Annotated in this window: 28 protein-coding genes and 3 pseudogenes (1 of these 31 running past the window's edge); 16 read left to right on the top strand and 15 right to left on the bottom strand. The window is 73.3% G+C overall.

Going from position 1 to position 57,671, the window contains the following annotated elements; genetic code table 11:
* Positions 1 to 237, bottom strand: partial view of a hypothetical protein gene (locus ABZ990_RS18550; protein WP_361232161.1) — the 5' end (the start) only. The gene continues 273 nt to the left of window position 1, outside the view; only the first 237 of its 510 coding nucleotides appear in the window; the start codon lies at positions 235 to 237; the stop codon falls past the left edge of the window.
* Positions 238 to 307: 70 nt separating this feature from the next.
* Positions 308 to 1,408, bottom strand: coding sequence for a hypothetical protein (locus ABZ990_RS18545; RefSeq protein WP_361232158.1), 1,101 nt, complete (start codon positions 1,406 to 1,408; stop codon positions 308 to 310).
* Positions 1,409 to 1,862: 454 nt separating this feature from the next.
* Between ABZ990_RS18545 and ABZ990_RS18540 the strand changes: the two genes are divergently transcribed.
* The 3 genes from ABZ990_RS18540 (at position 1,863) to ABZ990_RS18530 (ending at position 6,258) form a co-directional block, all read left to right on the top strand.
* Entirely contained in the window at positions 1,863 to 2,582 is a 720-nt protein-coding gene (locus ABZ990_RS18540) for a hypothetical protein (RefSeq protein ID WP_361232155.1), read from the top strand.
* Between the two features lie 88 nt (positions 2,583 to 2,670).
* Positions 2,671 to 4,563, top strand: a complete 1,893-nt coding sequence (locus ABZ990_RS18535) for an FG-GAP-like repeat-containing protein (protein ID WP_361232153.1) — start codon at positions 2,671 to 2,673, stop codon at positions 4,561 to 4,563.
* Positions 4,564 to 5,613: 1,050 nt separating this feature from the next.
* Complete coding sequence (locus ABZ990_RS18530; RefSeq protein ID WP_361232151.1) at positions 5,614 to 6,258, top strand: PAS domain-containing protein; 645 nt, start codon at positions 5,614 to 5,616, stop codon at positions 6,256 to 6,258.
* Between the two features lie 254 nt (positions 6,259 to 6,512).
* Here ABZ990_RS18530 and ABZ990_RS18525 read toward each other — a convergent pair whose 3' ends face one another.
* Entirely contained in the window at positions 6,513 to 7,031 is a 519-nt protein-coding gene (locus tag ABZ990_RS18525; RefSeq protein WP_361232148.1) for an RNA polymerase sigma factor, read from the bottom strand.
* A gap of 329 nt (positions 7,032 to 7,360) precedes the next feature.
* Positions 7,361 to 8,665 carry a condensation domain-containing protein gene (locus tag ABZ990_RS18520; protein ID WP_361232145.1) on the bottom strand — a complete coding sequence of 435 codons (1,305 nt, stop codon included), beginning with the start codon at positions 8,663 to 8,665 and terminating at the stop codon, positions 7,361 to 7,363.
* A gap of 571 nt (positions 8,666 to 9,236) precedes the next feature.
* Here ABZ990_RS18520 and ABZ990_RS18515 point away from each other — a divergent pair.
* Together ABZ990_RS18515 and ABZ990_RS18510 are read left to right on the top strand one after the other, a co-directional pair.
* Positions 9,237 to 17,813, top strand: coding sequence for an amino acid adenylation domain-containing protein (locus tag ABZ990_RS18515; protein WP_361232142.1), 8,577 nt, complete (start codon positions 9,237 to 9,239; stop codon positions 17,811 to 17,813).
* Positions 17,806 to 21,699, top strand: coding sequence for a beta-ketoacyl synthase N-terminal-like domain-containing protein (locus ABZ990_RS18510; protein WP_361232139.1), 3,894 nt, complete (start codon positions 17,806 to 17,808; stop codon positions 21,697 to 21,699). The genes ABZ990_RS18515 and ABZ990_RS18510 overlap by 8 nt, the downstream gene beginning before the upstream one ends.
* Before the next feature lie 198 nt (positions 21,700 to 21,897).
* Here ABZ990_RS18510 and ABZ990_RS18505 read toward each other — a convergent pair whose 3' ends face one another.
* The 3 genes from ABZ990_RS18505 to ABZ990_RS18495 are packed head-to-tail and all read right to left on the bottom strand — an operon-like array spanning position 21,898 to position 24,331.
* Positions 21,898 to 22,593 carry an enterobactin synthetase gene (locus ABZ990_RS18505; RefSeq protein WP_361232136.1) on the bottom strand — a complete coding sequence of 232 codons (696 nt, stop codon included), beginning with the start codon at positions 22,591 to 22,593 and terminating at the stop codon, positions 21,898 to 21,900.
* 5 nt (positions 22,594 to 22,598) lie between these two features.
* Positions 22,599 to 24,077, bottom strand: coding sequence for an AMP-binding protein (locus ABZ990_RS18500; RefSeq protein ID WP_361232133.1), 1,479 nt, complete (start codon positions 24,075 to 24,077; stop codon positions 22,599 to 22,601).
* Entirely contained in the window at positions 24,077 to 24,331 is a 255-nt protein-coding gene (locus tag ABZ990_RS18495; protein ID WP_361232130.1) for an acyl carrier protein, read from the bottom strand. The genes ABZ990_RS18500 and ABZ990_RS18495 overlap by 1 nt, the downstream gene beginning before the upstream one ends.
* Before the next feature lie 471 nt (positions 24,332 to 24,802).
* Between ABZ990_RS18495 and paaA the strand changes: the two genes are divergently transcribed.
* The 9 genes from paaA (at position 24,803) to ABZ990_RS18450 (ending at position 33,787) form a co-directional block, all read left to right on the top strand.
* Positions 24,803 to 25,879, top strand: coding sequence for a 1,2-phenylacetyl-CoA epoxidase subunit PaaA (gene paaA, locus ABZ990_RS18490; RefSeq protein WP_361232174.1), 1,077 nt, complete (start codon positions 24,803 to 24,805; stop codon positions 25,877 to 25,879).
* Positions 25,876 to 26,193: a 1,2-phenylacetyl-CoA epoxidase subunit B gene (locus tag ABZ990_RS18485; RefSeq protein WP_361232128.1), complete on the top strand. Its 318-nt coding sequence runs from the start codon at positions 25,876 to 25,878 to the stop codon at positions 26,191 to 26,193. Before paaA ends, ABZ990_RS18485 begins: the two co-directional genes overlap by 4 nt.
* Positions 26,183 to 27,010 carry a 1,2-phenylacetyl-CoA epoxidase subunit PaaC gene (gene paaC / locus ABZ990_RS18480; protein WP_361232125.1) on the top strand — a complete coding sequence of 276 codons (828 nt, stop codon included), beginning with the start codon at positions 26,183 to 26,185 and terminating at the stop codon, positions 27,008 to 27,010. The genes ABZ990_RS18485 and paaC overlap by 11 nt, the downstream gene beginning before the upstream one ends.
* Positions 27,007 to 27,507, top strand: coding sequence for a 1,2-phenylacetyl-CoA epoxidase subunit PaaD (gene paaD, locus ABZ990_RS18475; protein WP_361232122.1), 501 nt, complete (start codon positions 27,007 to 27,009; stop codon positions 27,505 to 27,507). Before paaC ends, paaD begins: the two co-directional genes overlap by 4 nt.
* An 8-nt stretch (positions 27,508 to 27,515) precedes the next feature.
* Positions 27,516 to 28,622: a 2Fe-2S iron-sulfur cluster-binding protein gene (locus ABZ990_RS18470; protein WP_361232119.1), complete on the top strand. Its 1,107-nt coding sequence runs from the start codon at positions 27,516 to 27,518 to the stop codon at positions 28,620 to 28,622.
* A 114-nt stretch (positions 28,623 to 28,736) separates the two neighbouring features.
* Positions 28,737 to 29,513 carry an SDR family oxidoreductase gene (locus tag ABZ990_RS18465; protein WP_361232116.1) on the top strand — a complete coding sequence of 259 codons (777 nt, stop codon included), beginning with the start codon at positions 28,737 to 28,739 and terminating at the stop codon, positions 29,511 to 29,513.
* A gap of 50 nt (positions 29,514 to 29,563) precedes the next feature.
* The gene (locus ABZ990_RS18460; protein WP_361232114.1) at positions 29,564 to 30,412 is read left to right on the top strand and encodes a tryptophan 2,3-dioxygenase family protein; all 849 of its coding nucleotides are present in this window, start codon (positions 29,564 to 29,566) and stop codon (positions 30,410 to 30,412) included.
* On the top strand, positions 30,402 to 31,295 hold the full coding sequence (locus tag ABZ990_RS18455; RefSeq protein WP_361232111.1) for an alpha/beta fold hydrolase: 894 nt from the start codon (positions 30,402 to 30,404) through the stop codon (positions 31,293 to 31,295). Before ABZ990_RS18460 ends, ABZ990_RS18455 begins: the two co-directional genes overlap by 11 nt.
* Positions 31,296 to 32,278: 983 nt before the next feature.
* A complete protein-coding gene (locus ABZ990_RS18450; RefSeq protein WP_361232108.1) occupies positions 32,279 to 33,787 on the top strand; it encodes a SulP family inorganic anion transporter in 1,509 nt (502 codons plus the stop codon).
* 113 nt (positions 33,788 to 33,900) lie between these two features.
* Here ABZ990_RS18450 and ABZ990_RS18445 read toward each other — a convergent pair whose 3' ends face one another.
* Complete coding sequence (locus ABZ990_RS18445) at positions 33,901 to 42,267, bottom strand: type I polyketide synthase (RefSeq protein ID WP_361232106.1); 8,367 nt, start codon at positions 42,265 to 42,267, stop codon at positions 33,901 to 33,903.
* Between the two features lie 241 nt (positions 42,268 to 42,508).
* On the opposite strand from ABZ990_RS18445, the gene ABZ990_RS18440 reads away from it, so the two are divergent.
* Positions 42,509 to 43,093 (top strand): SUKH-4 family immunity protein, encoded by a 585-nt coding sequence (locus ABZ990_RS18440; RefSeq protein ID WP_361232103.1) that lies wholly within the window; start codon positions 42,509 to 42,511, stop codon positions 43,091 to 43,093.
* 142 nt (positions 43,094 to 43,235) lie between these two features.
* Here the strand turns inward: ABZ990_RS18440 and rbsD are convergent, their stop codons facing one another.
* The 7 genes and pseudogenes from rbsD to ABZ990_RS18405 all read right to left on the bottom strand — a co-directional run bounded on the left by rbsD (position 43,236) and on the right by ABZ990_RS18405 (position 51,299).
* On the bottom strand, positions 43,236 to 43,625 hold the full coding sequence (gene rbsD, locus ABZ990_RS18435; protein ID WP_361232101.1) for a D-ribose pyranase: 390 nt from the start codon (positions 43,623 to 43,625) through the stop codon (positions 43,236 to 43,238).
* A complete protein-coding gene (locus tag ABZ990_RS18430) occupies positions 43,622 to 44,560 on the bottom strand; it encodes a ribokinase (protein ID WP_361232098.1) in 939 nt (312 codons plus the stop codon). Before ABZ990_RS18430 ends, rbsD begins: the two co-directional genes overlap by 4 nt.
* Positions 44,561 to 44,722: 162 nt before the next feature.
* Positions 44,723 to 45,556, bottom strand: a pseudogene (locus ABZ990_RS18425) (D-ribose ABC transporter substrate-binding protein); the annotation flags it as partial.
* Between the two features lie 282 nt (positions 45,557 to 45,838).
* Positions 45,839 to 46,810, bottom strand: a pseudogene (locus tag ABZ990_RS18420) (ABC transporter permease); the annotation flags it as partial.
* Complete coding sequence (locus tag ABZ990_RS18415; protein ID WP_361232096.1) at positions 46,800 to 48,338, bottom strand: sugar ABC transporter ATP-binding protein; 1,539 nt, start codon at positions 48,336 to 48,338, stop codon at positions 46,800 to 46,802. The gene ABZ990_RS18415 and the pseudogene ABZ990_RS18420, both read right to left, overlap by 11 nt.
* A complete protein-coding gene (locus ABZ990_RS18410; protein WP_361232094.1) occupies positions 48,335 to 49,393 on the bottom strand; it encodes a LacI family DNA-binding transcriptional regulator in 1,059 nt (352 codons plus the stop codon). Before ABZ990_RS18410 ends, ABZ990_RS18415 begins: the two co-directional genes overlap by 4 nt.
* A 286-nt stretch (positions 49,394 to 49,679) precedes the next feature.
* Positions 49,680 to 51,299 carry an amidase family protein gene (locus tag ABZ990_RS18405; protein WP_361232092.1) on the bottom strand — a complete coding sequence of 540 codons (1,620 nt, stop codon included), beginning with the start codon at positions 51,297 to 51,299 and terminating at the stop codon, positions 49,680 to 49,682.
* 489 nt (positions 51,300 to 51,788) lie between these two features.
* Between ABZ990_RS18405 and ABZ990_RS18400 the strand changes: the two are divergent.
* A pseudogene (locus ABZ990_RS18400) lies at positions 51,789 to 57,671 on the top strand (hypothetical protein); the annotation flags it as partial.

Below are 57,671 nucleotides of genomic sequence, written 5' to 3'. Positions count from 1 at the left end.
GCCGAGGAAGCCCAGGACGGCCCGCGCTTCGGGTGACTGCTCCTGGACGACCTTCGCCCGTGAATTGGCCCCGTGGATCGAGCTGTTGAACAGACTCGCGCTCGTGTCGTCGTACGTGTCGTCGTCGGCGTCCTCGAAGTCGACACCGGCGCCCGGCTGCGGCTTGGTGCCGTCGGTGGTCACCGAGAAGAGGCCCGCGCCCTTGCCCGCGAAGCCGAAGATGTTGTCGAACACCATGGTCGTTTCCCTGCTCGTGGTCGTCGTGGTGGTCGTGGTCGTGATCGTCGTGACGGTGCCGGCCGCCCGGTCACGGCTTCTTGTGCAGCTCCCGTTCGCTGCCGGTGAGGCCCTCGCCGTCGAACATCGTGTGGTGGACCTCCAAGGCGGAGACGACCTCGGCCAGCCCCTTCATCCGGAAGCCGTTGCCGCCCGCCAGGTCGATGTCGCCGAGGGAGCGGGCGACCACGTGGTCGAGGCCGGGGTAGTCGCCCGGCTGCGGGGGAGAGAGCACCGCCACCGGGACGTCGTACTGCACCGCGAGCAGCCCGGAGAAGGTCACCGGGATCTCGTACGAGTACTGCTTGCGGGTGCGTCGCTGCGTGACGATGGTCTCCACCCGGGAACCCGGCGGAACCGTGCCGGAGATCTCGGACTTCGAGGCCCAGCTGGTGGTCAGGGACCCGCCGACGGAGGCCGTGATGCCCAGCATCAACTGGGCGTTGAGCTCCGCGCTGCCGGTGGCGCTGCCCGTGGTCGTGAACGCCCCCGACGTCGTCACCGAGTTCGACGCGGAGTTGGCCACCGAGTTGGTCACGCCGTTCTCCGCGCCGTTCACGGTGTCCGAGCCGATGTCGTCCTTGCTGTTCTCGTTGCTGACGGAGTTCTGGACCTTGTTCTCCATGCCGTTTTGGAGTTCCGTCCCGAACTGCGTCTGGAGGTCCAGCTGGAGCTGGTTCTGGAGCTGGAGCTGGAGCTCCGCGCTGATGCTGCCGCCGAAGGTGAGCTGGGCCTCCCCCTGGAGCGTCCAGCTGACCTCGTTCGACACGGTGAACTCGACCGCGTCGGTGAAGTTCATCGTGGACGTCTCGCTGCGGTTGGCGTAGGTGCGCGAGGAGAAGGTGTCCGGCGGGGGCTGGTCGACGTTGCGCCGCTCCTCGATCAACGGCTCCCCGAGGTTCATGTAGGCGAGCCAGCCCAGTTTGAACGCGGAGCCCGGGAAGGCACCGAAACTCGACTTGTTCAAGGAGAAGCCGACGGGCTTGTGCCGCACGCCGTAGTCGTCGACGTAGACCAGGTTGGGGTGGTCCAGGATGGACTGCCAATTCTGGTCGATATTGAGTTCTCGTAGATTCCTTTTCGTCAGCGGCTGACGCTTGGCCCGTTCCAGGTTGTACGCGTTGGAAGGCATTCCCCGTCCTCGACTGATTTCGGCCGAAATCGCGCTCGGTGAAGTGGAAGATGAAGCGGAAAGAAGAAATGGAAAGGTGAAGCGGAAGCGGAAACGGAAGTCTGCGCACGTTCCGACGACCGAAGCTAGCAGTGGCCTCATTGCCCGGGGAGACGTCTTCGGGAATCTTGCTCAATCGAGTGAACCGAGCGCCCTGACCATCCTCAACTCGCCGTGATGCACGCTAGGTTCAGTTGCTGCCAGTCGGCGGTCGGCCGCTGTCCGGCCCCCTTGCCCGCAGGCGCCGTGAGGTCGAGCGCGACCGCGGGCGAGGACACTCGTCCGTTCGCTCGTCCGTTCCCCGGATCGATTCGGTCAACGGGGAATCGGCCTGCGATGGCGCTGTGCGAGGGGTCGGCGATTCAAGCGGTCGGCGTGTTGTTCTCCCTATCCAGAAGCAGGTGAGGTTTCCGCGATGTACACCCAGGAACGCACGGCGATGGCGAATTTGGTGGTCGGCGGCCCGGTGGCGGTGAACAGCTACGACAACGCCATCGTGGCGGCGTTGGTCGAGAACCGGCCGGTCATGCTCGTCCACGCCTTCAACGGCGGCTATCTGCGGCCCGCCGATCTGAAGGAGGAGAGCCACGACAAGGGGGTCGAGCTGGCCACCGCGCTCGACCCGGCCACCAAGGAGGCGCAGGGTCACCTCTGGTACATCACCCCCGGCGGCTTCTTCGGACAGCGGCCGCTGTACTTCCTGGAGAGCGCCGCCGGCCAGGTGACGCCCAAGCCCGCCGAGCCGGGCGAAGCCGAGGCCGGCCGGGGCGACGACGGCCTGCCGAAGCCGCGGCGCAGGCGCGTCACGGCCCATCAGGAGGCCCCGAAGAGCACCGCCGACACCGTCCAGGTGGGCCTGCCCGACCAGGTCGGCGACCTGTGGCGCGGGAAGAACGGCTCCCCCGAGGACACCCAGCTCTGGGTCGTCACGGTGACGCCGTGGGGCGGGATCACCTTCGTGCCGATCACCCACCCCGACGCCATCCTCGGGTTCAAGGACCACGCTGTGACGGGCGACAGCGAGGTGCGTCTCACCCACAACTGGGGCGGGGACTTCACCGGGACGGTCATCAACACCTTCTACCCGCGGCTGCCCAACGAGTGGAACGTGCCGTACCACCACGTCTTCACGTGAGCCGCGCCCGGCGCCGCGCCCCGCGTCGCGCCGACCCGGCCCCGAGCACCCCGAGCCCACGCCCGCACCGCCTGGAAGAGGCACCACCATGCCCGTGCCCACGGAAGAACTGAAACTGGAGATCGTCAACGCCGCCACGGGAAAGACCCTCGGCGCCCAGGCGCCACCGGGCGAGGACGGGGCGCTCGTGGTCCGGCACTTCCCCGACGACGGTCCGTCCCCGCAGCAGTGGCGGCTCGTGCCCGTGCCGGGCGGTGAGGAGCCGGACCATCCGGCGTACGTGATCCGTGACGCGGTCGGCGGAACGGTGCTCCACGACCCCGGCGCCGCGGACCGCGGTGTCCACCAGGGGGAGGCCGCCGACGGCGATCCGAGTCGGCAGTGGTTCGTCGTGCCCGTCGAGGGCGAAGCCGGCCTCTACTTCATCGAGAGCGCCACCGACAGCACCGTTCTCGACCTCGGGACCGACCTCGGGACTGACCTCGACCTCGGCCCCGGCGGTCCCGGCGGCCCCGGCGCGGACGGCGCGGACGGCACCCGAGTCGTCCTGCGCGAGCACGACGACAGCGCGGAGAGCCAGCGGTGGCGGCTCGTCCCGGCCGAGCCCGAGCGCATCAGCGACCCCGTACTGCGCTGGGCGCCCCTGAGTCACTGGAACGGCCGCCGGTCCTGGCGGCTGGTCCACTCCCCGGCGGTGCGGCCGGCGCCCGGGGCGACGCCCTCGTTCAGCGACATGCTGCTGGTCCTCGAACAGTTCGGAAGCGACGAGCGGGCCGGCGCCTGGCAGGCCGGAGAAGCGACCCCCGGCCCCGGCGGGCAGCCGGCCTGGTGGGCCGGCCCCGGAGCCCGGTTCCTCGCCGACACCACGGGAGACGGACAGGCGGACATCGTCGGGATCGAGCCGGTGAAGGGAGCCGTGACGTCGCCCAGCAGGGGGGACGGCACCTTCGACGACGAAGAGAGCGTCCTGCACCCGCCCGTACCGTCCTCCGGCCCCGAAGACCTGTGGGCCCTCGTGGACACCACCGGCGACGGCAAGCCCGATGTCGTCGTGCTCGCCGCCGACGGCGTCCGGGTGTCTCCCCGGGGCGAGGACGGGACCTTCGCACCCTCGGGTGGCGAGCCGGTCCTCAAGGCGTTCGGGCACGGTGAGCAGGGCGGCGGGTGGCAGGCCGAAAAGCATCCCCGCTTTCTCGCCGACCTCACGGGTGACGGCCGGCTCGACGTCGTCGGCTGTCACGACGACGGTGTGTGGGTGTCGCTCCAGGACGAGGACGGAACGTTCGCGCCGCTCACCGACGAACCGGCGCTCCGGGCGTTCGGCCACGCCGAGAAGGCGGGCGGCTGGCGCGTCGGCACGCACCCGCGCTTCCTCGCCGACACCACGGGGGACGGCCGGCTGGACCTCGTCGGCTGTCACGACGACGGTGTGTGGGTGTCGCTCCAGGACGAGGGAGGGGCGTTCGCCGACCCGCTGTACGTCCTCGACGAGTTCGGGGTCGACCAGGGCTGGACCTCGGCCGGGGAACACCCCCGGTTCCTGCTCAAGACCACCGCCGGCGGAACGTCGGACCTCGTCGGATTCGGCCCCCAGGGCGTCGTCGTCGCACGCGGACGCGGTGACGGCAGGTTCGAACCCGCGAAGCTCGTCCTGAACGACTTCGGGACCGCCCAGGGGTGGACCAGCGAGAAGCACCTCCGTTTCCTCGCCGACGTCACCGGCGACGGCAACGTGGACATCATCGGCTTCGGCGACGAGGGCGTTTGGGTGTCCCACAGCCTCGGCGACGGCCGGTTCGAGCAAGCCCGGCTGGTGTGCCGGGGGTTCGGGTACGGCCGGGACGCGGGCAGCTGGCGTGTCGGGCGCCATCCCCGCTTCCTCGCCGACATCACCGGTGACGGCCGGCTCGACCTCGTCGGCTTCGGCGGCCCGGGCGTGTACGTGGCCCGTAACCTCTTCCGCCGCTTCAGGACCCGATGAGCCCGCGGAGGATCTCCACCGCCGCGTTCGCGTAGCGCCTTCTCAACGTCGTCGCGAAATGCGGTAGTTACACACGAATGTACGGCCTGGCGTGTGCCTTCCGTCAGGCCGTACAGGGGTGTCCCGGCGGCGTTCGCCGAGCAACGGCCGCCGGGCGAAAGGGCTTTCCGCTCCCGGCGCCACCTTGAGGGCAGGTCACCGCATCGGTGCGATGCGCCGCCCGCCGGGCCGTCCCCTCGCCCGGCGGTGCGCGGTGCCTCCGGGGCGGAATCTCCGGCCCGTCTTCGACGTGAGGCCGGCGTGCCCCAGTGGTGCGTTATCAGTTCCGAGGGCCGACAACCGGCGATTCGAGTCAACTCGCCCAAACCGGCGGGTCGGTATGGCCGGATCCATGAGCATCCCGATCCCGGGCGGCGCCGCGACCACGACGCGGCGGTGTCTCCACGCCGTGTCGCGATCGCGATGACGCCCCGCCGATCGAGTGTCCGGCGGGTCGGCGCACGCCGGACTCCGGGCGACAGAAGGCCAGTTGGGAAGTCGACTCCCGTGATCCCCGAGGTCCGGTGCGGGTTCCGATCCCGTCCAGGTCATCGGGGTCGTCCGGTCGCAGGGGAGCGGCCGCTTGGACGGTTCGCCCGGTCTGTCGTGGACGTGTGAATCCGCCGCGCACCCCTGGGGCCGAGGCGGCGCGCGCAATGCGTTCACATCCGAGGTGGCTTGGCAAGGGGCTCCATGGGCATGTCGGCGAGATTTCGCCCTCCATTCGCCGCGCCCTCTCCCCGAGGTGACTTTCGGTATGGTCCGGTGCCGGGAACGTGATTGGCCGAAATCGTGCGTTGGTAAAAAGGGTTTGAATACGCCCGGAAAGTGTGACCTTGCCAGGCGGGTTGTCCGGCCTTAGCCTCCGAGGTGCCGACCTGCCGCGATATCGCCCTGGTCGACGGATGGCCACGGGAACGCGGTGACACGACACCAATGTCCCGAGGTCGTCCGCCGGACTCGGTGCGGTGTGTCGCGACCCTCCACGTACAAAGGGAAAACGGTATTTCCGTGGTGACCACAAGCCTCACCGCCTCATCCACCGCCGGTGTCACGGCGGACGTCGGCGCGACCCGCCGGCGCACCTACACGGCTCACGCGTGTACCAAGGACATGACCATCACCGCGGCGGAAGCCGATTTCGCGGCACGATTCGGCCTGAGCCCGGGGCAGATCTACGGGCGCGCGCTGAGCGACCTGCTCCAGGCGGGCACGCCCGCGCGTCTGCGGCACCGGTTCACCGAACTCTCCGAAGGCCGGGCGGGCTGGTTCACGGAGCGGGTGACCGGCCGGCACGCCACCGGACGCGTCTTCGCCGCGGACCTGACGGCCATAGCGGTCACCGGCCCCGCCGGGACGGCCGGGCTGGTCCTCCTGCTGCGTCCGCTGGGCGAGACGGACGTACCCGGCCCGCGCGGCCTGACCCTCAGCACGCTCGACGCGCGCGTGCTGGAGGGGGTGGCGGCCGGAGCGTCGACCGTACAGCTGGCCGGCCGGCTGTATCTGAGCCGCCAGGGTGTCGAGTACCGCGTCGGCCTGCTGCTGCGCCGATTCGACGCGCCCAACCGGCCCGCCCTGGTGGCCCGCGCCCACACCTACGGCCTGTTCGTGCCCGGTCAGTGGCCCCCGCAGGTGCTGCCGGACCTCGTCGAGTAGCTCAGGCGACGGCCGTGGGCGTCGCCGCCGTTGCCGTGGCCGGACCAGGGTCGGCTCGGCCGTGGTGCGGCCCGCCGGCTCGTACGGCCTCCGGTGCGTCGCACCCGCTCAGGCCCGGCCCGGCGTATCGCTTCTTCCTCCGGTACGCCGAGCGGCGCTCGCAAGGCGGAGGTCGTCCACGTACTCCCGTACGAGAACGACCTCCGGCGCCGCGCCCTCAGGCGAACCCAGGGGTACCCGGCACGGCCCCGGCCTCAGGCCGCCGAAGGCTGCCACGCCTCCCGGAACCGCAGCCGGGCGCGGTGCAGCCGGGACCGTATGGTGCCCACCGGCAGTGACAGGACCCGGGCCATCTCCTCCTCGTTGAGGCCGTAGGCGCGCAGGGTGAGGACCTGTCGGTGGGACGTGGACAGCCGGTCCAGGACGTCGCTGATGTGCACGGCGTCCAGCGGGTTCGTCTCCTGCCCCGGCTCGACCCGCTGGTACGGCCCCTCCTCGCCGGCCCGCTTCATGGTGCGTACCGCCTCCCGGACCGTCACCGAACGGACCCAGCCGTAGAACGCGGTCGGCTCGCGCAGGGTGCGCAGACCGCGGTAGACGGCGAGCAGCGCCTCCTGCGTGGCGTCGGCGCCGTCGTCACGGGTGATGGTCCGGCACAGCCGGGCGACGTACGGGATGATCCCGGTCAGCAGCTGGTTCATGGCCTGCTCGTCGCCCGCCTGGGCGCGCGGCAGCAGCGTCAGGGGCGTGGGGATGTCGCTGACGTCGTTCATGTCGGCGAAAGGCTCCTTCTGGTGGCCGGTGCGATGCGTGAGCCGCTGGGGCGTGTCTCGAAAGTCCCTCCTGGCCCGCGACGCCTGGCACGCACCGGACGCCGCGGGCCCCGCCCTCCGGGCGGACGGAGCCACTTTCGACACGCGCCGCCCTAGGCCGTGTCTGACAAATCCCGCCTGGTGCGCGACGCCCGGCACGCACACTCGCTGCGTTGTCGGGGTTGTCCAAGTACGTCCAGTACGAGGACAACCCTCCGCCTTGCGATTGCACGCACCGGACGCCGCGCACCCCGCCCTTCGGGCGGACGGCGCTCTTTGTCGGACACGGCCTAGTCCGCCGGTGCGGGAGCGGGCCCGGCGGCTTCGGTGAACGTGTCGAGCACCGTGCCGACCCCGTCGCAAAAGCCTTGGACGAGCTCCGGGCTGAAGCAGGCGGTGAAGAACGGGAACTCGATGGTGAGCCGTCCGTCGACGGAGACGACGCAGGCCATCACGGGGCTGCGCCCGGCCGCCGGGAAGTAGTTCTCCCGGCCGGGCAGCAGCCGCATGCCGGTGATCTCCAGGCCCTCGGGCAGCCGGGGGCCGGGGAGGACACCCATGTTCGTGGCGATCACGGTCGCCAGCTGCAGGAAGGGGTTGCGGGGGATCTCGGGCGTGATCCGGATCTCCTGGAACGGCTCGTCGCCCGCGAGGAACTCGCCGAGCCGCGCGTGGACGGTGCGGGCCAGCTCGAACGGGTCCGCGTCCGGGGCGACGTCCAGCGTCTGGAGATGGGTGGTGACGGCCGGGATCATCATCAGGGCGGGCGCCGGGGGCGAGAGCCGCGAGCGCAGGTCGACGGGGGAGAGACAGCCGAGGACGCGCGGCTCGTCGCCGGGCAGGTGCCGGCGTGCCGTGGCCAGCAGGGCCGCGGTGATCAGGGCGTGTACGGACACGCCGGTCGCGCGGGCGGTGCGGCGCAGCCGGTCGGTGCGCTCCGCGTCCAGGGCCAGCAGCGCCGACTCGATCCGGCCCTCGCCCCGCTCCGCGACGCCGGTCGGGTCGGCGATGTCGAAGGGGATCAGCTCCGCCGGGCTCCGGCGTACCTCGTCGGTGCGCCGCAGCAGATAGGCGGCGGTCTTCTCCGGGTCGGCCGGGGGCAGCAACTCGCTGATGGACGGCGGATACGCGGTGGCCCGGTCGGCGTCGCCGGGGCGCTCGCCGTCCTCGACCAGCTTCCGGTACCGCTCCCAGACCTCGTTGAGCAGGGCCATCGCGCTGCGCCCGTCGACGATGCTGTGATCCACGGACAGGACGAAGGCGTGTTCCTCACCGTCGGGGGAGTGCACAAGCGTCGCCCGGCTCAGCGGCCCGCCGAAGGGCAGGGACGTGTTCAGCTCCGTGGGGAAGGTGTCCTCGACGGCGCCGGTCCGCACGCTCAGCCGGGGACGCTCCGCCTCCTCCAGCAGGTGCATCGCGAAGCCCTCGCCGTCCGGCACGGTACGGCTCCGCAGCGACGGATGCGCCTCGGTGACGTCGTCGAACACGGTCGACAGCGCCTCGGCGTCGAGGCGCCCGCGCAGGGTGCAGGAGAGCACCGCCCGGCTTCGCTGCCGGACGTACAGCGTCTCCACCTGGCACAACACACGGCGCATCACTCAGGACCTCTTTCCGTCCACATTCCCGAAGACCGCCCCGGCTGACGACGGGTCAATGGGGCGGGTCCGATTCCACGTCCTTTCGAGAGTGCACGGTCGGACCCGTGCGAATCCACCCGGTGCCGCCGCACCCCGGAAACTCTCGTGTTTTCCCTAAAAGTTGTCGCGGATGCCGCTATCCCGGAACCGGCGTTCTTCAGGGAAATACCTGAATTCCGTTCCGGCGGCCCGGCCGGGCTTGACCCCGTGTGACCTGCTGTTCCACCGTGAGGAACGCTGAACCGGCGGCGGGTCCCGACGAGGACCGTGCCCCGGAGTGCGGCCCGTGACGCCGGCCCCGTGGGCCGAGGCCGCTTTCCTGTCAGACCGGCCGCGCTTTCGCCGGCCGGGTCGTAACGGCTTGCCACGTGAGGGTTGTGCTATGTCACTCCGCGAGGAGTCTTTCCCCCAGGACGAACGTCGATCGACCGCCGGAGCCACGCCCGGAGCCCCGTCCGGAGCCGCGTCCGGAGCCACGCCCGGATCCGCATCCGGAGCCGGGGCGGAGTCCGGGTCCGGCGCCGTCTCCGTGCCCCTGTCCGGTGCCCAGGAGGGCCTCTGGTACGCGCAGCGGCTCGCCCCCGGCAGCGCCGCGTACAACACCGCGGAAGCGGTGGAGATCCACGGAGCCCTCGATTCCGGCCTGTTCGAGACGGCGCTGCGCCGTACGGTGGGCGAGGCCGGCACCTTCGGCCTGCGCTTCTTTGACACGGAGGACGGCCCGCGCTGCCGTACGGCGGCGGACGCCGCCGACTGGCCGCTGCACCGGGCCGACGTCAGCGACGCCGCCGACCCGGAGGCCGCCGCCTGGGAACTGATCCGCGCCGACCTCGCGACCCCGGTGGACGCCGACAAGGGACCGCTGTTCGCGCACACCCTGCTCACCCTCGCCGCCGACCGGCACATCTGGCTGCTGCGGGCCCATCACATCCTGCTCGACGGCTACAGCTACAAGCTCCTCGGGCGACGGCTCGCCGAGGTCTACAACGCGCTGGCCGAGGGGCGCGAGCCCGCACCCGGCACCTTCGCGCCGGCCGACCGGCTGCGGACGGAGGAGGCGGCCTACCTCTCCTCCGAGCGGCACGGCCGCGACCGCGACCACTGGGCCCGGCGCATGGCCGGCCTGCCCGAGCCGGCCCGCCTCACCCGTCGTACGGCCCCGCCCGGCGTGCCGTTCCTGCGCCGCACCGCCGAGTTGGACGCGCCGGACGCCGAGGCGCTGTCCGCCGCGGCCACCCGGCTGGAGGTCACCCGCACCGACCTGGTCACGGCCGCGGTCGCCGCCTATCTGCACCGGATGACCGGCGCGGACGACCTGGTCCTCGGCATGGCCACCATGAGCCGGCTCGGCAGCGCGGCCCTGCGCACCCCTGGCACCGCCTCCGACGTACTGCCCCTGCGGGTCGCGGCCCAACCTGGCGTATCCGTAGCGGAGTTCGCGCGTACCGTGGCCGCCGAGCTGGCGGCCCTGCGCCGCCACCAGCAGTACCGGGGCGAGTCCATCCGCCGCGACCTCGGCCTGCTCGGCACCGGACGCCGGCTGTACGGCCCCGTGCTGAACATCGTGCCCTTCACCGAGGAGCTGGACTTCCAGGGCGCCACGGCCATCTGGCACCACCTGTCCGGCGGCGCCGTCGACGACCTCCAGATCAGTGTCCGGCCCGGCACCCGCCCCGGCGCGCTCTGGTTCGCCTTCGACGCCAACCCCGGCCTGTACGACGAGGACGAACTCGCCCTCCACCGCGACCGGTTCATCGAACTGCTGCGGCGGCTGACGCGGGCCGAACCCGCCACCGCGCTCGCCGACCTCGATCTGCTGCTGCCCGGCGAGCACCCGCGCGACCTCCCGGTCCGCGCGTTCCCCGTCACGGACACGCTCACCCGGCTCTTCGAGCGACAGGTGCACGACGGGCCCGCACGCATCGCCGTGACGCACGAGGGCGCCCACCTGACCTACGGCCAACTCAACGAGGAAGCCAACCGGTTGGCCCGGCTGCTCATGGAGCACGGCGCCGGACCGGGCCGCGTGGTGGCCCTGGCGCTGCCCCGGGGCCCCCGGCTGCTGCCCGCCCTGCTGGCGGTCCTCAAGACCGGCGCCGCCTACCTCCCGCTGGACCCCGGACACCCGGCCGAGCGGCTGCGCCTTGTCACGGCGGACGCGGCACCCGTCCTCGTGGTGACGGAGAGCGGCGCCGTCGGGGACCTCGGCGGCACGGCCCCCGCCGTCCTGCTGGACGACCCCGCCACCAGCGCCGACCTCGCGGCACGCCCGGCCGGCGACCTGACCGACACCGAGCGCGGCGGGCCGACCGGGCCGGCCGACATCGCGTACATCATCCACACCTCCGGCTCCACCGGCCGCCCCAAGGGCGTGCCCGTCCCGCACGCCAACGTGGTCCGGCTGTTCGCCGCCTCCTCGGCAGCAACCGGTGACGACGGCGACGGCTTCGACTTCGGCGCCGACGACGTGTGGACCCTCTTCCACTCGTACGCCTTCGACTTCTCCGTGTGGGAGATCTGGGGCGCCCTGCTGCACGGCGGCCGGCTCGTCGTCGTGCCGTACGCCGTCAGCCGCTCCCCGCGGGACTTCCTGCGGCTGCTGGGCGACGAGGGGGTCACCGTCCTCAACCAGACGCCGTCCGCCTTCGAGCAGCTCGTGGACGCCGACGAGGGGACCGGCGCCGGCGCGCTGCGGTACGTCGTGTTCGGCGGGGAGGCGCTGCGCCCCGAGCGGCTGCGCCCGTGGACCGCCCGGTACGGCTTCGACCGGCCGGCCCTGGTGAACATGTACGGCATCACCGAGACCACCGTGCACGTCACCCACCACCGCCTCACCCCGGCCGATCTCGCGGATCCGCGCCGCGGCGCCGTCATCGGCACCCCGCTCGCCGACCTGCGGGTCCATCTCCTGGACGCGGCGGGCCGGCCGGTTCCGCCCGGCGCCGTGGGCGAGATGTACGTCGCGGGCGCCGGCGTCGCCGCCGGATACCTGAACCGTCCCGACCTGACCGCCGAGCGGTTCCTGGACGACCCCTACGGGCCCGCCGGCGGCCGGATGTACCGCTCCGGCGACCTGGCCCGCAGGCGCGCCGACGGGAGCCTCGACTACCTCGGCCGCGCCGATCAGCAGGTGCAGCTGCGCGGCTTCCGGATCGAACCCGGCGAGATCGAGGCCGTCCTCGCCCGGCACCCCGGCGTCTCCCGGGCCGCCGTCGTCGTGCGCGAGATCCAGGGCGGGTCCCGGCAGCTCGTCGCCTACCTGGTCGCCGACGGTGAACAGATGCCCACGACCGCCGAGTTGCGCGCGCATGCCGCCGCCCATCTGCCCGACTACATGGTCCCCGCGGCCTGTGTCCCCATGGGCACGCTGCCGCTGACCGCCAACGGCAAGCTGGACACCGACGCCCTGCCCCTGCCCGACTTCACCGGGACCGCGGCCGGCGTCAAGCCGACGAGCCCCGAACAGACCCTTGTCTGCGGCCTGTTCGAGGAAGTGCTGAAGCTGCCCCAGGGCGCCGTGGGCATCGACACCAACTTCTTCGAGCTGGGCGGCGATTCCCTGCTCGCCACCCGGCTGCTGGCCCGGCTGCGCCGCGCGTCAGGGGCCGACGTACCCATCACCACCCTGTTCGCGACCCCGACCCCCGCCGCCCTCGCCGGACTCCTCGAAAGCGGCGCCGGCGCCGCGCCCGCCCGGCCCGTCCCGGGCACCCTGCCGCGGCCCGCGCGCGTCCCGCTGTCGTACGCCCAGGAACGCATGTGGTTCCTGAACCGGCTCGACGACTCGGCCGCCACGTACAACATCCCCCTCGTGGTGCCCCTCGGCTCCGCCGTCGACACCGAGGCGCTGCGCGCCGCCCTCGGCGACCTCGCCGACCGGCACGAGAGCCTGCGCACGGTCCTCGCCGACCACGACGGCACGCCGTACCAGCGGATCCGGCCGGCCGGGGAAGCGCGTCCACCGCTGCGCGTGGTCGACTGCCCCGCCGAGGAGATCGCCGCGAGCCTGGCGACCGCCTCCCGGCACCGCTTCGACCTGGCGGCCGAAAGCCCCCTGGCCGCCTGGCTGTTCACGGCCGGCGAGGAGCGGACCCTGCTGCTCGTCCTGCACCACAGCGCTGCCGACGGCTGGTCCCTGCGTCCGCTGGCCGACGACCTGAACACGGCGTACGCGGCCCGCCGCGCGGGCACCGACCCGGGCTGGGACGCGCTCCCGGTCCAGTACGCCGACTACGCGCTCTGGCAGCGCGCCCTGCTCGCCCCCGCACCGGACGGCACCGGTGAGGCCGAACGGCTCACCGCGCACTGGCGCCAAGCGCTGACCGGCGCACCGGAGGAGTGCACCCTGCCCGGCGACCGCCCCCGCCCGGCGACGGCACGCGACGGCGCCCATGTCACCGAGCACGTGCCCGCCCCCCTGCACCGGGACCTGACCGGCCTCGCCGAACGCGAGGGAGCCAGCCTGTTCATGGTGCTGCACGCCGCCGTCAGCGCCCTGCTCAGCCGCGCCGGCGCCGGCGAGGACATCGTCCTGGGCGTCCCCGTGGCCGGCCGCCTCGAATCCGGCCTGGACGATCTGATCGGCCTGATCACCAACACGCTGGTGCTGCGCGCCGACACCTCCGGCGACCCCGCCTTCCGCGAGCTGCTGGCCCGCGTCCGGCCGGGCGACCTGGCCGCGCTCGACCACCAGGAACTGCCCTTCGACCGGCTCGTGGACGAACTCAACCCGCCCCGTACGCCCGGCCGGCACCCGCTGTTCCAGGTCATGCTCGCCCTGCAGAACAACGAGCCCGCGCTGCTCCGCCTCGGCGGAGACCCCGTGCCGCTGCGGCCCACCGCCACCGGCACCGCGAAGTTCGACCTGTTCGTCGACGTCCTGGAGCGGCACACCGCCGACGGCACCCCCGACGGCCTGGACCTGCACGTCGAGTACGCCACCGATCTCTACGACCGGTCCACCACCGAGGAGTTCGCCCGCGCCCTGGGCCTGCTGCTCGCGGCCGTGACCGCCGACCCGGACACCCGGCTCGGACTGCTCCCCGCGCCCGCGCCGCGCCCCTCGGCCGAGGAGCGCCCGGCGGCCGGTACCGCCCCGGCCGAAGCGGCCCTGATCGAGGCGGCCCTGTCCGTGCCCGGCGTGCGCGACGCCGCCGTCCTGCCCCAGGCCGACGGGAGCGCGCCCCGGCTGTTCGTGGTGCCGGGCCGCGCGGAGGCCACCGAGGCCGTCGAACGGCTGCTGGAGCGCACCGGCGCCACGTCCGTCCGTGTCACCGCCGTCAGCACCCTGGCCCGTACCGCCGACGGCACCCTCGATGCGGCCGCGCTCGCCGCCCTGCCGGTGGTCGACCGCACCGCCGCCGAGGACTGGCAGCGGCACCTCGCCCGCGCGGGCGGTGTCTCCTCGGCCGAGGTCACGGTGGAGAACACCCCGGAGGAACTGGACCGCCGGCACGCCGGGACCCAGCGCCGCACCGCGGAGACGGCACCCGGGACGGCCGCCCCCCGGGCCGTCTCCCGCCGCCCCGCGCTCAGCGAGGGCCCGGAACTGCCCGAACCCTCCGTCGCCGGCTGGAGTGAAGCCCTCGTCCGGGCCGCCGAGCGCGGCCACGGCGAGGTCGTCCACGTCCGCGCCGACGGCAGCGAGACCCGCCGCGACTACGCCTCCCTGATCCCCGAGGCCTCCCGGGTCCTCGCCGGCCTGCGGCGGGCCGGACTGCGCCCCGGCGACCAGGTGATCGTCCAGTGCGACGACAGCGAGGACTTCCTCGCCGTGCTGTGGGGCTGCATCCTCGGCGGCATCGTCGCCGTTCCGCTCACGGTCCCCGCCTCCTACACGACCTCCTCGGCCGCCCTCACCAAGCTGGAGGGCATCTGGCGGATGCTCGGCCGGCCCTGGGTCGTCTGCTCGCCCGCGCTGGAGGCGGGTCTGCGCGGCGTCGCCGACCGGCAGAACTGGCCCGGTCTGCGGCTGACCACCGCCGAAGAGCTCCGGGACGCGCCCGAGGACCGCGACTGGTACGCCGCCGAGCCGGACGACCTCATCCTGATGCTGATGACCTCCGGCAGCACCGGCCTTCCGAAGGCCGTCCGGCTGACCCACCGGGGCGTGCTCACCCGGTCCGCCGCCACCGAGGCCATGAACGGACTCGGCGCCGACGACGTCACCCTGAACTGGATCCCGCTCGACCACGTCACCGGCGTCGTCATGTTCCACCTGCGGGACCTCTACCTCGGCTGCCGGCAGATCCACGCGCCGACGTCCTGGATCCTCGCGGACCCGACCCGCTGGATGGAACTCGCTCACCGGCACCGGGTCTCGGTCACCTGGGCGCCCAACTTCGCCTTCGGCCTGCTCGCCGAGGACACCGACCGCTTCCAGGGCCGCGACTGGGACCTGAGCCCGATGCGGCTGGTGATGAACGCCGGTGAGGTCGTGGTGGCCGCCGCGGCCCGCGGCTTCCTGCACGCGATGCGGCCCTTCGGGATGCCCCAGGACGTGATGCACCCCGGCTGGGGCATGTCCGAGACCTGCTCCGTGGTCACCGACTCGGTGCTGCCCGCCGAACCGCCGGGCACCGACGAGACGTTCGTCAGCTGTGGCCTGCCCTACCCCGGCTTCGCCATGCGCATCCTCGGCGAGGACGGCACCCTGCTCGCCGAGGGCGACGTCGGCCGGCTCCAGGTCCGCGGCACCTCCGTGACCCGGGGCTACCACGACAACCCGGCCGCGAACGCCGAGGCGTTCACCGACGACGGCTGGTTCGACACCGGCGACCTGGCCTTCCTGCGCGACGGGGAACTGTTCATCACCGGCCGCGCCAAGGACGTCATCATCGTCAACGGCGTCAATCACTACAGCCACGAGATCGAGTCCTGCGTCGAGGAACTGCCCTCCGTCGTCCGCAGCTTCACCGCGGCTTGCGCGGTCCGCTCCGACCCGGCCGCCACCACCGACGAACTCGCCCTGTTCGTCCACCTCGCCGCCGTGCCCGACCGCGCTGCCGCACTGCGGGAGATCGCCGGCAAGGTCACCCGCGAGATCGGCGTCAGCCCCGCCTTCCTCGTACCGATCGGCCCCGCCGACATCCCCAAGACCGAGATCGGCAAGATCCAGCGGACCAAGCTGCGCAAGAGCTTCGAGGCGGGCGACTTCGAAGACGCCGTCCGCGAGGCCCAGTTGCTCATGGGCACCGCCGCCACCCTGCCGGACTGGTTCCTGCGGCCCGAGTGGCAGCAGATCGCGCCGCACCGGCCGCGCATCCTGCCTGCCGGCCGGCACACGCTCGTCCTGGCCGGCGCCGACACCGGATCCCACGACCTCGCCGACCGCCTGGCCCGGGCGCTGCGCGCCCAGGGCGCCCGCTGCACCGTGGTCACGGACGGCACGTCGTACGCCCGCCGCGACGCCGCCCGCTACGAGATCCGGCCCGCCGACGACGCCGACCACGCCGCGCTGCTACGGGACTTGGACGCCGACGGCCGACCCGTCGACGCCGTCGTCCACCTCGCCGCACCCGTCACCGACGCCGCCGCCCCGGACGACACGAGCGCCCGTACCCTGCTCGCCGCGGCCCGTGCCCTCGGCACCCGGCCGGCGGACCTGCTGCACGTGACGGCGGGCGCCCAGGCGGTCACCGGCGACGAGTCGCCCTCGCCCGCCGAGGCCATGGCCGGCGCGGTCCTCAAGTCCCTGAGCGAGGAGAGCGCGGGACTGGCCTGCGTCCACCTGGACACCGAGCCGGGCACCGACCCCGTGCCGCTCGTCCTGGCGGAAGCCGGACAGCCCCTGGTGGACACCGAGGTGGCCTACCGCGCCGGACGCCGCCATGTGCGCCGACTGGCCGCGCTGCACCGGGATCCGGCCCGCGTGGAGCCGCCCGCCGCCGAGGGCTTCCACCTGATCAGCGGCGGACTGGGTGGCGTCGGCACCGAACTCGCCACCCATCTGCTGCGCACCCCCGGCACCCGGCTGCTGCTCCTCGGCCGCACCGAACCGGCCCCCGGCGGCCCGCTGCCGGAGGCGGAGAACGTGCGCCGGGTACGCGCCGACGTGACCGACGAGGCGCAGGTACGCGCGGCCGTGGACGCCGCCACCGAGGCCTGGGGCGTCCCCCTGACCTCGGTCTGGCACCTGGCCGGAACGCTCGTGGAGCGCCCGGCCGCGGACCTGGACGCGGACACCTGGCGGACGGCGCTGGCCGCCAAGGCCCTCGGCGCCTGGACCCTGCACCGGGTCGCCGCCGATCACCCGGTGACCTCCTTCGTCCTGTTCTCCTCGGTCAACGGCTGGTTCGGCGGCGCCATGAACACCGCCTACTCCGCCGCCAACGCCTACCTGGACGGGCTCGCCCACTACCGCCACGCGCAGGGGCTGCCCGCCCAGAGCCTGGCCTGGAGCATGTGGCGGGAGCGCGGCATGAGCAGCGGCTACCAGCTCGCCGCCCTCACCGAGGCGCGCGGCTACCGGGTGCTGGACGCCACCGCCGCGCTCCGCTCCCTCGATCTCGCCCGCACCCTGCCCGAACCCCACCTGCTGATCGGTGCCGACCGCACCGCCCCGTGGGTCCGCAGCCACCTCGCCGAACCCGCCCGGGGCGTACGACGGCTGGCCGGCCGCGTCGCCCTGACGGAGGGCGCCGACCTCGGCGCCCTGCACCGCGCGGCGGCCGACGCCGCGGGCGGCACCCCCTGGGTGCTGCGCGCCGCCGGCAGCGCCGAACGGCCGCCCGCCGGCGAGGACCGGCAGCACGACCTGGAGCAGCGGATCGCCGAACTGTGGTGCGGCGTCCTCGGCCGCGACCGGGTCGGCCGCGAGGACAACTTCTTCGACCTGGGCGGCAATTCGCTCCTTCTGGTCAGCGCCCAGAACGCCGTCAACCGGGCGTTCGGCAGCGACGTGACCGTGGTCGACCTGTTCGCCCACCCCACCGTGCGTGACCTGGCCGGCCACCTCGCCGCCCGGATCCCCGCACCGGGGGCGGCGGACGACAGCGCCCAGGACCCGCCGAGCGGTCTCGACCGGGCCAAGGAACAAGCGGAACGGCAGCGCGCGGCCCGCGCCCGCCGCTCCCCGCGGAACGGAAAGGGCCGAGGCCATGCGTGAGTACCACGAAACACCGGACACCCCCGAGGAGGAGGCACCGGCCGTCGCCGTCATCGGCATGGCCGGCCGGTTCCCCGGCGCCGACGACCTCGACGCCTTCTGGGGCAACCTGGCCGCCGGACGTACGTCCGTACGGCCCGTCACCGACGAGGAGTTCTTGGCCGCCGGAGGAGACCCGGCCGACCTGGACGACCCCTCGCTGGTTCGGATGGCCTCCGTCGTCGAGGGCATCGACCGCTTCGACTCGGGCTTCTTCGGCTACACCCCCGCCGAGGCCGCGGTCGTCGACCCCCAGCAGCGCCTGCTTCTGGAGACGGCCTACCAGGCCCTGGAGGACGGCGGCTGCCTCGCGCCCGGCACCGACAACGGCACCTTCGGCGTCTACGCGGGCAGCGGCGACAGCCGCTACTACCCCACCCACATCCACCCCCGGTACGCCGGACGGCCCGGGTCCGTCGAGCTGGTGCACGCCGCCACCGCCAACTCCCTGGGCACACTGGCCACTCGGCTCTCCTATGAACTGGGCCTGACCGGACCGAGCCTGTCCCTCCAGACGGCCTGCTCCACCGCGCTGGTCGCGGTGCACACCGCCTGCCAGGACCTGCTCGACTACCGCTGTGACACCGCCCTCGCCGGCGCCGTCTCCCTCAACCCCTCGGCGCTGCTGGGCTATCGCCACGTCCCCGGCGGACCCTTCTCGCCGGACGGCTACTGCCGGGCGTTCTCCGCGGACGCCGCCGGCACCTCCTCCGGGGACGGCGTCGGCGCGCTCGTCCTCAAGCGGCTGGAGGACGCACTGGCCGACGGCGACCGGATCCGGGCCGTCATCCGGGGCAGCGCCGTCAACAACGACGGCCGCCGCAAGGTCGGTTTCAGCGCGCCCAGCGCCGCCGGACAGACCGAGGTCGTCCTCGCCGCGCAGGCCCAGGCGATGGTCGACGCGGGCACCATCGGCCTCGTCGAGGCGCACGGCACCGCGACCCGCCTCGGCGACCCCATCGAAGTCGCCGCGCTCACCGAGGCGTTCCGCGAGTCCACCGACCGGAGCGGCTACTGCGCGCTGGGCTCGGTGAAGACCAACATCGGCCATCTGGGCGCGGCGGCCGGCATCGCCGGCATCATCAAGGCCGTCCTCGCCCTGGAACACCGGCAGATCCCGCCGAACCTGCACTTCGAACGCCCCAACCCGCTCATCGACTTCGCGGCCGGACCCTTCCGTCTCCCCACCCGGCTGGAGGACTGGACGGCCGCCGACCACCCCCGGCGCGCCGCGGTCAGCGCCTTCGGGATCGGCGGCACCAACGCCCATGTCGTCCTGGAGGAGGCCCCCGCCTCCGCCCAGGCCGCAGTTCCCGCGTTGCCCGGCGCCGCCGAGGACACCGGCCGGCTGGTGCTGCCGCTGTCCGCGCGCACCGCCGGAGCCCTGCGCGGCCAGGCCGAGGCCCTGGCCCGGCATCTCGAACGCCGGCCGGAGCTGTGCCTGGACGAGGTGGCCCAGGCCCTGCGCACGAGCCGCCCCGCCCTGCGCCACCGGACGACCGTCACCGCGCTCTCCCGGGACGAGGCCCTGTCGGCGCTGCGCGCCGCCGCCCCCGCTACCCCGGCGGTGCCGGACGAGCCCGTGCGGATGGCGTTCCTGCTGCCCGGCGGCGGCACCCAGTACCCGGGCATGGGCACGGAGTTGTACCGCGACCAGGACGTCTACCGCGACACCGTGGACGAGTGCGCCCGTATCCTGCGCCCCGAACTCGGCGTCGACGTCCGCACCACCCTGTTCGAGGGCGCGCCCGCCGATCACACCGCCGACTTCCTCGGCCTGGTCGTCACCGAATACGCTCTCGCCCGCACCCTGATGGCCGCCGGCGTCCGGCCGGACGTGCTGATCGGCCACTCCCTGGGCGAGTACACGGCCGCCTGCCTGGCCGGGGTCGTCGACCTCGCCGACATGCTGCCCCTGGTCGCCACCCGGATGCGGCTGATCAGCGAGGCGGGCGGGGCCACCGTCGGCGTCGCCGCCCCGGTCGAGGACGTACTGCCGCTGCTCGACGACGAGTTGTCGCTGGCGGCGGTGAACGGTCCCGCCGCGTGCACCGTCGCCGGGTACGAGGAGGCCGTCGCCCGCTTCGAGCGCGAACTCGCCCGCCGGGACATGCCGTTCCGGCGGCTGCGGATCCCGCTCGCGGCGCACTCGCACGTCCTGGACCCGGTCCTCGCGATCTACGAGAAGCACCTGCGCGGCGTCACCCTGCGCCCGCCCCGGATCCCGTTCGTCACCAACGTCACCGGCACCTGGATCACCGACGAGCAGGCGACGTCCGTCGAGCACTGGCTCGCCCACACCCGCGGCACCGTGCGCTTCGCCGACGGCATCGCCGCCCTGTGGGAACGCGAGCGCCCGGTGCTGGTGGAGGCGGGACCGGCGGACACCCTCACCAAGCTGGCCACCGCCCGACTGGCGCCGGACACCCCGGTGACCGTCACCAGCATGCGGCACGCCCGGGCCGAAGCCTCGGACGGCTTCGTCTTCGCCGAGGCGCTGGGCCGGCTGTGGAGCGCCGGCGTCGACAGCGCGCTGCCGCCGGTGCCCGGAACGCCCAGGACGGCCCCGCTGCCGCCGTACGCCTTCGAGCGGCACCGGCACTGGATCGATGCCCCCGGGGCCCGCGCGACCGGCTCCGACACCCCGGACCCGGCCGGGTCCGGGCCGACCGCCCTCGCGCCCCGGCCGAGGCTCGCCACCGAGCACGTACCGCCCCGCACCGACCGCGAGCGGACGGTCGCCCGGTACTGGGAGGAGATCCTCGGCATCGGCGGAATCGGCGTGCGGGACAACTTCTTCGACCTCGGCGGCGACTCCATGCGCGCCGTCCTGCTGACGGGCCGGCTCCGCCAGGCCGGGGTGCTCGACCTGACGGCCGCCACCCTGCTCGCCGCACCGACCATCGCCGGAGTCCTCACGGCCGCCGACGCGGCCACGGGCGACGGTGGGGACGGGGGCGGGGCCGGTGGCGGCGGGGCGTCGAGCACCCCGAGTGCCCCGAGCGCTCTCGCGCCGCTGCTGCCGCTGCGTGCCGAGGGCGGTGCCACCCCGCTGTTCTGCGTGCACCCCGGCGCCGGTGTGTCCTGGCGCTACACCGGACTGCTGCCCCACCTCGGCGGCGACCAGCCGGTGTACGGCATCCAGGCCGCCGGGCTCGACGGCACCCGGCCGCCCGTGTCCGACGCCGCGGAGATGGTCGCCTTCTACACCGGCCTGGTCCGTGAGGTGCAGCCGAACGGTCCCTACCGGCTCCTTGGCTGGTCCTACGGTGGCTTCGTCGCCCACGCGATGGCCCGCGCCCTCCAGGAACAGGGGGAGCGGGTGGAGCTGCTGGCCATGCTGGACGCCCCGCAGCCGTACGGCGACTGGTACGACGACGCGGCGGCCGAACGCCAGGTGGCGGCCCTGCTGATGCGAGTGGCCGGACTGCCGGTGGACGCGCACGCCGAACCGCCCGCCGTGGCCGAGGTCCTGGACCTGATCGAGAGCAAGATCGAGGCGGATCCGGACGGTTCGCCCGTCACCCGGGCGCAGGCCGCCGCGATCGCCGACGTCATGCGCAACAACCTGCGGATCGCCCCGCAGTTCGAGCCCGGCCGGTTCGACGGCGACGTGCTGTTCTTCAGCGCGGAGGAGGAGACGGTCGAGGGCGGATCCGGTGACTTCGCGGTCCGGTCCGGCAAGGCGGATGCCTGGCGGCCTCACGTCGGAGGGACGCTGCGCGAACTCGCCGTGCCCTGTGGGCACTACGAGATGACCGAACCCGAGCCGATCGCCCTGATCGGCAAGGCTGTGGCCGAGGCCCTGTGTGGCACCGCGGACGCGCGGCGGACCGGAGCCGTATAACCTGTCCGGGAGGGGCACCGCATGACCACGCCCGGTCCGCAGAACTTCTGCGGACCGGGCGTGGTCATGCTTGAACTCTGCGGCGAGTGAGGGGAGATGTACGACTCGCTCTTCCGGCGAGAGCGCTGCCGCGCCAGAGCCGGCCGTCTCGCGATCTGGCGGGGCTGTCGATCCGGCGGCCCCGGCGTCAGACGCCCGTCAGCCCGTGTCCCGGCCGAGCACCACGCTGAACACCCCTGGTCCGGCGGCGCGCACACGGACCCGCACCGTACGCGGCGTGGCCTGGCGGGTCGACACCCGCAGCCGGCCCGCACCGTCCGCCTCGCCCGCGCCGTCGGCCCATGCCGCACCGTCCGCTCCTGCCCGGAGATCGCGCAGCGTGCTCCCGGGGATCTCGCCCGCCAGGGCCTTCCACGCCGCCTCCTTCGCGGAGAAGAGGGCCGTCACCGGCCAGGCGGGCAGCAGGTGTTCCTCGTCTTCGCGCAGGATCAGCCGGGCCGCTGTGTACGGCAGCGGGCGGAGTTCCAGATCGCAGCCGAGCGGGGTGTCGTGGCCGGGGGCGCGGGCCACCGCGACCGCGACGCCGGCGCTGTGGGAGATCGATGCCGCCCTGCCGGGCGGGAAACGCGGCAGCCGGCCGACGCGGGGTATGTCCCCGCAGTCGAGCCCGACCGCGCGCAGCGCGCGGCGCGCGGCGAGCCGGCCCGCGAGGAACTCGGACCGGCGCCGGCCGGGCATCGGTACGATCGCCGCCGCCTCACCGGGTCCGGCGGGGGCCAGCCGGGGCTCGGTGGCGAGGGCGACGCCCAGACCGAGCCCCGCCCCCTCCAACTCCTGCCGCCACACGGCCAGTCGGTCCTCGTCGAAGAGGTGGCCGATACCCGGTGGGCGCATGCTCCTCAGGCCCGCAGCAGCTTCTTGACGATCTTGCCGGCCGGGTTGCGGGGGACCTGTTCGATGAACTCCACCCGACGGGGGCGCTTGTACGGGGCCAGCAACCGTGAGACGTGCCCGAGGAGTTCGAGGGCCTCGGTACCCGGCTCGGCCACCACGTACGCGAGGGGCACCTCGCCGTAGTCCTCGTCCGGTATCCCGACCACCGCCGCGTCCCGCACCGCCGGGTGGCCGAGCAGGGCGCGTTCGATCTCCGAGGGGTAGACGTTCTGTCCGGCCCGGATGATGAGGTCCTTGGTGCGGTCCACGAGATGGATCCGCCCCGCCTCGTCCAGGAACCCCAGGTCGCCCGTTCTGATCCAGCCGTTCAGACCGATCTCGCGGGTGGCCTCCGGGTCGTTCCAGTACCCCTGCATCACGCCGGGCCCGCGCACCACGATCTCGCCGGTCTCGCCGGTCGGCAGCTCCGTGCCGTCCGAGCCCACCGCGCGGGCGGACATCCCGGGGATCACCCGGCCGCAGGGGATGCGCGCCGTGACGTCCCCGGGCTCCGGGTGCTCGTCGGGGCCGAGGGTGACGAACGGGCCGCCGACCTCCGTCATGCCGTACACCTGCCGGAAGCCGCAGCCGAGGCGCCGTACGGCCTCCTCGTACACGTCGAGAGGCATGGGTGCGGCGCCGTAGAGGATCTCCCGGAGCGTGGACAGGTCGAGCCGGTCCGCGCCCTTGGACTGGAGCATGAAGCGCAGCATCTGCGGGACCAGCCACATATGGGTCGCCCGGTGCCGTTCCACCGCGGCCAGCGCCCGCTGCGGGGTGAAGCCCGGCATGAGCACGATGGTCGCGCCCGCGGCCATGTAGGTGAGCGACACCACCATGCTGCCGTGGTACAGCGGGCAGCAGTTGACCATCACGATGTCGTCGGTGGGCCGGGCCGACACCAGCCAGCCCAGGGCGATGGCACGGAAGGAGGCACTGTCGACCGTGACGCCCTTGGCCTGCCCGGTGGTCGCCGAGGTGTGCAGCACGGCCACGGGATCGGTGTCGGCCACGACGGGCATGTCCCGCTCGGACGCCATCGTGCCGAGCGTCTCGAAGACCGGCTTGTCGAGCGCGACCCGGAGCCGCACCGACGGCGGCAACTCCGTGTGCCGATCCAGCAGTTCGGACTCGCCGAACACGGCGACCGCCCCGACCCGCGCCACGATGCCCTCGACCTCGGGCACGGTCAGACTGTGGTTCAGCGGCACGAACAGCGCGCCGAGCCGGGCGAGCGCGAAGTAGGTCTCCAGGACCTCGATCCGGTCCTTGGAGAGCACGGCGACCCGGTCACCGCGCTCGATTCCCAGCTCCGCCATGCCCAGGGCGAGTTCGAGCGTGCGGTCGTGGAACTGCTCCCAGGTGACCGCACGCCGGTCGTCGACCAGCGCCGTACGCCCGGGAAAACACTGCCGGTTGCGTTCCAGCAGCTGGGTCGTCCACATCAGACGCCGCCACTCGCAGCGGCCGTGGAGCGCTCGGCGACGAACCGCTCGTAGTCGGCGATCGAGTGCAACCGCTCCATGTCGTCGGCGGTGATCTCCACCCCGGCCCGCTGCTCGACCAGCAGCACGAGCCGGACGAGGTCACCCGAGTCGATGCCGCTCGCGGCGAGGTCGGTGTCGTCGGCGACCCGCTGGACGTCCGCGTACTCCTCCATGCCGGTCAGCTCGACCAGCAGCTCCCTGACGGTGATCATCTGTCGCTCCCTTTCGTTCCGGCGGACCCGCCGCCGGGCGAGGCGCCCGGCCGGTCGCCGGGTCCTCGCGTCCCACGTCTGTCACCCGAACAAGAGGCGTCCGCGCCCGACCGCAATCCCCCCGGCTCCGCGTGACGTTTGTCACGCGCACATGCCGTGGACTCGGGGATTGCGGGCCCGCCGCCGTGACTCTTTCCCAGTCACAGGCCGCGCCCGGGATGCCGGGCACGGCGGGCGCCGCACGCGCCCGAGACATGCCGAAGGAGTGATGCCAGTGTCCAGGCGAGGGGTCCGGTCGGAGGGCGCGTACGTTCCGGGGCCGGCGGGGACCGGCCGGGGAGGCGCGGCGTGAGCGCGACAGAGTCCCCCGGCGCCACGACCGGCATCGCGACCGGGACCGGGGCCGCGACGGGAACGGTGGCCGGGGTCGGGACCGGATCCGAGACCGGGTCCGAGGCCGAGGTCGATCCGCTGGAGCGGTTCGAGGCATGGGTCGGCGCAGGCGAGGCCGTCGAGCCGGGCGACTGGATGCCCGACGGCTACCGCCGCCTGATCCTCCGGCAGCTCGCCCAGCACGCCCACTCCGAGATCATCGGCATGCAGCCGGAGGGCGCCTGGCTCACCCGGGCACCCTCCCTGTACCGCAAGTCCCTGCTGATCGCGAAGGTCCAGGACGAGGCCGGCCACGGCCTGTACCTGTACTCCGCCGCCGAGACCCTGGGCGTGGACCGCGAGGACCTGCTGGACGCGCTGCACACGGGCCGCCAGCGCTTCGCGGCCACGTTCAACCACCCCGCGCTGACCTGGGCGGACACCGGCACCATCGCCTGGCTGACGGACGGCGCCGCCGTCGTCAACCAGGCCCCGATGTGCCGTATCTCGTACGGGCCCTACGCGCGCGCCATGCGGCGCGTCTGCCAGGAGGAGGCCTTCCACGTACGGCAGGGCTTCGACCTGATGCGCGCCCTGTGCGAGGGGACGCCGGAGCAGCGGGAGATGGCCCAGGACGCGGTGAACCGCTGGTGGGTGCCGGCCGTCGTGCTGATGTTCGGGCCGCCCGACACCGAGGCGGGCGGTGCCGGCGGGCGGGCCGCGGAGGTCGGCGCCGCGATCTCGCGCCGGGCCATGGCCTGGGGCATCAAGCGGCACACCAACGACGAACTGCGCCAGCGCTTCGTCGACAGCTGCGCCCCGCAGGCCGAACGCCTCGGCCTGACCCTGCCGGACCCCGCGATCCGCTGGAACGAGGAGCGCGGCCACTACGACTTCACCCCGGTCGACCGGGACGGCTACCAGCGCGCGCTCGGCGAGAACACCCACTGGGCCCGGCAGCGGGTCGTCCACCGGCGCACCGCGCACGAGGACGGCGCCTGGGTACGGGAGGCCGCCGCCGCGTACGCCGCCCGCACCGAGGACACCGCCGCCGGCCGGGACACCGACACCCGGGACACAGCCGCCCAGGACACCACCACCCGGGACACCGCCCGGACCGAGGGCGCCGGCGAGACCGGCACCCAGGAGAACGACCGCACGGAGGTACACGCATGAGCGGCCCGCAGTCCCAGGGCGCCCCGGCGTCCTGGGAGGTCTTCCTGCGCCCCCGGCGCGGCCTGGCCCACCAGCACGTGGGCTCGGTACGCGCCTACGACCCGGACACCGCGCTGCTGCGCGCCCGCGATCTGTTCACCCGCCGCGACGAGCCGCTGTCGCTGTGGGTGGTCCGCTCCGACGGCGTGCACACCGCGTCCCCGGAGGACCGCGACCCGTACTTCGCCAACGCCCGCCACAAGCCGTACCGGTATGCGGAGCACTTCGCGCCGCTCACCACCGAGAAGGGCCCCGAAGGTGACCATGACGAGTGATCCGGCGGACGTCCGGCTCGCCCCCGCCCCCGACCTCGGCTTCGACCCCGGCCCCGACCTCGGCCTCGACCCCGATCTCGCCGTCCATCTGCTGCGCCTCGGCGACGACGCCCTCGTCCTCGGACAGCGGCTGTGCCAGTGGATCACCCGGGCCCCCACCATCGAGGAGGACCTGGCGCTGTCCAACATCGCCCTGGACCTCATCGGCCAGGCCCGGCTGCTGCTCACCCACGCCGGACGCCTCGACGGCACCGGCCGCGACGAGGACGCCCTCGCGTACACCCGTACCGGCCGGGAGTTCACCAACACCCTGCTCACCGAGCTGCCCAACGGCGACTTCGCGACCACCATCGCCCGCCAACTCGCCTACACCCACTACGCCGTCGCGTACTACGAGGCCCTCGGCGGCTCCTCGGACCCCGAGCTGGCCGCGTTCGGGCAGCGGGCCGCGAAGGAGGTCGCCTTCCACCGGCTGCACGCCGACACCTGGACCGAACGGCTCGGTCTCGGCACCCCCGAGAGCACCCGCCGGATGCGGCAGGGTCTGGAGGCGGTGTGGCCGTACACGGCGGAACTCTTCGACGAGGACGACGTGACGCGCCGGATCGCCGCCGCCGGCACGGCCCCCTCGCCCGCGCTGCTGCGCCCGCGGTGGGAGGAGAGCACCGCCCGGGTGATCGCTCGGGCCGGACTCGACGTCCCGGCTCCGCGCTGGCAGGGCCGAGGCGGCCGAACGGGCCTGCACACCGAGGAGTTCGCGTCCCTGGTGGCCGAACTCCAGTCGGTGCACCGGCAGTTCCCCGGAGGTTCCTGGTGAGCGGCGCGACGGCCCTGGCGGTGGCGGAGGTACGAACGCGGGTCGAGGCCGTACCGGACCCCGAACTGCCCTTCCTCGCCCTCGGCGACCTCGGTGTGATCGGCTCCGTCGCCCCCGGCGGCGACGGACGTATCGAGGTGGAGCTCATGCCCACGTACGTGGGCTGCCCGGCCCTCGCCGCCATGGCGGCCGCGATCCAGGACGTCCTCGCGGACTGCGGCCACCCGGACGGCCGGGTCCGGCAGGTGCTGTCACCGGCGTGGTCGACGGACCGCATCACCGCCGCCGGCCGGGCCGCGCTCGCCGCTCACGGCATCGCCCCGCCGATGCCCGCGCGCGGGGACGGACCGGTGCTCGTCCAGCTCGGCGAGGTCCCCTGCCCGCACTGCGGGTCCCGGGCCACCCGGCCGCACAGCGCGTTCGGCCCCTCCCGCTGCCAGTCGATGCTGCGCTGCACCGGCTGCGACGAGCTGTTCCCCCATTTGACCGCGCTGTGAGGACCCGCGTGAACTCCGCCATCTCGACCACCGCCCGCCGGCGCACCGGCTGGCACCGGCTCCCGGTCACCGCCGTCCGGCACCTCACCAAGGAAGCCGTCGCCGTCACCCTGGGCATCCCGGACACCCTCCGCGAGACCTTCGCGCACGAGCCCGGCGACCACGTCGTCGTCCGGCACCGTCGCGGCGGCGAGGAACTGCGCCGCAGTTACTCCGTGTGCCCCCCGCTCGAAGACCCCGGCACGCTGCGGCTGGTGATCAAGCAGGGCTCCCCGGACGGCTTCGGCACGTACGCCCTGACCGGCCTGGCACCCGGCGACCACCTCGAACTGGCCCCGCCCACCGGCACCTTCCGGCTTCCCGAACGGCCCGGTGCCCACCATGTGCTGATCGCGGGCGGCTCCGGCATCGCCCCGCTCTTCGCCATGGCCACGCACGCGCTGCGTACCGACCCGGTCTGCCGGGTCTCCCTCGTCCACTCCGTACCCACGGCCGAGGACGCCCTGCTCGCCGACGAACTCGCCGTACTCAAGGACGAGTTCGCCGACCGAATCGCCGTGCTGCACGTCCTCACCCGGGAGGACCGCCCGCCCCTGGGCGGCCGGATCGACGCCACCGGACTGCCGCGGCTGCTCGCCGCGCTGGACGCCCGGCCCGGCCCGGACACCACCTTCGCCCTGTGCGGACCGACCGGCCTGACCGACCTCGCCCGCACGGTCCTGACGGACGCGGGGGCCGACCCGGAGCTGGTCCGCTCCGAACTGTTCACCCTGGGCCGGGACCGGAACGACACCCCGGCGGTCCGGCCCGCGCCCGAGGAGCCGTCCACCGCCGACGGCACCCGGATCACCGCCCTGTACGACGGCCGGCGCCGGGTCGTCACCGCCCGGCCGGAGGACCCGGCCCTGCTCGACACGCTGCTGCGCGACCACGCCGACGTGCCCTACGCCTGCCGCGAGGGAATCTGCGGCAGCTGCCGCGCCAAGGTCCTCGACGGCGAGGTGGCGACCGGCCCCCAGTACGCCCTGGACGCCGGGCAACTGGCCGACGGCTACACGCTCGTCTGCCGCGCCACTCCGCTCGGCGCCGAGGTCACCGTCGACTTCGACGCCTGACGGCGTCCGCCGCGCCCGGCAGTCACCCCGTCCGGCGCCCACTCACCCGGCAGTCACCCGCCCGGCGCCCATCGGCCCGGCACCCATCCCCACCCCGGAAACAAGGAGAACGTGATGACCACCCCCCTGCGCCACACGGGCAGGACCGCCCTGGTCACCGGCGGCAGCCGCGGTATCGGACGGGCCATCAGCCGTCGGCTGGCCCGCGAGGGCGCGCTGGTGGCCGTCCACTACGGACACGACGCGGAAGCGGCCGAACGTACCGTCAAGGAGATCGAGTCCGAGGGCGGCCAGGCATTCCCGGTCCACGCCGAACTCGGCGTGCCCGGCGACGCCGACACCCTCTGGACCGCCTTCGACCGGGCCCTCGCCGAGCGGGGCGCCGAACCCGGCCTGGACATCCTCGTCAACAACGCCGGCATCACCGTCCCCCGCCGGATCGCGGAGGTCACCGAGGCCGACTACGACCGGGTGTTCGCCATCAACACGAAGGCGCCGTTCTTCATCGTCCAGCGCGGCCTGGACCGGCTGCGCGACGGCGGCCGGATCGTGAACATCTCCTCGGTCGCCACCCGCGTCGCCTTCCCGGCGATCGTCTCCTACGCCATGACCAAGGCGGCCCTGGACTACCTCACCCTGACCCTCGCCCAGGAGCTGGGCCCGCGCGGCATCACCGTCAACAGCGTCGCCCCCGGCTACACCGAGACGGAGATCAACCCCACCCTCGCGATCCCGGAGATCCGCGAACGCTACTCGTCGGCCTCGGTGTTCGGCCGGCTGGGCGCCCCCGCGGACATCGCCGACGTCGTGTCCTTCGTGGCGAGCGACGAGGCCCGCTGGGTGACCGGCCAGTGGATCGACACCTCCGGTGGCGTCCACCTCGGCCCGTGAGCCCCGCGCCCCACCCGTCGCACCGCCCGTCATCCCAGGAGATCCTCACCATGGACAACGGCACGTCCACACCGCTCCAGCAGCCCCCGGCCGATCTGCCGGCCGGGCCCTACGACGGCGCCAGCCCGTACGACGCCTACGTACGCGCCTCCGTCCTCAACAACCTTCAGCGGCCCCTCACCGACGCGCCCGACGAGATGGGATTCCTCGTCAGCACCCAGGTGATGGAGCTGTGGCTCACCCTGATCGTCCACGAGTGGCGCGCCGCGGCCTCCGCCTTCGCCAAGGACGACATCGACTCCGCCGGCGACGCCCTCGTCCGCAGCCGCCGCGCCCTGACCTCCCTCAATTCCACCTGGACCCCGCTGGCTTCCCTGACGCCCGCTCAGTTCAATGGCTTCCGGGCCGCGTTCGGCGCGGCCTCGGGCTACCAGTCCGCGATGTACCGGCACTTGGAGTTCCTCCTCGGCGACAAGTCCGAGACGCTGCTCCGCCTGCACCAGGGCGACCCCGCCGTACACGAGACGCTCGTCGAGGCGTACCACCGGCCGTCCCTGTACGACGAGGTGCTCGGCTACCTGTACCGCAGGGGCCTACCCGTACCGGAGCACATACGGGACCGGGACATGACGGCGCCCTACACGGCCGACCCGGGCGTCGTGGAGGTGTGGCGGCGGATCTACGCCGGTCCCCAGCGCGATCCGCTGCTGACCCTCGGCGAACAGCTCACCGACCTGGCCGAACTGGTCCTGCGCTGGCGCTACGACCACATCATGGTGGTCCGCCGGGCCATGGGCGCCAAGACGGGCAGCGCCGGTTCTCCCGGCCTCGTCTGGCTCGAACAGCGGGCCACGAAGCCGGTGTTCCCGGAGCTGTGGGAGGTGCGCGGTGGCCTCTAGGGAGATCTCCGGCTTCGCGGCGGAGGAGGAGGAGCGGGTCCTGAGCCTGAAGCCGGTCCTCGCGCCGAAGCGCGGCCGCTACGGCGACCACCCGAACCACTCCTACGACCTCTGGCCCGCCGAGTCCGCCGAGTCCGCCGAGTCGGTCGAGTCCGCAGGGCCCGCCGACACCCCCGGTGCCCCGCTGGTGATCCTGCTGCACGGCGGCTACTGGCGCTACGACCGCATGCACCTCACCCCCTTCGCGGCCTACCTCGCCCAGCAGGGCTTCGACGTACTGCTGCCCGGATTCCGCCGCTCCGGCGGGGCCGGCGGCTACCCGGAGACCTTCGACGACATCGCGCGGATCGTGGACACCCTGCCCGAAGGGCGGCCCTACCTGCTCGCCGGGCACTGCTCCGGCGGCCATCTGGCGCTGTGGTGCGCGGCCCGCGGCCTGCTGCCCGAGGGCTCTCCCTGGCACACCCGAACCCTCCCGACGGGTGTGCTGGCACTCGCCCCGATCACGGACCTCGAAGCGACCCGCCGCGACGACCTCAGCGACGGTGCCGCCGTGCAACTCATGGGGGGAGTAAAGGAGTTCGAGCAGCGGATGGCCGAGGTCGACCCCCTCACCCTGCTGCGCGGGGCGGGCACCACGGGCGTACCGACGGTGCTGCTGCACGGTGCCGTGGACGAGGAGGTCCCGCTCACGCAGTTCGCCGACTACGCGGCCGTGCATCAGGACATGAGGACCGTCACGCTGCCCGGCATTGGCCACTACACGCTCATCGAGCCCGGCGCCCCCGGCGCCCGCGCGGTCGCCGACACCCTCTGGGGGATGGCCGCCGCCTTCGGCGCGCACCGTCCCGGCGTCGACGCGGGGATGACCGTGCACGGATGACCGCTTGAAGGTGACCGCGTAGAGATGACCGCCACGGCCCGGGAGGGCCGGGCCGCCCGTGTCGATGCCGGGTGCGCCCCGCCCTCCCGGGCCGGATGCGTCACGTTCCAGGGGGCCCGGGGATCCCGGGGAATTCAGGGAACCGGGTAGGGAGCAGCCCAAGGTCAGGGGCGCGTTCAGGCGCGCGTCGGCGCGTGAGGGTCGAACCGTGCGGCGCGCGGACAGGCCCCGCGCGCTGTTTTCGTTGGTGATCGCGTCATCCTGCGGCCGTATCCGGTCGTAAACCACCCGTCCTGATGAATCGCGGCGAGCGAGGGCACGCGATGCTGTTTACTTTGCGATGACCTTTCCTTGACCTCTCATTTGTGAAGGGCGAGGACAGCGCCTCTCCAGGGGCGCATGTGCTCACCAAGCCGACCGACCGACCGACCGATCGACTGACCGGCCGACCGCCCCTCCGTATCCGGATCGCCGAGGATCCCCTCGGTCCGTCGCCGATGGCGCCCACTCGTGTGCGGACGGGGCGCCTCGCCGCCGGATCCACTTCCCACCCACCCCGTGCCAGCCGACTCCGGGTCCCGACGAGGTGACCCGAAGCGCGCCCCGGCCTGTCGAGGTCGGGCGACCCGACCGCCCCACGAGGTGCGTCCCGGGTCCGGCCGGCCTTGCGAACGGCAGCCCCCCACCCTGACCAGGGCCGCCGCTCCAGCACCTCCCGCCCCACCGGCCGACGGCCGCCGACGGCCGCCCACGGCCGTCCCGCGCGGCGATCCATGACGCCCGGACCCGGCACCGCGACGGACCCTCCGCGCACGCGGCGGGCGAGGTCACGTCGCCGGCCAGGCGTCCGAGGCGTACACGCTCCATCGCGCCGGCCGGACGCGCCGCCGTGCGCGTGTCCGCTCCCTTCCGCACCGCTCCGCTCCGACGTCCGGAAGCGGGCCCACGGCCCCGCTTCCGCGAGACCCTCTGGGGGGACACCCATGTCCTTTTCCCGCTCCTCCTTCTCCCGCCACGACATACGGCAGGACTTCGCCGCCTCGCTCGTCGTCTTCCTCGTCGCCCTCCCGCTCTGCGTCGGGGTGGCCGTCGCCTCCGGCGTGCCCGCCGAACTCGGCCTGATCACCGGCATCGTGGGCGGCCTCGTCACCGGTGTGATGCGCGGCAGCAGCCTTCAGGTCTCCGGCCCGGCGGCCGGTCTCACCGTGCTGGTCGCGGAGGCCGTCCGGACCTTCGGACTGCCCGCCCTCGGCGCGATCGTGCTGCTGGCCGGGCTCCTGCAGATCGTCATGGGCCTGCTGCGCTGGGGGCGCTGGTTCCGGGCGATCTCCCTGTCCGTCGTCGAGGGGATGCTCGCCGGGATCGGCCTCGTGATCATCGCGGGCCAGCTCTACGCGGCGGCCGGACTGCCCGCGCCCCACTCGGGGATCGCCAAACTGGTGGAACTGCCCGGCGCCCTGGCCGGCGCGCTGGCGGACACCGTACCCCTGACCTCCCTCGCCGTCGCCGCCGGAACCATCGCCGTGGTCGTGCTGTGGCGAAGGCTGCCCCGCCGGGTGCGGGCGGTACCGGGGGCGCTGGTGGCGGTGCTGCTGGCCGCCGGGGTGACCGCGGCGGCCGGTCTGCCGGTCGCCACGGTGCGGGTGGGCGGCGTGTTCGACGCCGTACGGCTGCCCGGCGCCGACGCCTTCACGGGCCTCGCCGACCCGGCGCTGCTCGGCACGGTGCTGGCCTTCGCGCTGATCGCCTCCGCGGAGTCGCTGTTCAGCGCGGCGGCCGTCGACCGGCTGCACACCGGGCCGCGTACGGAGTACGACAGGGAACTCGTCGCCCAAGGCGTGGGCAACGCCGTGTGCGGACTGCTCGGCGCCCTGCCGCTGACGGCGGTCATCGTGCGCAGCTCGGCCAACGTCGAGGCGGGCGCCCGGACCAAGGCGTCCCGCGTGCTGCACGGGGTGTGGCTGCTGCTCTTCGCGGCCGCGCTGCCCGCCGTCCTCGCGTACATCCCGCTCGCGGCCCTCGCCGGGATCCTCGTCCACGCGGGCTGGAAACTGATCCCGTTCCGCGGGCTCGCGGCGCTCTGGCGCACCCATCGCGGCGAGGCGTTCGTGCTCGTCGCGACGGCGGTGGCGATCGTCGCGGCCGGCATGTTCGAAGGCGTGCTGATCGGACTCGTCCTGTCGGTGGCGAAGGCCGCCTGGGAGGCGTCCCATCTGCGGGTGGAACACCACGACGACGGCCACGACGGGATACGGGTCCGCGTCGTCGGGACGGTGAACTTCCTGCGCCTGCCGCAGGTGCTCGACAGTCTGGAGAACCTGCCCGGCGACCGCCGGATCGTCCTGGACCTCTCCGGCGTCCACCACCTCGACCACGCGTGCCGCGCCGCTCTGCACGCCTGGGCCGATCGCCACAACGCCCTCGGCTCCGCGTCCGTACGGCTGCACGCCCTCCCGGAACTCTCGCGCAAGGAGCGGGCCGGGGCGGGGTGAACCCGCAGAAGCGCGCACGCCGCCGACGCCCCCTCGCCGCCGTCACCCCGGCCGTCCGTCCCGGATGCTCCGGCCCCGTGCGGTCTGTGATCAGGCCGCACGGGACCGGGGGCTCACGGCATGGCCGTCCCGTGCGCCGCGCCCCGCTCACCAAGCCATCGGTGGACGGCGAGCGCGGTGGTACGGGCGTGCTCCTCCAGCAGGGTGAAGTGGTCCCCGGGCACGGTGAGCGCGGTGTGGGGGAGGCTCCACTCCGGGGCGGGTACGGTGCCGGGCAGCGGATCCCGGGCGCGTACGTACAGGGTCGGGCAGGCGAGCGGCGCGGGCCGCCAGGCGTCGAAGAGCTCGAAATAGCCGGCCATGGCGGTGAGCCGGTCCGGTTCGGCGGAGGCGAACTCCGCCGCCCGGCGCAGCATGTCCGTCGTCATCGCGGAGAGCGCCCGGTCCCGGTCGTCGTGACCCGGGGGATAGGTGTCCACCAGGACGACGGCCGCCGGAGCGAACCCCTCCGCTTCCAGCCGCTCCGCCACGGCATGGGCCACCCAGCCGCCCGCCGACCTGCCCAGCAGGACCGGGGGACCGTCGGGCGAGGCCGCGCGGACGGCGGCGGCGTGCGCGGTGACGAGCGCGTCCAGAGTGGCGGGCAGGGTCTCCCCGGGCTCGAATCCCGGGTGTCGCAGCGCGGCTACGGGCCGCAGGCCCCGCAGCCCGGCGCCGAGGCGCGCGTACTCCTGCGGTCCGGAGAGCGCGCTGAGCGCGGGGCAGCAGAGCAGCCGGGCGCCCGCGCCGCCCGACGCGAGGGGTACGGGCGGGTGTGCCGCGCCGGCCGCCCCGGAGCCGTCGAAGACCGGGCGCAGGCGCGCCGCCATGGTGAGGAGAGCCATGCCGTCCCAGCTCCGCCCCTGGGCGCACGCGGTACGGAAGAGCGCGCCGAGGGAGTCGGACGTGGCGTCGGGGACTCGTGGCGCGGCGCCCACCGCCGGACCCGCCGGACCTGCCGGACCTGCCGGGAGAGCCGGCTTCCGGCGGGCTGCTTCCGGTTGGTCCGCCCCCGGCGCGTTCCCATCGCCCTCGTCAGCCGTGTCGGCGTACCGCTGATCCAGCTCCGCGGCGAGGGCGCGCGGGGTCGGGAAGTCGAATAGAAGGGTGGACGGCAGGGGCAGCCCCGTGGCCGAGGCGAGCGCGTTGCGCAGTTCGACCGCCGCCAGGGAGTCGAGCCCCAGGTCCGCGAGCAGGGTGTCCGCCTCGATCTCGTCCGCTTCCTCCCCGTGGCCCAGGGCGCGGGCGGCCAGGGTCCGGATCGTCGCGAGCAGCACCCCGGGCCGCTCACCGGGAGACACCGCCGCGAGCGCCCGGCGAGGACTCCCGCCGTCCTCGCGTCCGCCGCCGCCTCCGCTTCCCGAAGGGGCGGCGGGCCGGGGCGTGGACGGGGTGAGCCGGGCCGCCACCACCACGGGTTCGTCACCGGCCACCGCCGCGTCGAAGAGGGCCAGGCCCTCTTCCGGCCCGAGCGGGGCGAACCCGGAGCGGGCCATCCGGCGTAGATCCGCGTCGCTCAAGTGCGCCATCATGCCGTCGTCCTGGCGCCAGGGACCCCAGACGATCGACGTCCCCGGCAGGCCCAGCCGCCGCCGGTGGTGGGCGAGTGCGTCCAACGCGCAGTTGGCGGCGGCATAGTTGGCCTGGCCGGCGGAGCCGAAGGTGCCCGCGATCGAGGAGAACAGCACGAAGAGTCGCAACTCTCGCAGATCGCGGGTCAGTTCGTGGAGCGCGAGAGCGGCGTCCGCCTTGGGGCGCAGCACCCGCCTCAGCCGCTCGCCGGTGAGCGCCGGGACGACACCGTCGTCCAGGACCCCCGCGGTGTGGACGACCCCGGTCAGCGGGTGAGCTGCCGGCACCGCGTCGAGCAGCGCGGCGAGCGCGGTCCGGTCCGCGACGTCGCAGGCGCGCACGGTCACCTGGGCGCCCCCCGCCCGCAGTTCGGCGGCAAGCTCCCGTGCTCCCGGGGCATCGGCCCCGCGCCGCCCGACGAGCAGCAGATGCCGGACCCCGTGGACGGCGACCAGATGCCGCGCCACCAGCGCGCCCAGGGAACCGGTGCCGCCGGTGACCAGAACGGTGCCGTCCGGGTCGAGCGTTCGGCGGGTGCGGGCCTCCGGAGCGATGGGCAGCGGCGCCAACTCCGGTACGTACACCGTTCCTTCGCGTAGCGCCGATTCCGGCACCGGGGCGGCCGCGAGCGCGGGCAGTGCACGCCAGGATGCCGGGGCCCCGTCCACGTCGATCAGTGCGAAGCGGCCCGGGTTCTCCCGCAGGGCCGAGCGGACCAGCCCCCACACCGACGCGTGCGAGGACATCGATGCCGCGACCTCGTCGGCCCGGCCGGTGGGGACGGCGCCGGAAGTGACGAGAACGAGCCGGGAGTCCGCCGACTCCGTCCGCTTCAGCCACTCTTGCACGAGAGTCAGCGCCCACTCGGTCGTCCGTAGCAGTTCGGCGGCCTGGTCGCCGGGCTCGTCGCCGTCGGAGGCACCGGACGGCGGGCACACCGCCACCACGAAGGCCGTCGATCCCTCGCACTCCGACGGGTCGCCGTACACCGGAACACCCGATCCCGGCGGCGCGAGCACGCCCACCGGACCGCTGCCCACCGCGTCCAGCACCCCCCAGCGCGGCATCGCCCCGGGCGATTCGGACGGCGCCGGGCGCGGGTTCCACGCGTACCGATGGAGCGCGGCGGGGGCGGCGGCGCCCGCAGCCGTCGAGCCGTCGCGCGGCAGGGGCCGGAGCGCCAGCGAGCGGATCGTGACCATCGGCGCTCCCGTCCCGTCGGTCAGCTCCACTCCGGCCTGCCCGTCGGTCCCGGGCGACACCCGTACGCGTACGTGCCGGACGCCGCGCGCGTGGACGCGTACCCCGCTGAACGCGAACGGCAGGGGCAGCCCGTCGGCCTCCGGCTCCGTCGCTTCGGGAGCGGAGCCGGTCACCTGGTCCAGGGCCAGGGCGTGCAACGCCGCGTCGAGCAACGCCGGATGCAGGACGAACCGCGGGCCCTCCGCACCGGAGAGGGGATCCCGGAGCGCTTCCTCGGGCAGGGCGACCTCGGCGTACAGCTCCGCCCCGTGCCGCCAGACGGCCCGCAGTCCCCGGAAAGCGGGTCCGTACCGCAGGCCGCCTTCGGCCAGCCGCTCGTACGGTCCCGCTCCGGCCCCCTCCCCGCCGGCGAACAGCGCGACCGCCCCCTCGGGCGGCCAGGATCCGCCGTCGGTCGTCTCCTCGGCCACGGCGGCCTCTCGCGCCGGCGACAGCGTGCCGGTGGCATGGCGAACCCAGGGCCCGTCGGCCGCCGAGGCGTCCGGCCGGGAGTGGAAGAGCACGGTCCGCCGGCCCGCGTCGTCCGGGCCGGTCACCTTCACCTGCACGGCGACGGCCTCGTCCACGGGCAGGACCAGCGGGGCGGTCAGGACCAGTTCGTCCAGCGCGTCCGCGCCCACCGAGGCGCCGGCGTACAGGGCCATGTCGACGAAGGCCGCGCCCGGCAGCAAGATCTCCCCGGCCACCTCGTGGTCGGCGAGCCACGGCTGGTCGCACACCGAGAGCACCCCGCTCAGCAACAGCCCGTCGTCGTCGGCGGTGCGGATGGCCGACCGGAGGAACGGATGCGGCGGACGGCCGGTCCCGCCGGCCCCGGCCCCGGCTCCAGCCGACGACTCCGGACCGGAGGCCGGGGCGGGCGCCGGGTCGGGGTCCAGCCAGTACCGGCGGCGCTGGAAGGCGTACGTGGGCAGGGGGACGCGCCGCCCGCCCCGTCCGGCGAACACGGCCCGCCAGTCGACGGGTGTCCCGTGGGCGTGCAGCGCGGCCAGCGTGTCGAGCAGGGCCTCCGGCTCCGGTCGAGACCGGCGCAAGGTCGGCAGGACGAGCGGCACCGGGGACACGCCGGACGCGGCGAGGCAGTCGCGCACCGGACCGGTGAGCGCTCCCTCGGGCCCCAACTCGACGTAATGCGTGGCACCTTGTTCGGCCAGCCGCGCGATCGAATCGGCGAACCGGACCGGGTGGCGGACATGGTCCACCCAGAACTCGGGGCGGCGCAGCTCCTCCTCGGTGGCCGCCCGGCCGCCCTTCACCGCCGTCACCAGCGGCAACCGGGGCGCGGCGAAGGTCAGATCACGCAGTACGTCCGCGAAGTCCGCGAGCATCGGCTCCATCCGGGCGGAGTGAAAGGCGTGGCTTACCCGGAGCGGCGTCACCGCGCGTCCCCGCTCCCGGAAGAACGCGGCGACCTCCCGTACCGCGGCCTCGTCACCGGAAAGAGTCACCGCTGCGGGCCCGTTGACCGCGGCGATCTCCACCAAGGGCCCGGCCCCGGGCCCGTACCCGGCTGCCACGAGGCGGTCCGCCACCTCGTCCGCGCCCGCGGCCACCACCACCATCGCGCCGCCCTCGGGCAGGGCGTCCATCAGCCGGCCCCGGGCCGCGATCAGCGCGCACGCGTCCGCGAGGGACAGCACCCCGGCGACGTGCGCCGCCGTCACCTCGCCCACCGAGTGCCCGGCCACCAGGTCGGGGCGTACCCCCCACGCCTCGAACTGCCGGAACAGAGCGGTCTCCAGGGCGAAGAGCGCCGGCTGCGCGTACCGGGTCGAGTCCAGCAGCGCCGCCTCCTCCGTACCGGGCTCGGCGAAGACGACATCCCGCAGCGGCACGGGAAGCGGTGGATCGAGCAGGACACAGCACGAGTCCCACGCCTCGGCGAAGGCCGGATGCAGATCACGCGACGCGTACAACTCGCTTCCCATGCCTAGGCGTTGACTCCCCTGGCCGGTGAACAGCACAGCGATCGGACCGTGCCGGCGTGAGGTGCCCGTGTGCGTCCCGGGGGCGGTGCCGCCCTCCGCCACGGCCCGCAGGGAGCCGAGCAGCCCGGCCCGGTCGCGGGCCACCACCACGGCCCGGTGCTCGAAGGCCGTGCGGGTGGTGGCGAGCGCGTACCCGAGGTCCGCCGGTGTCGCGCCGGCGTCGGCCGCCACCCGGTCGTACAGCCGCCGTGCCTGTTCCCGCAGCGCCGGCGCGCTCCTGGCCGACACCGGGCAGATCACCGCGGTGTCCGGTCCGCCGCGCGACGCCCGCTTTTCCCTCGCCTTGCCGTCCTCGTCTCGCGGCGCCTCCTCCAGCACCACATGGGCGTTGGTGCCGCTGATACCGAACGAGGACACCCCCGCCCGGCGCGGACGGTCCGACGCGGGCCACTCCACCGCCTCGGTCAGCAGCCGGAGGGGCGCCGACGACCAGTCGACCCGGGGGGTCGGCTCGTCGGCGTGCAGCGTGCGCGGCAGTGTGCCGTGCCGCATCGCCTGCACCATCTTGATCACACCGGCCACCCCGGCGGCGGCTTGCGTGTGGCCGATGTTCGACTTCACCGACCCCAGCCGGAGGGGGAGTCGCCGAGCCTGCCGCCCGTACGTCGCGAAGAACGCCTCCGCCTCGATGACATCGCCCAGCCGGGTGCCGGTGCCATGGGCCTCCACCGCGTCGATGTCCCCGGGCGTCAGCCCCGCGTCCGCGAGGGCCTGCCGGATCACCCGCTGCTGCGCCGGACCGTGCGGTGCGGTCAGCCCGTTGCTCGCCCCGTCCTGGTTCACCGCCGAGCCGCGCACCACGGCCAGCACCGGAAGCCCCGCGCGGAGCGCCTCGGACCGCCGGCTCAGCAGCAGCATCCCGGCGCCCTCGGCCCACCCCGTGCCGTCGGCGCCCGCGCCGAACGCCTTGCACCGGCCGTCCGGGGCCAGCGCCCCCTGGCGGCTGAACTCCACGAACGACGAGGGCCCCGACATCACCGTGGCGCCACCGGCCAGCGCGTACGCGCACTCGCCCCGGCGCAGCGCCTGGGCCGCCAGATGCAGGGCCACCAGGGAGGAGGAGCAGGCCGTGTCCACGGTGAGGGCCGGGCCTTCGAGGCCGAGGGTGTAGGCGATCCGGCCGGAGGCGACGCTTCCGGCGTTGCCGAGGCCGAGGTACCCCTCGACCCGCTCGGGCGTCGTCGCCAGCCGGCCGGCGTAGTCGCTGTACATCAGCCCGACGTACACCCCGGTCGCCGAGCCGCGCAGGACGCCGGGAACGAGACCGGCGTGCTCGAATGCCTCCCAGGCCACTTCGAGCAGCAGCCGGTGCTGCGGGTCCATGGCCAGGGCCTCGCGGGGCGAGATGCCGAAGAAGCCGGGGTCGAAGCGGTCCGCGCCGTTCAGGAAGCCGCCCTCGCGTACATACGTCCGGCCCGGCCGGGTGGGGTCCGGGTCGTACAGCGCCTCGGTGTCCCAGCCCCGGTCGGTGGGGAAGGGGCCGATGGCGTCCCGGCCGTCGGCCACCAGCCGCCACAGCTCCTCGGGGGAGGTCACGTCCCCGGGGTAGCGGCAGGCCATTCCCACGATCACCACGGGGTCGTCGTCCGGCCGCAGCGCACTCCGGGCGGCGGCGGGACCGTCGGGAGCCGGTCCGGTGGCGCTCCGTTCGGCGAGGCGGGAGGCGAGATGGGCGGTGAGCGCGGTGGCCGTGGGGAAGTCGAAGGCCACGGCCTCGGAGAGGGGCAGACCGGTGGCCGCCGACAGCCGCTCGCGCAGCACCGTCGCGGTCAGCGAGTCCATGCCCAAGTCCCGTAGTGCGACGGCTGGTTCCACCGCCTCGGGCGTGTGGCCAAGCGCGGCGGCGACCTCGCCCCGCACCAAGGCCAGGAGATCCGCCGTCGCCGACCCGGCGGCCCGGGGGCCGAGCGGCCCCGCGGCTTGTGCGTCGAGCGGCCGGGCGGGCAGGCCGGGGAGCTCCCGCCGGACGATCTTCCCTGAGGTGGTACGGGGAAGCTCGTCCACCTCGAACAGCTCGACCGGCACCTTGACGGCGGACAGCTCCGCACGGCAGGCGGCGAGGACCCGCCCCCGGTCCGGCAGCCCGCCGCCGGGCCCGGGAACCAGATAGGCGACCGGCACCTCGCCGAAGACGGGATGCGGGCGACCGGCCACGGCGGCGTCCGCCACCCCGGGGATCCGGCGCAACACGGCCTCGATCTCGGCGGGATGGACGTTCACCCCGCCCCGGATGATCAGCTCGCTCACCCGGCCGGTGAGGGAGAGCGCGCCGGCGGCCCCGACCCTGGCCAGGTCGCCGGTACGGAACCAGCCCTCGCGCAGCACCTCCGCCGTGGCCTCGGGCCGGCCGTGGTAACCCGCCATGATCCCGGGCCCCTTGACCCACAACTCGCCCTCGCCGGTGTCCCGGCCGTCGGGTCCCCCGCCGACCCGGACCCGGGTGCCGGGAATCACCCGGCCGCACCCGCCGTCCGCCTCGTCCGCCGCCGCACTCGCCGCGCGGCCGGGGACCGGCATGGTGACCGGGCCCGCCTCCGTACTGCCGTAGTGCTCCAGATAGGGCACACGGCAGATCGCCTCGAACGACTCCCGGAAGCCGGGCCCGGCCGCCGCGCCGCCACTGACGCAGCCGCGCAGCGCGGAAGATCCGAGACCGCGGCCGTGACCGCCCGCGCCGTGCTCCTCGTCCTCCTCCCGGACCGCGTCGAGCAGTGCCGCGAACGTGGTCGGCACTCCACCGAGCAGGGTGAACGAGGCATCCTTGCCCCGCAGTTCATCGAGGACGCCCGCCACCGTGAACCGGGGCAGGAGCCGTGCGCTCGCCCCCACCGAGATCACCCCGAGGAAGCACACCACCTGGCTCATCGCGTGATGGAGGGGCAACGGCCAGAGCACCCGGTCCCGTTCGGACAGGCCCAGGACGCCGACGAGGCCCGCGGCGACCGGCGCGAGGCGGTTGCGCTGGGTGGACAGCACGCCCTTGGGGGTGCCGGAGGAGCCCGAGGTGTAGAGCAGCCAGGCCACTTCGTCCAGGCCGAGATCGTCCCGGGCCGGTGTCCGGGATCGTGCGCCCGCCAACTCCTCGTACCGCAGGACACCTTGCGGGAGCCGGCCCGGGTGCGGCTCCGGACGCGAGACGCCGGAAGCCCCACCCCCGGACCCGTCCCCGGCCCCGCCCCCGCATCCGTCCCCGATCTCCTCCTCGGCACCGCCCTCGGCCGCCACCACGGTCAGCCCGCCGCGCCGCACCAACGACGGCCGGCGCGCCAGGCAGGCGCCGTCGGTGACGAGGACCCGCGCCCCGCAGTCGTCCAGCAGCCGGGCCAGTTCCTCCTCGGAGCTTCCCGGGTCCAGCGGCACGCCCACGCCGCTCGCCCGGGTGACGGCGAGCAGGCTCTCGACCGCCTCGACCCGGTTGCCGAGCAGCACGGCCACCCGGTCGCCGCGCGCCACGCCGAGGTCCGCCAGATGACCGGCCAGCCGCCCGGTCCGCCGCTCCAGCTCCCGGTAGGTCACCCGGCGGAGCCGGTCCTCGAAGCAGACCTTGTCCCCGAGGTGCCGGGCATGCTCCCCGAGCAGCCGTGGCAGTGGCCAGACGACGCCGGTGTACGTATCCACCGCATGACCTCCTAGAGACGACCCGCCGTGCAGAACGAGGGTGCGGAGGGCCGGGTTCCTGCCGGAGAAGGGTGAATCGCCGCTCCGGGCGCGCCGCGCGGACGCCGCCCCGGGCGATGGGCGCGCGCCCGGGGCCCGTAGGGTGCACGCCGGGTGACGAGCCGTACGGCCGCGCCGCCCGGCCGTACGGGGGAAGACACCCGGCGGTGCGGACACGACTTTCGAACACGGGGACCGCGCAGTGAAGAAGAACGACGTTCCGTCGGTGCCGGACGCCGCCTGGCTGGAGGAACGGCTGGGCGAGGGCTCGCTCTGGCGACCGGACGAGGCCGACCTGCCGGCCGAACTGACCGACGCCGAGTCGCGGGAGTTCCTCCTGACGGTCGGCTTCCCTGCGGTCCACCTCGAAGCGGTGGGCATCGACACGAGATTCCTGCGGGACGAGGACGCGCTGGCCCCGCTCGACGCCGACGAGATCTACGGAAAGCGATACCCCGACGACGACTCCCCGCCGGTCAACTTCGCCCTCACCGTGGTCACTTGGTACGACCAGCATCTGATGCTCGACGCGACGCTCGGCGGCATCACCCACTACGACCCCAACGGCTGGGACCACGACGCGGGTTGGCAGGGCCCGGCCGCCGACTCCCTGCCCGGCCTGGCCGTCCTCCTCGCCCTCGTCGCCGAGGCGGGCCCCGCACTGGAGTCGGACGACGACACCGAACGCACGGCCGCCGTCGCCGCGCTGCGGGCCCGGATGAGCGACTGCGACGGGTCGGCGGGCGACTCCGGCTTCTGGGACGGGGTCTTCGAGGACTTCGCCTGATCCCGGCCTCGTACCGGCGGCCTGGGAAGCCCCCGGAAAGCCGCCGGAAAGCCCCCGGAAAGCCGAAAGCCCGTGGCCTGGTCCTTTGGACCGGGCCACGGGCTTTCCGGCGACGAGTTCGGGTTGCGAACCGCCGGCAGAATCAGAAGAAGACGCCGCAGCGCAGCAGCACATTCGCGTACGGCCGGGCCTCGCCCGTACGCACCACCAGGCGGGCGCCCGCCGTCATTTCCTTCAGCCGCTCGTGCGAGACCAGAGTGAGGTCCGGGAAGCGGCCGTCGAGAAGCGCGGACGCCTCGGGGTTCGCCTCGCGGATCTCCTCCGCGGCGGTCGCGCCCTCCACGACCAGCTCGCCGAGCAGCCCGTCGAGGACCTCGGCGAACGACGGCACTCCGGCGAGGAACGCCAGGTCCACCACGCGCGGGCCCGCCGGGATCGGCATCCCGGCGTCGCACACCAGGACGCCGTCGCCGTGCCCCAGCTCGGCGAGCGCGCCCGCGAGATGGCGATTGAGTATTCCGGTCTTCTTCACAGCGCCGCGACCTCCTCGGCGGTCGGGTAGGACTCCTGGGCGCCGGGCCGCGTCACGGCCGCCGCGCCCACCCGGGCCGCGTACGCCGCCGCCTCGGCGAGCGACGAGCCCGTGCCCAGCTTCCAGCCCAGCGCCGCGGTGAACGCGTCGCCCGCGCCGGTCGTGTCGACCGCGTCGACCTTCACCGACGGCACCCGGGCCGTCTCGACGCCGCCCTCGACGCCGCCCTCGCCACCGTCGCCGACGACACCGGTGGCGACGAGCGCGCCGCGCTCGCCCAGGGTCACCACGACCGAACGCGGGCCGAGGGCGAGGAGGGCCTTCGCCCAGTCCTCGGGCGAGCCGTCCAGCTCGCCGCCGGTGAGGACCCGCGCCTCGTGCTCGTTGACGATCAGCGGGTCGCAGGCCGCGAGGATCTCGGCGGACAGCGGGACGGGCGGCGAGGGGTTCAGTACGAAGCGGGTGCCGTCCGGCAGGTTCCGTACGATCTCCGCGACCGTCTCCAGCGGGATCTCCAGCTGCGTGGAGACCACCCGGGAGGCGCGCAGCAGACCGGCCGCGCCCCGGACGTCCTCGGGGGTCAGCCGGCCGTTGGCGCCCGGCGACACCACGATGCTGTTGTCCCCGGAGGGGTCCACGGTGATCAGCGCGACGCCGGTGGGCGCACCGCCGACCAGGACTCCCGTGCTGTCGACACCGGCCTTCGCCTGCGTGTCCAGCAGCATGCGGCCGTGCGCGTCGTCGCCGACCCGCGCCAGCAGCGCCGTACGGGCCCCGAGGCGCGCGGCGGCCACGGCCTGGTTCGCGCCCTTGCCGCCCGGGTGGACGACCAGGTCGGAGCCGAGCACGGTCTCCCCGGCGGCGGGCCGCCGCTCCACCCCGATCACCAGGTCGGCGTTGGCCGACCCCACGACCAGGAGGTCGTAGTCGTACATGAACTGTCTCCCTACGGATGCCTGTGGATCCCCGCGGACCGCGCGATTCCCGCACGCCCCGCCGATTCCCTCAGCGGTGTCGAACCGGTGCCACGGCCGCGGGCGGACGCGTCGCGTGTGACGTGTCCACCCGCGGCCGTGACGAGCCGGTCAGATGTCGGATCAGCCGTTGAACTCGGCCAGGTTCTCCTTGGTGACGACCTTGACCGGGACCTTCACCGTGGCGTCGATCTTCTCGCCCTTGGCGGCCTTGACGGCGTTCTCGACGGCCAGCTTGCCGAGGAGCTTCGGCTGCTGCGCGATGGAGGCGAGCAGCGTGCCGTCCTCGATCGCGATCAGACCGTCGGGGGTGCCGTCGAAGCCGACGACCGTGACGGACTTGCCGGCCTTCTTGCCCAGGGCCTTGATCGCGCCGAGCGCCATCTCGTCGTTCTGCGCGAAGATGCCGTTCACGTCCGGGTGGGCCTGGAGCAGGTTGGTGGTGACGTCCAGACCCTTGGTGCGGTCGAAGTCGGCCGGCTGGGAGGCGACGACCTTGATGCCCGGGTAGGCCTTCAGACCCTCGGTGAAGCCCTTGCCGCGCTCGTTGGCGGCGGAGGTGCCGGTGACGCCCTGGAGGACCAGGATGGTGCCCTTGCCGCCGAGGGACTCGGCGAGCGTCTTGGCGGCGAGCATGCCGCCCTCGACGTTGTCGGAGGCGACGGTCGTGGCGACCTCGGCCTTGTTGACGGTGCGGTCCGCGGCGACGACCGGGATCTTCGCGTTGTTGGCGGCCTTGACGGCCGGGCCCGCGGCGTCGGAGTCCACCGGGTTGACGATGATCGACTTCACGTTCTGGCTGGTGAAGTTCTGGATCTGGTTGGCCTGCTGAGAGGCGTCGTTCTGGGCGTCGGTGACGGTGAGGGAGACGCCCTCCTTCTTCGCCTCGGCCTCGGCGCCGTCCTTCAGCTGCACGAAGAACGGGTTGTTCAGGGTGGAGACCGACAGGCCCACCTTCGTGGCGGAGGAGTCGGAGCCGGAGTTGCAGGCCGTGGTCGTCAGGGCCAGCGTGGCGACGGCGGCGACGGCGATCGAGAGGTGCTTGGTGCGCATGGTTCTCTCCTTGCGGGTGGGGTGCGGCTGGGGATTTCCGCGGTGGGACGTGACGAGGGAAGAAGAAGGGGGGGCGGGGGCTGTACGGCGGATCAGGACCGGACAGCCCCCGGCGTCGGACGCGGCCGGGCATCACACACGGCCAGGCGTCGGACGCGGCCGGGCATCAGGCTCGGCCGGGCGTCAGGCTCGGCGGCGCAGCGTGTCCACGAGGACGGCGAGCGCGATGACGACACCGATGACGACCTGCTGCCAGAAGGCCGAGACCGAGAGCAGGTTGAGGCCGTTGCGCAGCACCGCGAGGATCAGCGCGCCGATGAGCGTGCCCGACGCCTTGCCGACGCCGCCGGAGAGGCTGGCGCCGCCGATGACGACCGCGGCGATGGCGTCCAGCTCGTAGCCGTACGCGGCCTGCGGCTGCGCCGAGGCGAGCCGGGAGGCGAGGACGATACCCGCGATGGCGGCGAAACCGCCGGCCAGGGCGTAGATGACGAGCTTCTGGCGCTTGACGCGGATGCCGGAGAGGCGCGCGGCCTCCTCGTTGCCGCCGATCGCGTACATGGTGCGGCCGATGTACGTACGGTTCAGCACCACGGCGGTGATCACGCCCATGGCGATCATCACCAGGACCGGCACCGGCAGCCAGCCGCCGAGGGTGGCGCCCAGCTGGGACACCGAGTCGGGGAAGGCGATGGGGCTGCCCTGCGAGATGACCAGGGCGAGACCGCGGCCGATCGACAGCATGGCGAGGGTCGCGATGAACGGGGGCAGCTTGCCGAACGAGATCAGCGCGCCGCTGACCAGACCACAGCCGATGCCGGTGGCGATGGCGAGCAGGACCGAGATCCAGACCGGCAGGCCCATGGTGGTGGCCGTGTAGGCGAGGACGGTGGCCGAGAGCGCGGCGACCGAACCGACCGACAGGTCGATGCCGGCCGAGACGATCACGAAGGTGACACCGAAGGCCAGGATGGCGGTGACGGCCGCCTGGACGCCGACGTTCAGCAGGTTCTGGGTGGAGAGGAAGTCCCCCGACAGGAACGACATGGCCACGGCCAGGACGATCAGGGCGGTGAGGGCTCCGTTGTCGAGGAGCAGCCGGCGCAGGGCGGTCGCCTTGCCCGTGGCCTTGCTGGTGTTGAGCGTGTCAGTGGCCACGGGAGCCCTCCACATCCTTTACTGCGGTGTTCGTGGTAGCGGGGGCGCTGACGGCCAGCGCCATGACGGAGTCCTGCGTCGCGTCCTGCGCGGCGAGTTCGCCCGCGATCCGGCCCTGGGACATGACCAGGACGCGGTCGCTCATTCCCAGGACCTCGGGGAGGTCGCTGGAGATCATCAGAACGGCGTGACCGGAGGCGGTCAGCTCGTTGATCAGCTGGTAGATCTCGACCTTGGCGCCGACGTCGATGCCTCGGGTCGGCTCGTCGAGGATCAGCACCTTGGTGTCGGCGAGCAGCCACTTGCCGATGACGACCTTCTGCTGGTTGCCGCCGGACAGGGTGCCGACGCGCTGGTGCAGTCCGGCCATCCGGACCTTCAGCTGCTTCGCGATCTCGTCGGCGGCCCGGCGCTGGCCGGCCCGGTCGACGAAACCGGCGCGGCTCGCGCGGCCCAGGGTGACCAGGCCGAGGTTCTCCTGCACGGTCGCGTCGAGCACCAGGCCCTGGCCCTTGCGGTCCTCGGGCACGAGGCCGATCCCGGCGTCCATGGCGGCGTTGACGTCGTACGGACGCAGCGGACGGCCCTGCACCTCGACGGTGCCGGAGTCGTACGGGTCGGCGCCGAACAGCGCGCGGACCACCTCGGTGCGGCCGGCGCCGACGAGCCCGGCGAGGCCGACGACCTCGCCCGCCCGCACCTCGAAGCCGATGTCGTGGAAGGTCCCGGCCCGGGTGAGCCCCTCGACCTTGAGGAGCGGCTTCCCGGCGTCCCCGCGCTCACGCGGGTACTGCTGCTCGATGCTGCGGCCGACCATGAGCCGTACCAGCTCGTCCTCGGGGGTGCTCGCCGGCACCTGGTCGATGCTGCGGCCGTCGCGCAGGACGGTGACGCGGTCGCCGAGGGCGGCGATCTCCTCCAGGTGGTGCGTGATGAAGACGATGCCGACGCCGTCCTCACGCAGCTTGCGCACGATCCGGAAGAGCTTCTCGACCTCTTCGGTGGTCAGGACGGCGGTGGGCTCGTCCATGATCAGCACCCGGGCGTCCAGGCTGAGCGCCTTGGCGATCTCGACCATCTGGAGCCGGGCGATGCCCAGTTCGCGTACGAGGGTGCGCGGATCGACGTCCACACCGACCCGGGCGAGCAGCTCGGCGGCCTCGGTGTTCATCTTCTTGCGGTCGATGAAGCCGAAGCGGCGGGGCTGGCGGCCCAGGAAGATGTTCTCGGCGACGGTCAGGTCGGGAACGAGGTTGAACTCCTGGTAGATCGTCGCGATCCCGAGGCGCTCGGAGTCCTGCGCACCCTGGATGCGCACCTCCTCGCCTGCGACCGTGATCCGCCCGGAGTCGGGGCGGTAGGCGCCGGAGAGCATCTTGATGAGCGTGCTCTTGCCCGCGCCGTTCTCACCGAGCAGTACGTGTACCTCGCCGCGGCGCAGGTCGAAGTCGACGCTGTCGAGCGCCACCACGCCGGGAAAGGTCTTGCGTATTCCTTCGATGCGCAGCAACTCGTCCGGGTTGCTCACGACATGCTCCTTTGCGGGGGGAAGGGCTGCGCGGTGGGGGTTTGCGCAGCGGTGGACGGCTCACCGGACTCGCCGCACGAGCGGCGTACGACGAGACGGGCGGGGAGGGTGACGGACCGGGCGGCCCGTCCTTCGACGCGGTCGACGAGCGCGCGGACGGCGGCCCGCCCGAGCTCGGCGGTCGGCTGGGAGATCACGGTGATCGCCGGATCGGTGTGCACGAACCAGGGGATGTCGTCGAACGCGGCGAGCGCGATGTCGTCGGGGATCCGCAGGCCGCGCGCGCGGATGGCGTCCAGCGCGCCGAGCGCCATCAGGTTGTCGGCGGCGAACACCACCTCGGGCGGCTCGGCCAGGTCGAGGAAGCGCTCGGTGGCCCGGCGCCCGCTCTCGGCCTGGAAGTCGCCCTGTCCGATGTACGCGTCGGGCAGCGGCAGTCCGTACTCGCTCATCGCCGCGCGGAAGGACTCCACGCGCTCGCTGCCGGTGGTGGTCGCCGCCGGGCCCGCGATGATCGCGAGGCGCCGGTGGCCGAGACCGTGCAGATGGGCGACGAGGTCGCGGACCGCGGCGCGGCCGTCGGCGCGTACGACGGGGACGTCGACGCCGGCGATCCAGCGGTCGACGAAGACCATGGGGGTGCCGGTGGCGGCGGCGTTCAGCATGAGCGGGGAGCCGCCGTCGGTGGGGGAGACGAGCAGGCCGTCGATCCGCCGGTCCAGCAGGGTGCGTACGTGGTGGTCCTGGAGGTCGGGCTTCTCGTCGGCGTTGCCGATGATCACGCTGTAGCCCAGCTCGCGGGCCGCTTCCTCGACCGACCGGGCCAGGTGCGCGAAGTACGGGTTCACCACGTCGCTGATCACCAGGCCGAGCGTGCGGGTCTCGTGGGTGCGCAGGGAACGGGCGACGACGTTCGGCCGGTAGCCCAGCGTCTCGACCGCGGCCCGCACCCGGGTGCGCGCGTCGACGCTGACCGACGGGTGGTCGTTCAGGACACGCGACACCGTGGCGACGGATACGCCCGCCGCGGCGGCGACGTCCTTGATGCTCGCCATCGCCGGAAACACCTCCTTGTGAGTCCGTTCGCACATATCGGGCGTGGAATCGTTTCCACGACCGACATGAAGGATTGGAATCGATTACATGGAGGTGAAGCAAGGGGAAACGGATGGTCGAGATCCGATTGTGACCTGATGTGAGTGGCGCCGCTCAGATGAGCGTCAGCGGGGTGCCGGCCCGCCGCCGCCCCCTCCCGGGGCGGGGAGGGGGCGGCGTGAAGAAGCAGGGAGGGGGCTGGGGCTCAGGACCGGCGGGGCCCGCCCCGCCGAGGGGTGCCGGTGATCACTGCCGGATCGTGGGCAGATAGCGCGGGGCGCGCCACGCGCCCAGCCGCCGCTCCACCGCCGCGCCCAGCGACAGCAGGGCGCCGTCCTCGTGGTCGCCCGCCATCAGCAGCAGACCCACCGGCAGCTCGCCCACGAACCCGGCGGGCACCGACAGCGAGGGGTACCCGGCGACGGCGGCCGGGGTGGAGGACGGGATCACGTCGTTGTCGCCCCGCGCGCAGTCGGTCGTCCAGGCGGGCGGATTCGCCGGGGCCGCGAGGGCGTCAAGCCGGTGGGCGGCCATGGCCTCGTCGATGGACCGCCGCGACAGATCCTTCAGCTCGGCCCGCATCGCCCGGTAGCCCGGGTCCGTGGTCGGCGGCGCGGCCAGGGCCTGCTCGAACAGCTCCTGCCCGGCGAAACAGGTCCGCTCGGCCGGATGCGTACGGTTGAACGCGACCAGCCCGGCGAGATCGCGCGGCCGGCCCTGGGGGCCGCCGCGCTTCGCCAGATACGCGTCGACATCCCGGTGGAACTCGCTCAGCAGGGCCGGGAACTCCAGCTCGGCAAGCCGCTCCTGGTGCGGCGGCGTCACCTCGACGACCTCGGCACCGGCGGCCCGCAGCCGCGCCGCCGTCCGGGTCATCAGGGCGTCCACCTCCGCGCCGAGCGACGGCAGCCGCCACAGACCGATCCGCTTGCCCCGCAGACCGCCGGGGCGCGCCGCCGCGTCCACGAGACCCGCGCCGCCGTCACCGCCCGCGAGGTCCCGGCCGCTGAGCACCGAGAGGGTGAGTGCCGCGTCGACGACGTTGCGCGCCATCGGCCCGGCCGTGTCCTGCTCGGCGGAGATCGGGACGACGCCGTCCCCGCTCACCAGGCCCAGGCTCGGCTTGTGCCCGACGACCCCGGTCATCCCGGCCGGGCACACGATGGACCCGTCCGTCTCCGTACCGATCGCCACCTGCGCCAGCGACGCGGCGAGCGCCGCCGCCGAACCGGCGGACGAGCCGCACGGGTTACGGTCCAGGACGTACGGGTTGTTCGTCTGTCCGCCCACCGCAGACCAGCCGGAAGTCGGCTTCTCCGCACGGAAGTTGGCCCACTCGGACAGATTGGTCTTGCCGAGGACCACCGCACCCGCCGCGCGCAGTCGGCCGACCAGTTCGGCGTCCTTCTTCGGCGGAGTGCCGGCCAGCGCCAGCGATCCGGCCGTCGTCGGCATGTCGTAGGTGTCGACGTTGTCCTTCAGCAGGACCGGGATGCCGTCGAGGGGGCCGCGGGCCCGGCCGAGCCGGTGCCGGACATCGCTGGCCGCCGCCTGGCTGAGAGCGGTCGGACTGACGCGCAGCACCGCGCCGATCGCCGGGTCGACGGCCTCGATCCGCCGGAGATACGCCCGGGTCAGCTCCGACGAGGTCAGGGAGCCGCGCTCCATGTGCCGTTGCAGTTCGGGGATGGTGACCGTGTCCAGGTCCACCCCGCGCACCCGCGCCGGCCCGGCCGGGTTCGCGAGACCGCCCGGGGTGCCGGTGGCGGCTTCGGCGGCCGAGGCGCGCTGCGCACCCGCGCCCGCTGCCGCCGGCGGGAGCACGGCGAGGACCGCGGTGAGCGCCGCGATGCTTGTCTTCTTCATGGGCACAGCCCACTCCAGGGCGCCACCGGGCGCAAGAGGACCCCGCGCGCCGCCCCTGTCGTGGATACGCCATGAAACACAGGCCAATTCGCCTTTTCCCGCGCCTGATTGACGATGGATCACGTCGTACGGGAGGCGGCCCGGCCCCGGCTGACGCACCGTCCGATAAGCCCCGGCCGAACCGGGCGGCCGGCTCGTCGTGGCGACAACGGACGGCAGGCCGGAGGGCGGACGAGCGCGCCGGGCGTCGATGGCCCGTTCGAAGGAATGCGGCGGGGCGTTCGCGGTACACCCCGTCGTGTCCGCCGGGATCTCCGCTCCGCTGGTGCACGGTTGCCGGTACTCAAGCTGCGAGCAGACCAGCGCGCCAGTACACGAGCGCACGAGAGCACGAGAGGAACAGCCCGGATGACGCGAAGTCAGGGGACGTCCGGCGGCGGGGCCGGGCGGCGTCGGCGGTTCCGGCTGTGGGCGGCTGTACTGGGACTCGTGGCCACGGTGCTGGTCGGCTCGGGGGCGCCGACGGCGGCGCAGGAGGACTGGGACTGCCTCGGCGGCCCGGAGACCCGGATCGGCTACCTCTTCCAGGAAGGGGCGGCGAGCACGGCGCCGTACGACATCACCCAGATCGACTACACCACCGGCGCCGGGACCGTCGTGGCGGGCACCCCGGTCTCCGTGGACGCGGTCGGATTCAACACCCTCGACGGCTACTACTACGGCGTCGCCTCCAGCAACCAGCTCGTCCGGATCGACAGCTCCGGCAACACCACCCAGGTCGGCAACACCCTCGGCTCCGCCTACAGCAGCGGCGACTTCGACGCCAACGGCCACCTGTGGATCCTGGGCAACATCCTCCCCGGCGCCTGGGCCGAGATCGACCTGGCACCGGGGTCGCCCACCTACGGGCAGACCCTGGCCACCGGCTCGGTCACCTACCCGAGCAACCAGTACCGCGCCCTCGGCGACTGGACCTACATGACCGGGCCCGCGGGCACCGGTCTCTACGGCATCGCGGACATGGTGGGCCAGCGCCTCCCCACCCTGCTGTTCTTCAACACCGTCACCCGCGCCTTCACCGTCCTCGGCGAGGTCGCCGGCATGCCCGTCGGCATCGGCGGCGTCGACACCCGGGGCAGCTTCACCGACGGCGTCAACCTGTACGTCTACACCTACACCTCCGGCGCGATCTACCGCGTCCCGCTGAACACCCGCGTCTCCGTGCAGCTCCCGCAGAGCCCCGGGGCGACCATCTTCGGCGACGGAGCCCAGTGCGCGGCGGCACCGATCAGCACCATCAACGTCGTCAAGGAGATCGACGGCCGCAACACGCCCGTCGACCAGTTCCGGGCGAGCCTGCGCAACGCCCAGGGCATCGAGGTCGGCGCCGTGACCACCAGCGGCAGCGAGACCCGTGCCGAGAGCGGCCCGCTGGATGTCGCCTCGGCCCAGACGTACGAGCTGACCGACCGTCCGGCCAACGGCGGCATGCCACCGGGCAACGGTCTGTACGACACCTCCGCGCACTGCGTCAACGACGAGACGGGCGCCGAACTGCCGCTGACCGGCGGCGGCGGTTCCTGGTCCCTCACCCTGTCCCGGCTGAGCGCCTCCTACACCTGCACGGTGACCAACAGAGCCCGCGGCACGGCCAGCCTCCAACTGGTCAAACACGCGAGCCCGACGGTGGCGACGGAGGCCGGCCAGGTCGTCACGTACACCCTGACCGTACGCAACACCGGTGACACCTCGATCCAGAACCTCGACCTGACCGACTCGCAGCAGTCCGGAACGACCGCCTGCGACCTGCCGTCCGGCGGGCTGCTGCCGGGGCAGGAGGCCACCTGCGCCACGCTGACCCACACGGTGACGCAAGCGGACCTGGAAAGCGGGCTCATCACGAACAACGCCCAGGTCGAAGGCGCCGACAACCTGGGCCACCCGGTCAGCGCGACAGCCTCGGCACGTGTGTACACCGTGCAGCCGTCGCCCGACATCGAGATGACGAAGTCCGTCGCCCCGGGCACCGTCACGGCGGCCGGGCAGAGCGTGACGTACACGTACCACGTCACCAACAGCGGCCCCACGGAGCTGCACGGGGTGAACATCACCGAGCACGGCTTCTCCGGGACCGGCACACCCCCGCAGATCACCTGCGGCCAGACCACACTGGACCCCGGCGCGTCCACCGACTGCACCGCCACTTATACGGTGACCCAGGCCGACATCGACGCGGGCGGCGTCGACAACACGGCCACCGCGCGAGGGCTCGACCCCCTCGGTACGGAAGCGGTCTCGCAGCCGTCCTCGGCCCATGTCACCGCCACCCGCACCCCGGCGATCACGCTCACCAAGGCCGCCGACCCGAGCACCGTGGACAGCGCCGGAACCCAGGTGACCTACAAGTTCACCCTGACCAACACCGGCAACACCACGGTGACCAACGCGGACATCGTCGACACGGCCTTCACCGGCCACGGCCAGCTCGGCATCCTCGACTGCCCGGGCGGCTCGGACCGCACCCTCGGCCCGGGCGAGCATCTGAACTGCTCCGCCACCTACACCGTCACCCAGCCCGACATCGACCAGGGCGGCTTCGACAACACCGCGCACGCCGTCGCCTGGAGCAACGGCACCGAGGTGACCAGCGCGGACGTCCAGGCGCATGTCACCACGACCCGGAACGCGCAGCTCAGCCTGATCAAGGAGGCGAGCCCGGACGACAGCGCGAGCTTCACCGTGGGCCGTGAGGTCACGTACAGCTTCCTGGTGCGCAACACCGGCAACGTCAGCGTGAGCGATCTCGGCATCGTCGAGACCACCTTCACCGGGCACGGCGCCCCGCCCGAGATCATCTGCCCCGCCGAGCCCACCCTCCTGCAGCCCGACCGGGTCATCGTGTGCCAGGCGACCTACACCCTCACCCAGGCCGACATCGACCAGGGCACCGTGACCAACACCGCGCACGCGACGGCGACGGCCGTGGGCGGTGAGACGGTGGACTCCAACGAGGCATCCCAGACCCTGGTCGGCGCCCCCGGTTCCGCGCTCGAACTGCAGAAGTCGGCGGACCCCACCTCGGTCGACACCGCCGGCCAGACGGTGACGTACTCCTTCCACGTCACCAACACCGGGGAGACCACCCTCAACGCCCTGACGATCGTCGAGACCCACTTCACCGGCACCGGACCGGCCCCGCAGATCAACTGCCCGGTGAACACGCTGGCGCCCGGCGCCTCCGCGGACTGCACGGGCACCTACCAGGTGACGCAGACCGACCTCGACGCGGGCGGCATCACCAACAGCGCCGTCGCCTCGGCCGACACCCCGGGAGGCGAGCACACCCACTCCGAGATCAGCACCGTCACCGTCGACGCCCATGCCCTCGGCTCGCTCAGCGTCCAGAAGACGGTGGACCCGGACGTGGTCACCGGCGCGGGCGACACCGTCACCTACCACTACACGGTGCGCAACACGGGTGGCGTCACACTGAACTCGGTCACCGTCACGGACACCGCGTTCAGCGGCAGCGGCACCCCGCCCGCCGTGAACTGTCCCGTCGAGGCACTCGCGCCCGGGGACACCATGGAGTGCACGGCGGCGTACACCGTGACCCCGGCCGACGTGACGGCGGGCACGATCACCAACACCGCGACCGCCGACGGCGCGCGGGCGGACACCGCGGAGACCGTCACCTCGAACGAGGACCACGCCAGTGTCAGGATCGCGACGTCCTCGCTCGGGCTGACGAAGTCGGTGTCGCCGGACAGTGCGACGGTCGGTGACCAGGTCACCTATACGTACACGGTGACCAACACGGGTGAGACGGCCCTGACGGACCTGGAGGTGACGGACACCGAGTTCTCCGGCACCGGATCCCCGCCGGCCGTGTACTGTCCGCTGAACTCGCTCGACGCGGGCCAGACGGTGACCTGCGAGGCCACCTACACCGTGACCGCCGCCGACACCCAGCCGGGCCACGTCACCAACACGGCGACGGCCACCGCCCGGAACTCGGCTGGTACGGAGGTGACCTCGGCGGCCGCGACCGCCTCCCTCACCACCCACGGCTCCTCGCTCGGTCTGACGAAGTCGGTGTCGCCGGACAGCGCGACGGTCGGTGACCAGGTCACCTATACGTACACGGTGACCAACACGGGCGAGACGGAGCTGTCGGACCTGACGGTCGCGGACACGGAGTTCAGCGGCTCCGGCACCCCGCCGGACGTGATCTGCCCGGTGACCCACCTCGCCCCGGGCGCGGCGGTGGCCTGCGAGGCGACCTATGTGGTCACCGAGGCCGACGTGACGGCGGGCCAGGTCACCAACACGGCGACGGCCACCGCCCTGACCGGCACCGGAACCCCGATCGAGTCGGGTCCCGCTAGCGCGTCCTTCACGACCCACGAGCCGCCCCCCTCGTCGCTCGCCCTGACGAAGAGCGTGTCCCCGGACACGGCCCACGAGGGCGACCAGGTCACGTACACGTATGTGGCGACGAACACCGGGGAGACCGCGCTGTCGAACCTGGTGGTCGCCGACACCGCGTTCTCCGGTACGGGAACCCCGCCGTCGCCGGACTGCCCCGGGAACACGCTGAACCCGGGCGCGTCCGTGACGTGTACGGCGACGTACACGGTCACCGACGCCGATGTGGCGGCGGGCCAGGTCACCAACACGGCGACCGCCACCGCCCACAACCCGGCGGGCGCGGAGGTGGTCTCGGAGCCCGCGACCGCCCTCCTCGTCACGCCGGCCTCGTCGCTCGGTCTGACGAAGTCGGTGGCACCGTCCACCGCCACCACGGACGACCTCGTCACCTACGCGTACGAGGTGACGAACACCGGCGAGACCACCCTGACGGATGTCTCGGTCGCCGACACCGCGTTCTCCGGCACCGGCACCCCGCCCACCGTCACCTGCCCGGCGACCACGCTGGACGCGGGCGCGTCCATGACGTGCACGGCGACGTACACCGTCACCGACGCCGACGCGCAGGCCGGCCAGGTGACCAACACGGCGACGGCGACGGCGCGGAACCCGTCGGGCACCGCCGTCGAATCGGAGCCGGCGGACGCGACGCTCACGACGCATCTGCCGCCCGTGTCCTCGCTCGCCCTGGAGAAGAGCGTGTCCCCGGACACGGCCACCACCGGGGACCACGTCACGTACACGTACACGGTGACCAACACCGGGGAGACGACGCTGACGGGTGTCTCGGTCGCCGACACCGCCTTCAGCGGCACCGGCATCCCGCCGTCCGTGTCCTGCCCCAGCGGACCGCTCGCGCCGGGCACCTCGGTGACCTGTACGGCCGTGTACGTCGTCACCGCTGCCGACGCGCAGGCGGGCCAGGTCACCAACACCGCGGCGGCCACGGCCCAGAGCCCGACGGGCACGGAGGTCACCTCGGAGCCCGCGACCGCGACCCTGACCACACATCTGCCGCCGGTCTCCTCGCTCGGTCTGACGAAGACCGTGGCACCGGCCACCGCGACGGTCGGCGACCAGGTCACGTACACCTACGTGGTCACGAACACGGGTGAGACGGACCTGACGAACCTGCTGGTCAGGGATGTCGAGTTCACCGGCACCGGCACCTTGCCGAACGTGATCTGCCCGGCGGCCTCGCTCGCGCCCGGCGCGTCGGTGACCTGTGAGGCGACCTACGTCGTCAGCGCGGCCGACGTGACGGCGGGCCAGGTCACCAACACGGCGCGAGCGACCGCCGACAACCCCACGGGGGCCGAGGTCGAGTCGCCCGCCGCGACCGCGTCCTTCACGACGCACGCGCCGCCCACCTCGTCGCTGGGGCTGACGAAGTCGGTGTCGCCGGGCACGGCGACGGTGGGTGACCAGGTCACGTACACGTATGTGGCGACGAACACCGGTGAGACAGCCCTGTCGGCGCTGTCGGTGGCGGACACCGCCTTCTCCGGGACCGGCACCGCGCCGGTGGTGGTCTGCCCGGCGACGACGCTGGAGCCGGGTGCCTCGGTGACCTGCGAGGCGACCTATGTCGTCACGGAGGCGGACGTGACGGCGGGCCAGGTGACCAATACGGCGGTGGCGACGGCCCAGAACCCGTCGGGAGCCGCGGTGACCTCGGCCGAGGCACACGCGGTCTTCACGACGCACGCGCCGCCGGCGTCCTCGCTGGGCCTGACGAAGTCGGTGTCGCCGGAGTCGGCGACGGTGGGTGACCAGGTCACCTACACCTACGTGGCGACGAACACCGGTGAGACGGCTCTGTCGAACCTGGTCGTCGCCGATAACGAATTCTCGGGTACGGGAACCGCGCCCGTGGTGCTCTGCCCCGCGACCTCGCTCGCTCCGGGGGCGTCGGTGACCTGCGAGGCGACGTATGTCGTC

The sequence above is a fragment of the Streptomyces sp. NPDC046203 genome (assembly GCF_040646255.1).
In the GTDB taxonomy this organism is placed as follows: domain Bacteria; phylum Actinomycetota; class Actinomycetes; order Streptomycetales; family Streptomycetaceae; genus Streptomyces.
The sequence above is the reverse complement of the archived record's forward strand: the minus strand, read 5'-3'. Positions and strand labels throughout refer to the sequence as shown.

Coding starts and splice junctions, on each gene's coding strand:
- ABZ990_RS18545 (WP_361232158.1), bottom strand. CDS start 1,408: ATGCCTTCCAACGCGTACAACCTGGAACGGGCCAAGCGTCAGCCGCTG.
- ABZ990_RS18540 (WP_361232155.1), top strand. CDS start 1,863: ATGTACACCCAGGAACGCACGGCGATGGCGAATTTGGTGGTCGGCGGC.
- ABZ990_RS18535 (WP_361232153.1), top strand. CDS start 2,671: ATGCCCGTGCCCACGGAAGAACTGAAACTGGAGATCGTCAACGCCGCC.
- ABZ990_RS18525 (WP_361232148.1), bottom strand. CDS start 7,031: ATGAACGACGTCAGCGACATCCCCACGCCCCTGACGCTGCTGCCGCGC.
- ABZ990_RS18520 (WP_361232145.1), bottom strand. CDS start 8,665: ATGCGCCGTGTGTTGTGCCAGGTGGAGACGCTGTACGTCCGGCAGCGA.
- ABZ990_RS18510 (WP_361232139.1), top strand. CDS start 17,806: ATGCGTGAGTACCACGAAACACCGGACACCCCCGAGGAGGAGGCACCG.
- ABZ990_RS18505 (WP_361232136.1), bottom strand. CDS start 22,593: ATGCGCCCACCGGGTATCGGCCACCTCTTCGACGAGGACCGACTGGCC.
- ABZ990_RS18500 (WP_361232133.1), bottom strand. CDS start 24,077: ATGTGGACGACCCAGCTGCTGGAACGCAACCGGCAGTGTTTTCCCGGG.
- ABZ990_RS18495 (WP_361232130.1), bottom strand. CDS start 24,331: ATGATCACCGTCAGGGAGCTGCTGGTCGAGCTGACCGGCATGGAGGAG.
- ABZ990_RS18485 (WP_361232128.1), top strand. CDS start 25,876: ATGAGCGGCCCGCAGTCCCAGGGCGCCCCGGCGTCCTGGGAGGTCTTC.
- paaC (WP_361232125.1), top strand. CDS start 26,183: ATGACGAGTGATCCGGCGGACGTCCGGCTCGCCCCCGCCCCCGACCTC.
- ABZ990_RS18465 (WP_361232116.1), top strand. CDS start 28,737: ATGACCACCCCCCTGCGCCACACGGGCAGGACCGCCCTGGTCACCGGC.
- ABZ990_RS18460 (WP_361232114.1), top strand. CDS start 29,564: ATGGACAACGGCACGTCCACACCGCTCCAGCAGCCCCCGGCCGATCTG.
- ABZ990_RS18450 (WP_361232108.1), top strand. CDS start 32,279: ATGTCCTTTTCCCGCTCCTCCTTCTCCCGCCACGACATACGGCAGGAC.
- ABZ990_RS18430 (WP_361232098.1), bottom strand. CDS start 44,560: ATGTACGACTACGACCTCCTGGTCGTGGGGTCGGCCAACGCCGACCTG.
- ABZ990_RS18410 (WP_361232094.1), bottom strand. CDS start 49,393: ATGGCGAGCATCAAGGACGTCGCCGCCGCGGCGGGCGTATCCGTCGCC.
- ABZ990_RS18405 (WP_361232092.1), bottom strand. CDS start 51,299: ATGAAGAAGACAAGCATCGCGGCGCTCACCGCGGTCCTCGCCGTGCTC.